59 protein-coding genes (2 of these 59 running past the window's edge) are annotated in these 54,509 nt (G+C 64.8%); 30 read left to right on the top strand and 29 right to left on the bottom strand.

What is annotated here, in order from left to right; translation table 11 throughout:
- Positions 1–8, top strand: partial view of a Tsi2 family anti-toxin gene (locus tag ACY65G_RS09210; protein WP_464997045.1) — the end only. The gene continues 217 nt to the left of window position 1, outside the view; the window shows 8 of its 225 coding nt (coding positions 218–225); its start codon lies off the left edge, out of view; its stop codon occupies positions 6–8.
- 123 nt (positions 9–131) lie between these two features.
- On the opposite strand, the gene ACY65G_RS09205 is transcribed toward ACY65G_RS09210, so the two are convergent.
- Entirely contained in the window at positions 132–2,198 is a 2,067-nt protein-coding gene (locus ACY65G_RS09205) for a LamG-like jellyroll fold domain-containing protein (protein WP_464997044.1), read from the bottom strand.
- Positions 2,199–2,424: 226 nt separating this feature from the next.
- Here ACY65G_RS09205 and ACY65G_RS09200 point away from each other — a divergent pair, with 226 nt between their 5' ends.
- From ACY65G_RS09200 to ACY65G_RS09190, 3 genes are read left to right on the top strand one after another with little or no spacing between them, the layout of a single operon-like run.
- A complete protein-coding gene (locus tag ACY65G_RS09200) occupies positions 2,425–3,117 on the top strand; it encodes a DUF4386 domain-containing protein (RefSeq protein ID WP_464997043.1) in 693 nt (230 codons plus the stop codon).
- Positions 3,118–3,144: 27 nt separating this feature from the next.
- Entirely contained in the window at positions 3,145–4,191 is a 1,047-nt protein-coding gene (locus ACY65G_RS09195; protein WP_464997042.1) for a sensor histidine kinase, read from the top strand.
- Entirely contained in the window at positions 4,188–4,961 is a 774-nt protein-coding gene (locus tag ACY65G_RS09190) for a LytR/AlgR family response regulator transcription factor (protein WP_464997041.1), read from the top strand. The genes ACY65G_RS09195 and ACY65G_RS09190 overlap by 4 nt, the downstream gene beginning before the upstream one ends.
- 36 nt (positions 4,962–4,997) lie before the next feature.
- Here the strand turns inward: ACY65G_RS09190 and ACY65G_RS09185 are convergent, their stop codons facing one another.
- Positions 4,998–5,819, bottom strand: coding sequence for a hypothetical protein (locus tag ACY65G_RS09185; protein ID WP_464997040.1), 822 nt, complete (start codon positions 5,817–5,819; stop codon positions 4,998–5,000).
- A gap of 103 nt (positions 5,820–5,922) precedes the next feature.
- Positions 5,923–6,366, bottom strand: coding sequence for an Rrf2 family transcriptional regulator (locus ACY65G_RS09180; protein ID WP_464997039.1), 444 nt, complete (start codon positions 6,364–6,366; stop codon positions 5,923–5,925).
- A 96-nt stretch (positions 6,367–6,462) separates the two neighbouring features.
- Between ACY65G_RS09180 and ACY65G_RS09175 the strand changes: the two genes are divergently transcribed.
- Positions 6,463–7,374: an NAD(P)/FAD-dependent oxidoreductase gene (locus ACY65G_RS09175; protein ID WP_464997073.1), complete on the top strand. Its 912-nt coding sequence runs from the start codon at positions 6,463–6,465 to the stop codon at positions 7,372–7,374.
- Between the two features lie 7 nt (positions 7,375–7,381).
- Here ACY65G_RS09175 and ACY65G_RS09170 read toward each other — a convergent pair whose 3' ends face one another.
- The 4 genes from ACY65G_RS09170 to ACY65G_RS09155 form a co-directional block, all read right to left on the bottom strand.
- Positions 7,382–7,921, bottom strand: coding sequence for a c-type cytochrome (locus tag ACY65G_RS09170; protein ID WP_464997038.1), 540 nt, complete (start codon positions 7,919–7,921; stop codon positions 7,382–7,384).
- Positions 7,908–9,212, bottom strand: a complete 1,305-nt coding sequence (gene soxC / locus ACY65G_RS09165) for a sulfite dehydrogenase (RefSeq protein ID WP_464997037.1) — start codon at positions 9,210–9,212, stop codon at positions 7,908–7,910. Before soxC ends, ACY65G_RS09170 begins: the two co-directional genes overlap by 14 nt.
- A gap of 142 nt (positions 9,213–9,354) precedes the next feature.
- Positions 9,355–9,753 (bottom strand): limonene-1,2-epoxide hydrolase family protein, encoded by a 399-nt coding sequence (locus tag ACY65G_RS09160; protein ID WP_464997036.1) that lies wholly within the window; start codon positions 9,751–9,753, stop codon positions 9,355–9,357.
- 25 nt (positions 9,754–9,778) lie between these two features.
- On the bottom strand, positions 9,779–10,528 hold the full coding sequence (locus ACY65G_RS09155; protein WP_464997035.1) for a 3-oxoacyl-ACP reductase family protein: 750 nt from the start codon (positions 10,526–10,528) through the stop codon (positions 9,779–9,781).
- A gap of 190 nt (positions 10,529–10,718) precedes the next feature.
- Between ACY65G_RS09155 and ACY65G_RS09150 the strand changes: the two genes are divergently transcribed.
- From ACY65G_RS09150 to ACY65G_RS09140, 3 genes are all read left to right on the top strand, one after another.
- Entirely contained in the window at positions 10,719–11,642 is a 924-nt protein-coding gene (locus ACY65G_RS09150) for a LysR family transcriptional regulator (RefSeq protein WP_464997034.1), read from the top strand.
- A 131-nt stretch (positions 11,643–11,773) separates the two neighbouring features.
- Positions 11,774–14,833, top strand: a complete 3,060-nt coding sequence (locus tag ACY65G_RS09145) for a DUF6298 domain-containing protein (RefSeq protein WP_464997033.1) — start codon at positions 11,774–11,776, stop codon at positions 14,831–14,833.
- A gap of 256 nt (positions 14,834–15,089) precedes the next feature.
- Entirely contained in the window at positions 15,090–16,460 is a 1,371-nt protein-coding gene (locus ACY65G_RS09140; protein WP_464997072.1) for an NCS2 family permease, read from the top strand.
- A 72-nt stretch (positions 16,461–16,532) separates the two neighbouring features.
- On the opposite strand, the gene ACY65G_RS09135 is transcribed toward ACY65G_RS09140, so the two are convergent.
- Entirely contained in the window at positions 16,533–18,977 is a 2,445-nt protein-coding gene (locus ACY65G_RS09135; protein ID WP_464997032.1) for a 3'-5' exonuclease, read from the bottom strand.
- A 90-nt stretch (positions 18,978–19,067) separates the two neighbouring features.
- The gene (locus ACY65G_RS09130) at positions 19,068–19,703 is read right to left on the bottom strand and encodes an SAM-dependent methyltransferase (RefSeq protein ID WP_464997031.1); all 636 of its coding nucleotides are present in this window, start codon (positions 19,701–19,703) and stop codon (positions 19,068–19,070) included.
- Positions 19,704–19,910: 207 nt separating this feature from the next.
- Between ACY65G_RS09130 and ACY65G_RS09125 the strand changes: the two genes are divergently transcribed.
- A complete protein-coding gene (locus ACY65G_RS09125; RefSeq protein WP_464997030.1) occupies positions 19,911–20,546 on the top strand; it encodes an exopolysaccharide biosynthesis protein in 636 nt (211 codons plus the stop codon).
- A 101-nt stretch (positions 20,547–20,647) separates the two neighbouring features.
- Here the strand turns inward: ACY65G_RS09125 and ACY65G_RS09120 are convergent, their stop codons facing one another.
- From ACY65G_RS09120 to ACY65G_RS09100, 5 genes are all read right to left on the bottom strand, one after another.
- On the bottom strand, positions 20,648–21,346 hold the full coding sequence (locus ACY65G_RS09120) for a hypothetical protein (protein WP_464997029.1): 699 nt from the start codon (positions 21,344–21,346) through the stop codon (positions 20,648–20,650).
- A 207-nt stretch (positions 21,347–21,553) separates the two neighbouring features.
- Positions 21,554–22,525, bottom strand: coding sequence for an IS1595 family transposase (locus ACY65G_RS09115; RefSeq protein WP_464997028.1), 972 nt, complete (start codon positions 22,523–22,525; stop codon positions 21,554–21,556).
- Between the two features lie 85 nt (positions 22,526–22,610).
- A complete protein-coding gene (locus ACY65G_RS09110) occupies positions 22,611–22,856 on the bottom strand; it encodes a hypothetical protein (protein ID WP_464997027.1) in 246 nt (81 codons plus the stop codon).
- Positions 22,857–22,895: 39 nt separating this feature from the next.
- Positions 22,896–23,468 carry a PEP-CTERM sorting domain-containing protein gene (locus ACY65G_RS09105; RefSeq protein ID WP_464997026.1) on the bottom strand — a complete coding sequence of 191 codons (573 nt, stop codon included), beginning with the start codon at positions 23,466–23,468 and terminating at the stop codon, positions 22,896–22,898.
- Positions 23,469–23,571: 103 nt separating this feature from the next.
- On the bottom strand, positions 23,572–24,963 hold the full coding sequence (locus ACY65G_RS09100; RefSeq protein ID WP_464997025.1) for an MgtC/SapB family protein: 1,392 nt from the start codon (positions 24,961–24,963) through the stop codon (positions 23,572–23,574).
- A gap of 117 nt (positions 24,964–25,080) precedes the next feature.
- Between ACY65G_RS09100 and ACY65G_RS09095 the strand changes: the two genes are divergently transcribed.
- Together ACY65G_RS09095 and ACY65G_RS09090 are read left to right on the top strand one after the other, a co-directional pair.
- Positions 25,081–25,671, top strand: a complete 591-nt coding sequence (locus ACY65G_RS09095; RefSeq protein WP_464997024.1) for a hypothetical protein — start codon at positions 25,081–25,083, stop codon at positions 25,669–25,671.
- Between the two features lie 237 nt (positions 25,672–25,908).
- Entirely contained in the window at positions 25,909–26,583 is a 675-nt protein-coding gene (locus tag ACY65G_RS09090) for a hypothetical protein (protein ID WP_464997023.1), read from the top strand.
- 444 nt (positions 26,584–27,027) lie between these two features.
- Here the strand turns inward: ACY65G_RS09090 and ACY65G_RS09085 are convergent, their stop codons facing one another.
- Positions 27,028–27,273, bottom strand: a complete 246-nt coding sequence (locus tag ACY65G_RS09085) for a hypothetical protein (RefSeq protein WP_464997022.1) — start codon at positions 27,271–27,273, stop codon at positions 27,028–27,030.
- Positions 27,274–27,500: 227 nt separating this feature from the next.
- Here ACY65G_RS09085 and ACY65G_RS09080 point away from each other — a divergent pair, with 227 nt between their 5' ends.
- Genes ACY65G_RS09080 through ACY65G_RS09070 form a run of 3 tightly spaced genes read left to right on the top strand, consistent with a single transcriptional unit; the run spans position 27,501 to position 29,991 of the window.
- Positions 27,501–28,217 carry a phosphatase PAP2 family protein gene (locus tag ACY65G_RS09080; RefSeq protein WP_464997021.1) on the top strand — a complete coding sequence of 239 codons (717 nt, stop codon included), beginning with the start codon at positions 27,501–27,503 and terminating at the stop codon, positions 28,215–28,217.
- Complete coding sequence (locus ACY65G_RS09075; protein ID WP_464997020.1) at positions 28,217–29,104, top strand: diacylglycerol/lipid kinase family protein; 888 nt, start codon at positions 28,217–28,219, stop codon at positions 29,102–29,104. Before ACY65G_RS09080 ends, ACY65G_RS09075 begins: the two co-directional genes overlap by 1 nt.
- 8 nt (positions 29,105–29,112) lie before the next feature.
- A complete protein-coding gene (locus ACY65G_RS09070; RefSeq protein WP_464997019.1) occupies positions 29,113–29,991 on the top strand; it encodes a metallophosphoesterase family protein in 879 nt (292 codons plus the stop codon).
- A gap of 309 nt (positions 29,992–30,300) precedes the next feature.
- Here ACY65G_RS09070 and cls read toward each other — a convergent pair whose 3' ends face one another.
- Together cls and ACY65G_RS09060 are read right to left on the bottom strand one after the other, a co-directional pair.
- Positions 30,301–31,704, bottom strand: coding sequence for a cardiolipin synthase (gene cls / locus ACY65G_RS09065; RefSeq protein ID WP_464997018.1), 1,404 nt, complete (start codon positions 31,702–31,704; stop codon positions 30,301–30,303).
- On the bottom strand, positions 31,701–33,740 hold the full coding sequence (locus tag ACY65G_RS09060; protein ID WP_464997017.1) for a site-specific recombinase: 2,040 nt from the start codon (positions 33,738–33,740) through the stop codon (positions 31,701–31,703). Before ACY65G_RS09060 ends, cls begins: the two co-directional genes overlap by 4 nt.
- Positions 33,741–34,049: 309 nt before the next feature.
- Here ACY65G_RS09060 and ACY65G_RS09055 point away from each other — a divergent pair, with 309 nt between their 5' ends.
- Positions 34,050–35,132 carry a porin gene (locus ACY65G_RS09055; RefSeq protein WP_464997016.1) on the top strand — a complete coding sequence of 361 codons (1,083 nt, stop codon included), beginning with the start codon at positions 34,050–34,052 and terminating at the stop codon, positions 35,130–35,132.
- A gap of 278 nt (positions 35,133–35,410) precedes the next feature.
- Here the strand turns inward: ACY65G_RS09055 and ACY65G_RS09050 are convergent, their stop codons facing one another.
- From ACY65G_RS09050 to ACY65G_RS09035, 4 genes are all read right to left on the bottom strand, one after another.
- Positions 35,411–35,953, bottom strand: coding sequence for a DUF3617 family protein (locus ACY65G_RS09050; protein ID WP_464997015.1), 543 nt, complete (start codon positions 35,951–35,953; stop codon positions 35,411–35,413).
- 15 nt (positions 35,954–35,968) lie between these two features.
- Positions 35,969–36,598 carry a YiaD family glycine zipper/OmpA-like lipoprotein gene (locus ACY65G_RS09045; protein ID WP_464997071.1) on the bottom strand — a complete coding sequence of 210 codons (630 nt, stop codon included), beginning with the start codon at positions 36,596–36,598 and terminating at the stop codon, positions 35,969–35,971.
- A gap of 192 nt (positions 36,599–36,790) precedes the next feature.
- Complete coding sequence (locus ACY65G_RS09040; RefSeq protein WP_121670992.1) at positions 36,791–36,937, bottom strand: lmo0937 family membrane protein; 147 nt, start codon at positions 36,935–36,937, stop codon at positions 36,791–36,793.
- 283 nt (positions 36,938–37,220) lie between these two features.
- Complete coding sequence (locus tag ACY65G_RS09035; RefSeq protein ID WP_464997014.1) at positions 37,221–37,814, bottom strand: hypothetical protein; 594 nt, start codon at positions 37,812–37,814, stop codon at positions 37,221–37,223.
- Between the two features lie 155 nt (positions 37,815–37,969).
- Here ACY65G_RS09035 and ACY65G_RS09030 point away from each other — a divergent pair, with 155 nt between their 5' ends.
- Positions 37,970–38,716: a Crp/Fnr family transcriptional regulator gene (locus tag ACY65G_RS09030; protein ID WP_464997013.1), complete on the top strand. Its 747-nt coding sequence runs from the start codon at positions 37,970–37,972 to the stop codon at positions 38,714–38,716.
- A gap of 115 nt (positions 38,717–38,831) precedes the next feature.
- On the opposite strand, the gene ACY65G_RS09025 is transcribed toward ACY65G_RS09030, so the two are convergent.
- Positions 38,832–39,053, bottom strand: a complete 222-nt coding sequence (locus tag ACY65G_RS09025; protein ID WP_130185464.1) for a glycine zipper 2TM domain-containing protein — start codon at positions 39,051–39,053, stop codon at positions 38,832–38,834.
- Between the two features lie 83 nt (positions 39,054–39,136).
- Positions 39,137–39,448 (bottom strand): BON domain-containing protein, encoded by a 312-nt coding sequence (locus ACY65G_RS09020; protein WP_464997012.1) that lies wholly within the window; start codon positions 39,446–39,448, stop codon positions 39,137–39,139.
- A 306-nt stretch (positions 39,449–39,754) separates the two neighbouring features.
- Between ACY65G_RS09020 and ACY65G_RS09015 the strand changes: the two genes are divergently transcribed.
- From ACY65G_RS09015 to ACY65G_RS08985, 7 genes are all read left to right on the top strand, one after another.
- A complete protein-coding gene (locus tag ACY65G_RS09015) occupies positions 39,755–40,132 on the top strand; it encodes a DUF4398 domain-containing protein (protein WP_464997011.1) in 378 nt (125 codons plus the stop codon).
- A gap of 12 nt (positions 40,133–40,144) precedes the next feature.
- Positions 40,145–41,062, top strand: coding sequence for an OmpA family protein (locus ACY65G_RS09010; RefSeq protein ID WP_464997010.1), 918 nt, complete (start codon positions 40,145–40,147; stop codon positions 41,060–41,062).
- A gap of 19 nt (positions 41,063–41,081) precedes the next feature.
- Positions 41,082–41,618, top strand: coding sequence for a ferritin-like domain-containing protein (locus tag ACY65G_RS09005; RefSeq protein ID WP_464997009.1), 537 nt, complete (start codon positions 41,082–41,084; stop codon positions 41,616–41,618).
- Positions 41,619–41,668: 50 nt separating this feature from the next.
- Positions 41,669–41,971, top strand: coding sequence for an ElaB/YgaM/YqjD family protein (locus ACY65G_RS09000; protein ID WP_464997008.1), 303 nt, complete (start codon positions 41,669–41,671; stop codon positions 41,969–41,971).
- Positions 41,972–41,989: 18 nt separating this feature from the next.
- The gene (locus ACY65G_RS08995) at positions 41,990–42,379 is read left to right on the top strand and encodes a phage holin family protein (protein ID WP_464997007.1); all 390 of its coding nucleotides are present in this window, start codon (positions 41,990–41,992) and stop codon (positions 42,377–42,379) included.
- A 10-nt stretch (positions 42,380–42,389) separates the two neighbouring features.
- Complete coding sequence (locus ACY65G_RS08990) at positions 42,390–42,773, top strand: hypothetical protein (RefSeq protein WP_464997006.1); 384 nt, start codon at positions 42,390–42,392, stop codon at positions 42,771–42,773.
- Between the two features lie 135 nt (positions 42,774–42,908).
- Entirely contained in the window at positions 42,909–44,069 is a 1,161-nt protein-coding gene (locus ACY65G_RS08985) for a patatin-like phospholipase family protein (RefSeq protein ID WP_464997070.1), read from the top strand.
- Between the two features lie 55 nt (positions 44,070–44,124).
- On the opposite strand, the gene ACY65G_RS08980 is transcribed toward ACY65G_RS08985, so the two are convergent.
- The 3 genes from ACY65G_RS08980 to ACY65G_RS08970 form a co-directional block, all read right to left on the bottom strand.
- On the bottom strand, positions 44,125–44,493 hold the full coding sequence (locus ACY65G_RS08980) for a hypothetical protein (RefSeq protein WP_464997005.1): 369 nt from the start codon (positions 44,491–44,493) through the stop codon (positions 44,125–44,127).
- A gap of 40 nt (positions 44,494–44,533) precedes the next feature.
- The gene (locus ACY65G_RS08975) at positions 44,534–44,686 is read right to left on the bottom strand and encodes a DUF3309 domain-containing protein (RefSeq protein WP_464997004.1); all 153 of its coding nucleotides are present in this window, start codon (positions 44,684–44,686) and stop codon (positions 44,534–44,536) included.
- Between the two features lie 130 nt (positions 44,687–44,816).
- Positions 44,817–45,260, bottom strand: a complete 444-nt coding sequence (locus ACY65G_RS08970) for an outer membrane lipoprotein (RefSeq protein ID WP_464997003.1) — start codon at positions 45,258–45,260, stop codon at positions 44,817–44,819.
- Between the two features lie 324 nt (positions 45,261–45,584).
- On the opposite strand from ACY65G_RS08970, the gene ACY65G_RS08965 reads away from it, so the two are divergent.
- The 3 genes from ACY65G_RS08965 (at position 45,585) to ACY65G_RS08955 (ending at position 47,875) form a co-directional block, all read left to right on the top strand.
- Positions 45,585–46,088, top strand: a complete 504-nt coding sequence (locus tag ACY65G_RS08965) for a hypothetical protein (RefSeq protein ID WP_464997002.1) — start codon at positions 45,585–45,587, stop codon at positions 46,086–46,088.
- A 66-nt stretch (positions 46,089–46,154) separates the two neighbouring features.
- A complete protein-coding gene (locus ACY65G_RS08960) occupies positions 46,155–46,469 on the top strand; it encodes a BON domain-containing protein (protein WP_464997001.1) in 315 nt (104 codons plus the stop codon).
- A 215-nt stretch (positions 46,470–46,684) separates the two neighbouring features.
- Positions 46,685–47,875, top strand: coding sequence for an AI-2E family transporter (locus ACY65G_RS08955; protein WP_464997000.1), 1,191 nt, complete (start codon positions 46,685–46,687; stop codon positions 47,873–47,875).
- Between the two features lie 72 nt (positions 47,876–47,947).
- On the opposite strand, the gene ACY65G_RS08950 is transcribed toward ACY65G_RS08955, so the two are convergent.
- The 3 genes from ACY65G_RS08950 to ACY65G_RS08940 form a co-directional block, all read right to left on the bottom strand.
- Positions 47,948–48,853: a YihY/virulence factor BrkB family protein gene (locus ACY65G_RS08950; RefSeq protein WP_464996999.1), complete on the bottom strand. Its 906-nt coding sequence runs from the start codon at positions 48,851–48,853 to the stop codon at positions 47,948–47,950.
- A 77-nt stretch (positions 48,854–48,930) separates the two neighbouring features.
- Positions 48,931–49,965 (bottom strand): OmpA family protein, encoded by a 1,035-nt coding sequence (locus ACY65G_RS08945; protein WP_464996998.1) that lies wholly within the window; start codon positions 49,963–49,965, stop codon positions 48,931–48,933.
- A gap of 297 nt (positions 49,966–50,262) precedes the next feature.
- The gene (locus tag ACY65G_RS08940) at positions 50,263–50,538 is read right to left on the bottom strand and encodes a hypothetical protein (RefSeq protein WP_464996997.1); all 276 of its coding nucleotides are present in this window, start codon (positions 50,536–50,538) and stop codon (positions 50,263–50,265) included.
- A 331-nt stretch (positions 50,539–50,869) separates the two neighbouring features.
- Between ACY65G_RS08940 and ACY65G_RS08935 the strand changes: the two genes are divergently transcribed.
- The 4 genes from ACY65G_RS08935 to ACY65G_RS08920 form a co-directional block, all read left to right on the top strand.
- Positions 50,870–51,442 carry a winged helix-turn-helix domain-containing protein gene (locus ACY65G_RS08935; RefSeq protein ID WP_165391023.1) on the top strand — a complete coding sequence of 191 codons (573 nt, stop codon included), beginning with the start codon at positions 50,870–50,872 and terminating at the stop codon, positions 51,440–51,442.
- A gap of 95 nt (positions 51,443–51,537) precedes the next feature.
- Positions 51,538–52,446 carry a M90 family metallopeptidase gene (locus tag ACY65G_RS08930; protein WP_464996996.1) on the top strand — a complete coding sequence of 303 codons (909 nt, stop codon included), beginning with the start codon at positions 51,538–51,540 and terminating at the stop codon, positions 52,444–52,446.
- On the top strand, positions 52,446–53,837 hold the full coding sequence (locus ACY65G_RS08925) for an ATP-binding protein (RefSeq protein ID WP_464996995.1): 1,392 nt from the start codon (positions 52,446–52,448) through the stop codon (positions 53,835–53,837). The genes ACY65G_RS08930 and ACY65G_RS08925 overlap by 1 nt, the downstream gene beginning before the upstream one ends.
- A gap of 161 nt (positions 53,838–53,998) precedes the next feature.
- Positions 53,999–54,509, top strand: the 5' portion of a protein-coding gene (locus ACY65G_RS08920; protein WP_464996994.1) for a glycine zipper domain-containing protein. Its footprint extends 41 nt past the window's final position; only the first 511 of its 552 coding nucleotides appear in the window; it begins with the start codon at positions 53,999–54,001; its stop codon lies beyond the right edge, outside the window.

The raw sequence follows: 54,509 nt of genomic DNA, 5'->3' as shown, positions 1-54,509 counted from the left end.
ACGAATAAGAGATCGCTCATGCAATGCAGGCCCCCTGAATCAGCCGTTCGGAGCGGCGAAACGCTCCGAACGGCATCCGGCCGACGTTGCGCGCATCGTGCGGTGGGACAGTGCGGCGGAGCAATGAGTCTTCAACTCGCCCTGGCCGTCAGCCACTGAGCCGTCACCAACGGCTTCGCCACAACCCGAATCTCCCCAATCGCCCCCAAGAAACCATCCACGGCCCCCTCATCATCCCAATACCCCGCCCCCACATTCCACGGCATCCCCAGCGACGCCAGCCCAACGTTATCGATCGTATTGCGCAACACCGGCGCCCCCTCGACATACATCGTCGTCTCCTTCGTCACCGGATCATTGACGACAGCGATGTGCAGCCATGTATCGAGCAAAATCTCCCCGGACCAGTTCGTGCGGGGCGATAGCGAAGCGGCCTGTTGCGGCATTACCTCCCACTGCACCTCGCGCAGATTGGAAATGGCAAACACCATCGGCGGCGCTTCCGGATCGCCGCCACCGGCACCGGGCACATCGCCCCGGCGGCCCTTGCGCGACATGATATTCATCCACGAATTCTTTGCGGCAGTCCACGTTGCGTCCAGCTTGACGAAGGCTTCGATCGTGTAGCCCGTGGTGAACGTGGCATCGTTGATGGCAGCCGCGGCATCGGTCAGGAAGTAGCTCAGGCGCTTGCCACCGGCATTGCGGAACTGAATGCTACCCGGTGCGGACGACAGCCTGTGCTTGTCGGCACTCCACAGCAGGTCGTCCAGCTGCGCCAGGTTATCCGCGGGCGCATTCAGTGAGGCGCGTACCAGTGCATTGTTATTGCCGGATTTGTCGGCAATGATGGCTCCCGCGGCAACCGCACTGCCGGCGGCGCCTCCCGTGAAGCGCCAATGCGCGGCGGTTTCGGCCACGTGCGGGTAGTCGTCGGCATTGGCTGGCAGACGGGCGGCTGCGGGTGGGGTACCCGTAAAGCCATCCATGATCTGCGCCCTGACCGCGGCGGCGAGCACGGTGTTGCCGGCCGCGGCGGCCTTGAATCCCGGAGCAAAGCGCGCGAAGCGCCTTGCGAAATCCATCTTGATGGTGAATTCGTTGTTTGCATCAGTCAGCATCACCTGGTCGAACTCGTTCAATGTCGCCACCGGCTTGCGCTTTACCCACGGCGAAAACGACAGCGCCCTGATTTCATTGTTGGTCAGGTCGAATTCGTAGAACCGCAGCAGGCCATTGCCGCCCTGGTAAGCCATCTGGTAATCGACCACCATTTCTTCGACCGCGTTGCCGAAATCGTTGGTCTTGGTGATGCGCGCCGAGCCGTGGTGGTGGCCGTTCACCGTCATGAAGATCTGGTCGTTATCCCTGATCAGCCTGTCCCACAACATCAGGCCATAATCGACTTCGAGCGCATCCACACCGTTGTTGGCAATGGCAATCAACTGGTGATTGACCAGGATAGCCGGCAGGGCAGGGTGGTCCTTCAATACCTGGCGCGCCCAGGCAATGCCCGCGTCGGATACACGCCACGACAGCGACAGCACCAGGAACCGCTGTCCCTCCGCCGTAAAGATATGGTATTCGTGAAAACCGCTCCCATCCCGCGCACCGAAGGTTTTCTGCTTCGCTGCGCGGTCCTTGCCGAACCATTTCAGGTAGGGCTCGTTAGCGAGGTTGCGGGTCGCATCGGTACCGCCGACGGGATCGTGCTCATAGCCCACATCGGACAACACGTCGTGATTGCCCGCCAATACGGAGTAGGGCACGCCTTTCGTTTCCAGTATCTGCATCGCGGCATCGGCAATCTCCCACTGCTGGGTCTTGCCAACCTGGTCGACGATATCGCCCACATGGATGACGAACGGGATCTTGAAAGCCGCCGCATGATCCGCGAGCCATTGCGTCTGCGCGGCGTACGGCGTGCTGCCATAGCGCTTGTCGAACTGGTTGCCGGTTTCCGCCGTCGCATAGCGCGAGTAGAACTGCGTGTCGGGCAGCACCGCCAGGCCGAAACTGGAAATCATGGCAGGGGTCACCGGAGATACAGGAGGGGTACTGCCGGCATCCGGTGCAGTGACAGGATCATTCCCGCCACCGTCGCCGCCGCACGCGGTGAGCAGGCCAAAAGGCGCAATCGATACGCCCGCGAGTATGAGCTGACGACGACGTGGTTTGAAATCCGTGGGCTTCGACATGTGAACTCCGCTTCAACGAAAACGTCGAAGCTTAGCCAGCGAATGTTACAGGGGCATGATGACATATTGCATCATTTCGACGGTAGCCATCGACCCGGACCAACCGGTACCACGGGCCGTCGCGCCCCACCGCGCTTCATCCCGCCCCACCGTGCCTCGTCGCATCCCGGCTGCACGCACCCACCGCGCCCGCCATACTTGCCCCACCATCCAGCAAGGAGCGCCAATGATCACCGAAACCAACCTGGGCCGCCTGATCGGCCTGATGATGCTGCTATCCATGGCCGCCGCAACGACCGGCTTTTTCGCCATATTGCCCCCAGCGTTCGAGGCCCCGGGCTACCTGGTCAGCGCAGCAGAACATGCCAGCAACGTACGGGCGGGCGCCATGCTGGTTCTGCTGCCAGCAGCCCTGATGCTGTGCATCGTGCTGGCAGGATGGCGAGTGTGGCACCGGCAAGGCGAACGCGTGCCGCTCGCCCTGCTCGCATTGGCGGCAACGGGGCTGGCGGTCACCGTCGTCGAGCAGGCCATGCTGCTGGCAATGTTATCCTTGAGCCAGGCCCATGCCGGTGCCGCCGCGCCACAGCAGGCCATGTTCCATGCCGCCCAGGTGTTCGCGGGCAGCGCGCGCTATTGGGTTCACTATCTCGCACTATTTTTGAGCGGAGCCGCCAGCTTGACCCTGTATGCCCTGTTGTTCCGTTCCCGCCTGCTGCCGCGCGCCTTGCCTGCCTTCGGTATGGCGGCGGTTGCGCTGCACCTGGTGGCGATCCTGCTGCACGTGGCGGGCCAGCCGTTCAACTTCACGCTGGTGGCGCCCGCCGGCCTGAGCCAGCTTGCCACCGGCTGCTGCCTGCTGGCGCTGGGCTTTCGCCCGCGGCAGGCAGCGCGTGAGCGCAGCATGGCCGCGGCCTGACCCTTGGCGACGACCATCGCACCGGTAATGCCTTTCGACGCCAGCACGCTGCTGCGGCGCGTCGTCGTCGGGACCCTGGTCGCCACGCTGGCATGCGGACCGCTTGGCCTGTCGTTCGATGCGCTACCCCGGCTATGGATGCGTGCCGTCACGCTCGGGCTGATGGGGGTGCTCGTGTTTTCCTTGCTGGAGCGCTGGCCGCGCCGGTTGCCGAAGCGGGTGGCGCGTTGGGCACTGCAGGTGGGCGGCGTGGCGCTGGTCATGCCGTTCACAACGCTCGCATGCTATCTCGCCTCGACCGAACCCGGTGCTCTACCATTCTGGGCGGACCCGGAGCGGCTTTCCGGCTTCATGCTCCTTACCCTGGCGGGCTTGCTGCTGGGGCCATGGACGGCGGTGGCGGCGCTGGTGCGCCAGAAGGATGCGCTGGTGCGGCACCAGGCGCTGGCCTTCGACCTGGAACGCAGCGAACTGGCGCGCCAGGCCCTCGATGCGCGCCTGAAGCTGATGCAGGCACAGGTCGCGCCGCACTTTCTGTTCAACACGCTGGCCAATGTGCAGGCGCTGGTCGATGTCGGCTCGCCGCAGGCGCCGGTGGTGCTGCGCAGCCTGACCGCCTATCTGCGTGCGGCCGTGCCGCAACTGCGCGATGGCGGCGATACCCTGGAGCAGGAGGTCCGCCTAGTGGAGGCTTACCTGGCGCTGATGCACATGCGCATGCCGGACCGCCTGCGCTATTCGCTGCATGTCGACGCATCGCTCGGCACCGTGCGCTGTCCGGCGATGACCCTGCTCACCCTCGTCGAGAACGCCGTGCGCCATGGCATCGATCCGGGCGAGGAGGGCGGCACCATCGATATCGCCATCGAGCGGCATGGCACGCGCTGCCTGGCCCGCGTTACCGATACCGGCGTCGGCTTCAGCGGATCGGGCCTGGCCGGTACCGGGCTGGCCACCCTGCGCGAACGCCTCGCACTGACGTTTGCCGGCGATGCCCAACTGCGCCTGGCGGCGCGCCAGCCCCACGGCGTGTGCGCCGAAGTGGAATTCCCCGCAATCGGGAGCCAGTCATGAACCACCCGACCGCATTGATTGCCGACGATGAACCGCTGCTGCGCGATGCGCTGGCGCGGCAGCTGGCCCAGGCGTGGCCCGAGCTGCGCGTGGTGGCGCAGGCCCGCAACGGCCGCGAGGCCATCGAGCAGTTCGAAGCGCTGGCGCCGGACATCTGCTTCCTCGATGTGCACATGCCGGGGATCTCGGGCGTGGAGGCGGCCAGCCGGATCGGCCGGCGCGCCCATCTCGTCTTCGTGACGGCGTATGACCAGTACGCGGTGCAGGCATTCGCGCATGGCGCACTGGATTACCTGGTGAAGCCGGTGGAGATGGCGCGCCTGGCCGACACGGTGGCGCGCCTGCGGGAACGCCGGGCGGCCGCGCAACCCGCCGCGCAAACCGAAGCGATACTGCAGCAACTCGCTGCGCAACTACGGCGCGATGCGCCGCCACGGCCATTGAACTGGATCTACGCCCAGGCGGGCCAGACCCTGCGCCTGATCCCGGCCGACCAGATCGACTACCTGCGCTCGGACACCAAGTACACGGCGGTGGCGTGGCGCGACGAAGGCAAGCCCGCCGAGGCGCTCGTGCGCACGCCGCTGAAGGACTTGCTGGCCCAGCTCGACGCCGATCTTTTCGTGCAGGTGCACCGCGCCGTGGCCGTCAACCTGCGCGCCGTCAGCCACATCACGCGCGGCAGCGAGACCGCCACGATCCACCTGAAGCATCGGGCCGAGTCGCTGCCGGTGAGCCGGAGTTTCGTTCATCTGTTCCGGCAGATGTAAGGGAAGAGGGCAATTCCATCCCACGGGAAAAGGGCCTTATCGAGGCACGAGCTTGAAACTCAATTCAACCTTCTCTGTCCACTGCGTCTCGCTTCCCGGCTTGCTGTACACCTTGGTTCCCGCATAAGTCCAGGCATTTCGCCCGGGACTGGTCGCCACACCCAGGTGGAACATCGCAGGGAACTTCTGGATCCCGTCATAAAACTGCTTGTCGAACGCTTCCGCCGGTTCCTGCCCCAGCTTCGGGAACAGGTCGTAATCCCGCTTGAACATGGGCTTCCGGTCCGACGGATTCGGCTCCAGCAAACTGAGCCCCATCAGGTTCCCTTCCGTGCCCATCTCGGTCACGGCGCCCGTGGTATGGGTGGATTTCACGACCATGTTGCCTTCCATCGGCGTATTGAAGCGCAAGTGAATCTCATCGCCAACGCCCAGCTTGGACTTGGCAATCCGGATCTCGTACTCGCCAAGCTTCCCGGTCCATGAGCTGTCGCCACGCGTCTTGACGATGGCATTACTGTCCGGATCGTCCAGCGCCAGCTGGCCCGTTTCCGAGATCGTTCCGCTCATCTGCATGGGCGAACCACCTTCGGTCGTGAAGTCGAGGTCATCGCCGCTTTCATCCACCTGGACGGGTTGGTCGATCTTCCCCAGCAAGACCATCTTGCGGGTCAGGAAGGGTGTGCCCGACTTTCCGTTGATCGCATAATCCTCGGTGATCGACAGCGTGCCGACCAGCCGCTGCAAGGCGGGCGCCGGCGTGGAAGCAGGGGCTTCCCCGGCAGTTTCTTCGTCGGCTTTGGGGCTGCAGCCGAGCAGCGTACAAGCGGCAACGGCGATAGCGAATACGGATTTCATACATCCCTTCCAAGATGATCTCGACAGCCGCTATTGTATTATCAATAAGGCATCGAAAATCAGCAGGGGAGCTTGGCGGCGCAATGTATTTTCTGAAGCCGTACTAGCGTCCTGCGCGTCCCACCTTCCGGGCCTGCGCCTTCACTGTCTTCGCCAGATCCGCCAGGGTCACCCGGCCGAACCGCTCCAGCAGCATCCGCTCCGCCTCCCGCATGGCATCGCCAAGCTCCGCGTTGACAGCCCGCTCGACGAGGCAATCGGCATGTTCATCCGTGGTCCCCAGCGCAAACACGGGCGGATCGCCCAGCGCATGGTGGATATCGAGCAGTGTGATCTCGCCCAGCGGCCGCGCCAGCGCCCAGCCGCCGCCGTGCCCCTTGCCCGACTGGACGTAACCCTGTTCGCGCAGGCCGGCCATCGTGCGGCGCACCACGACGGGATTCGTGTTCAGCATCGCGGCGATGGTTTCCGACGTGGCGGGGGCGTCCAGGCTGTCCATGTGGATCAGCACGTGGAGCATGCGGGAAAGGCGGCTGTCGTGTCTCATGCCCGGATCATAGCAAATGCCGGCATACGTAACTAATGCAGTTGCATGATATCGATTTTGCGTTATCATGTAACTCCATAAAGTACATAAGGAGCGATCATGTTCGATGCGATCATCGTTGGCGGCGGCTTTGCCGGCCTGTCCGCCGCACTGCAACTGGCGCGGGCGCGCCGCAGCGTGCTGCTGGTGGATGCGAACCAGCCGCGCAACCGCTTTGCCGCCACCGCGCACGGCTTCCTGGGCCATGACGGCAAGCCGCCGCGGCAGATCCGCGCGGAGGCGCGGGAGCAGTTGAAACGCTATCCCACTGTGACGTTCGCGGACGGCGCGGCCACGGCGGCGATCCAGTCCAACGGCGGCTTCCTCATCGAAATCGGGGGCGACGGCGAAGCCGGCACGCGCCAGGAAAGCGCGAGGCGCCTCGTGCTGGCGACCGGCGTGCGCGACGAGTTGCCGTCATTGCCGGGGTTGAAGGAACGCTGGGGCCACACCGTCATCCACTGCCCGTACTGCCACGGCTACGAAGTGGCCGGACAAACGCTGGGCATCCTGGGGGGCGATGCGATGGCCTCGCACAAGGCGGCGATGATTCCGGACTGGGGGCCGGCGATCCTGTTCACGCAGGGCGGCCCGGAGCCGGAAGGGGATGAGGCCGCACTGCTGGCGGCACGAGGCGTGGCGATCGAGCGCACGCCGGTCGTTGCGCTGCTGGGCAACGCGCCCGCCCTGGACGGTGTGTGCCTGGCCGACGGCCGGGTGATCGCACTGGGCGCGCTGTTTGTCTCGCCACAAACAAAGCCAGTCAGCCCGCTTGCTGCCCAACTGGGCTGCGCATTCGACGACGGCCCGTTCGGACCATACCTGCGCGTCGACGAACGCAAGCAGACCACGGTGAGCGGCGTATTCGCGGCCGGCGACGCGGCAACGCCGATGCACAGCGCCACGCTGGCATCGGCGGCCGGTGTGCTGGCCGGCGTGCACGCGCACCAGTCGCTGATATTCGGCTAGGCCGCGCTTATTTCACGACGGCCCGGAACCCGTTCCGGTTCGGCATGTTGATGGCGGCCAGCGACGCGGCATCGAGCACCGCATCGGCGCCCACGATCCCGTTCAGGTGCAGCGTGTAGGCGGTGACTGCGTACACCTCGTCGGCGGTCAGCGATTGCGGGCTGTCCTGCGGCATGGCGCGCCGGATGTAGTCGAACAGCGTGGGCGCATACGGCCAGTAGCTGCCCACGGTCAGCACCGGCGCTTTCGTCGCCAGCGTGCCCTGTCCGCCGGCCAGCCGCGGCGCCAATCCCTTTTCGCCGTTCGCGCCGTGGCACGCCAGGCAGCGCGCCTCGTAGATCGCCCGGCCCCGGGCCACGGTTCCCGAGCCGGCCGGCAGGCCGGTGCCGTCGGCGCGCACGTCGATGTCCCAGCCGCGCACCTGTTCCGCGGTGGGCGTCGTTCCAAGCCCCAGGCGTTGCGCCGGCGCTGTCGGCGTACATGCGGCCAGCGCAGCGGCACCCAGGCCCAGCAAGGCCAGCGATTTCAACACCTCAAACGTGCACATTGGTGACCTCGCCATTGGATGCCACCTGCCAGCTCTGGATGGCGTTGTAGTGATAGGCCGAGTTCTGGCCGTCCGCGGCGATCAGTGCGGCGCGGGTGGGCTGCACGTTCCCCGCGTCGTCCACCGCGCGGCTTTGCAGGATCGCTTCCTGGCCCGACCACGCCCACGGGAAGCGAAAGCGCGTCAACGCCTTGGGCTGCACGGGCCCTTCGAGCACGGCGGCCTGCCAATGGCGTCCGCCATCGACCGATACTTCCACGCGGGCGATGCGCCCATGGCCGCTCCAGGCCAGGCCCGTGATTTCGCGGAAGCCGTGGCCGTCGAGTACCTGGCGCGCCGATGGCGCGGTGATCACCGATTTCACGCCCATCGCAAAGGTGAACTGGCGCGCCGTACCGTCCGGCATCAGGTCGGTGTACTTGGCGGTTTCCTCGCGCGTGTGGAAGGGCGCATCGCCCACCTTCAGGCGGCGCAGCCACTTGATGCTCATGTTGCCTTCGAAGCCCGGCAGCAGCAGGCGCAACGGGTAGCCCTGCTCGGGGCGCAGCATCTCGCCGTTCTGGCCGTAGACCAGCAGCGCATCGTCGAGCGCCTTGGCCAGCGGCACGCTGCGCGTCATCGCCGCGGCGTCGGCACCTTCCGCCAGTATCCAGCTGGCGGAAGGCAGCAGGCCCGCTTCGGCCAGCACGTCGGCCAGGCGCACGCCGGTCCATTCCGCTGCGCTGAGCAGGCCGTGGATGTCCTGCACGGTGCCTTTGCCGGGCGCCTTCGCTTCGGCCATGCTGTTGCCCGAGCACTCGATGAAATGGGTGCGCGACACGGCGGGAAAGCGCATCAGCGTCTTCATGTCCAGCAGCAGCGGGCGCTCGACGAGGCCGTGCACCATCAGCCTGTGCTGCGCGGGGGCGATCGCGGGCACGCCGGCATGGTGACGTTCGAAGAACAGGCCATTCGGCGTGGTGGTGCCGAACAGGTTTTGCAACGGCGTGCGGGTGGCGGTGGGGAAGGGCGGCGGCGTATCGGGCAGCTTGCGCAGCACGTGCTTTTCAAAGGGCGACGGCAGCCCGTACGCGGGGTTCAGGAAGCCGGCGCCAGGCTCGCGCATCCATTGCGGCACATTCGGTGGCAGATTCGGTGGCACGTTCGCCGTTGCAGCAGCCTTTACTGCGCCAGGCAATGCGGCCACGCTGCCGGCGGCGGCCAGCGAAGCCGCGGCGCCGCGCGCGATGAAGCCGCGCCTGCGCGGTGATGCCAGCGCCGGCGCTACGGCTTCCGGTCGATCGTCGTCCATCGGAACCTTTCCTCAGCGATTGTGGAGCTGGCAATTTTGCGCTGGCAGCAAAGGCCCGGTCAACGGATCGGCTAGACCAAGTTCAGATAAGCTCATGCGGTGCGCGCATGGCATCACTGCTGCATCGTCGAACAGCGCGCCATCAGGCCGGCCGTATCTTGCCCAGCTGCCTGTCGAAATCGGCCGGGTCGAAATAGTCGCGCCACACCGTGATCTTGCCGCCTTCCACGGTGAGCGTGCCCATCACCGGCAGCGTGATCGTGCCGCCATGCCGATGGTGGAAGATATCGATCCGTTCGTTGAGCACCACGTTGCCGCTGGCCGCGATGTGGACGATCCGCCAGTCCAGCAGGAACTCGGTGCCCACGCCGAAGCCGCGGTGGAAATCGCCGACCGCATCGCGACCGACGATGTCCGGGAACGGCACATTGTCGTACAACACATCGTCCGACAGCATCCGCAGCGCTTCGTCGATGCGATTTGCGTTCCAGTGTGCGAAGAACTGCTCGGCGATCTGCAGCGGGGAGTCTGTGAGGTTCATGATGTTCTCCAGTGGTGGTGTGGAATCAGGCCGTGAAGCCGCCGTCGACGATCAGTTCCGCGCCGGTGACGAACGCCGCGTCGTCGGAGGCCAGGAAGGCCACCGCGCCGGCGATATCGCTGCCCGCGCCATAGCGGCCCATTGCGATGCCGGGCTTGACGAAATCCGCCACCGCGCCATCGGCCGGATTCATGTCGCTGTCCGTCGGACCGGGGTGGATCGTGTTCACCGTGATGCCTTTCGGGCCGAGATCGCGCACCAGCCCGCGCGTAAAGCCGGTGACCGCGCCTTTCGTGAGCGTGTAGGCGGAGGCGGTCGGGAATGCGGCGTACTGCACCATCGAGCTGCCGATGTGGATCACGCGGCCGCCGGTACCCATGTGGCGCAATGCTTCCTGCGTGGCGACAAATACGCCCGTCACGTTCACCGCGAGAATGCGCTCGAAGTCCTCGAAGGCGATATCGGTCGGCGCGCCCAGCACGCTGATGCCGGCGTTGTTCACGAGGATGTCGATCCGGCCGAACCGTTCCGCCACGCTGGCGACAGCCGCACGCACCGCCGCGGGATTGCCGGCGTCGGCCTGCAAGGCGATGGCGCGGCCGCCGGCGTCTTCGATCTCCTTGACGACGGCATCGGCCTTGTCCGGCGAGGCGTTGTACGTGATGGCGACCGTTGCGCCGTCGGCGGCGAGGCGTTTGGCGATCGCGGCGCCGATGGAGCGGCTGCCGCCGGTCACGATGGCGACTTTGCCCTGCAGGTTGGTACGAGTGTTCATGATGGCTGCCTTTCGATGTGGTTGGTTGATGAACAAAGTATGGGTCGTGCCGCTCTCAATGAGAACTAGGGCTCAAGTAGAATCAGTTTCAAGCAAACGTTGAAAGTAAAGCCAGCCTATTGAGGAAAGGCTTCGCAATGGCTGCTTGGGGCACCCTATAATCGGCTTCAAACAACTGTTGAAAGCTGTGATGGAGACCCTGTCGAATCTCGAGTCCTTCGTGCGCAGCGCCGAGGCGGCCAGTTTTTCCGCCGCCGCAAAGCGCCTGGCGCTGACACCGGCCGCCGTCAGTCGCAATGTCGCCCAGCTGGAGCGTAATCTCGGCGTCAAGCTGTTCCATCGCAGCACGCGTGGGTTACGGCTGACCGAATCCGGCGAAAGGTTCCTGGCATCGGTCTCGGATGGCCTCGACAGCATCCAGGGCGCCATTGCGGAGATCACAGCGAAGGCGGGACAGCCGGCGGGCACACTGAAACTGAGCGCCTCGCATGGTTTCGGTTGCCAATACCTGCTGCCGCTCATGCCGGCCTTCATCGCACGCTATCCCGCCGTCATGCCGGACTGGCATTTCGATAACCGCCAAGTGGACCTGGTGCGCGACGGGTTCGATGCAGCGGTTGGTGGCGGCTTCGACCTGCCGCCCGGCATCGTGGCCCGCGAGCTGTCACGCCTGCATATCGTCGCCGTCGCCACGCCGCAGTTCATGCGCGGCCGCGCCGTGCCGTCGGTGCCGGCCGACCTGGCCGACGTCGAGGGCGTGGTCATGCGGTCCGTCTTCAGCGGCCGCACCGTGCAGCGTTCGCTGCGCAACCGTGCCGGAGACACGCAGCTGTGCGAGCAGCGGCCCTGCATGACGGTCAACGATCCCGATGCCGTGCTGCGCGGCGTGCTGATGCACATGGGCGTGGGCCTGCTGCCCATGCCGCACATTCTGCGGCAGCTGGAAGACGGCAGTCTGATCAGGGTGCTGCCGGACTGGCACGAGCATGCCGGCACCATCTCGCTGTATTTCAGCGGGCAGAAATTATTGCCGGCCAAGACGCGTGCCTTCGTCGATTTCGTCCTCGAGCAGTTCCGCGAGCAGGACCTGGCGCGGCGCTTCCTCGCTGCCTGAACAGCACTTCGCCATGCCGCGATCGGCATGGCGGCTTTCAATCGCAGGGCGAACGCTCACCAAGTTGCGCGATCTTCCGGCTGTGCGGATGCTACCTTGGCTTACTCGTCGTTAGCCTCCAGCCAGAACGCATGACCGCCTTCCGACCCCTCCGTTTCACAGCCGTCGCCGTTGCCGCCGTCCTATATGTTTCCGCGTCGATCGCGACCATCCCGCCGGCACGAGGCGCCACCAGTTCCGCCACATACCCGGCCACGGCAACGGCACCGCACGTGGCCATCGACTTTTCCCATGCCGGCTATGGCGCGGGCGGCACCGTGCCGCGGGTGGAGGCGCCCACTCTGGTGGTGCAGCCGGGTGGCGGCGACGACACCGCACTGTTGCAGGCGGCGCTCGATGCGGCGGCGCGGCTGCCGCTGCGGGAGGATGGTTTCCGCGCCGTCGTCGAACTGGCCCCGGCACGCTTCCAGGTTGCCGGCCAGCTGCGCATGAACGCGGGCGGGGTCGTATTGCGCGGCGCCGGCATCGACCGCACGGTGCTGGTGGCAACAGGCCGCACGCGCCGTGCGCTGATCGTCGCGGGTGGCGGCGGGAATCCGTCGACCAGCGTCGTGGCAAGCGTGATCGACGACCACGTACCGGCCGGTGCGCTGGCGATGACGCTGTCGGGCACCGCCGGCCTGCGGCCCGGCGACCGCGTGGTGCTCACGCGGCCCAGCACGAAGGCGTGGATCAGGGATCTCGGCATGGATGCGTTGCCGGGCACCTTCGCCGCGATGCGTTACCACTGGCCCGCGAGGTCGCGCGACCTGGTGTGGGATCGCACCATCGTCGCCGTCGATGGCGGCAGCGGCAGCGTCACGCTCGACGCGCCGGTCACCACCGCGCTGGAACGGCGCTACGGCGGCGCGGTGCTGGCGAAGGTGACGGCCGATGCGCCGCCGCGGCAAATCGGTATCGAGGAACTGTTGATCGACAGCGAATATGACCGCGCCAATCCGCGCGACGAGGAGCACGCGTGGGACGGCATCGTGCTCGATCGCGTGGAGGATGCGTGGGTGCGCAAGGTGCGTGGGCGGCACCTGGTGGCATCGCTGGTGCGTGCCGGGCCGCGCGCCCGCCGCATCACGGTGGAGCATGCGGGCAATGTCGCACCGGTGGGCGAACCGGGCGGCTATCGCCGCATGGCCTTCCTGGTCGAGGGCCAGCAGGTGCTGGTGCAGCACTGCGTCGCGGAGGACGGCATGAACGACTTCGCCATCGGTTTCCTTGCCGCCGGCCCGAACGTGTTCCGCTCTTGCCGGGCCACCCGTGCGCTGGGCGCCAGCGGTGCCTATGAAAGCTGGGCCTCGGGCGTGCTGTATGAGGACATGCGGATCGAAGGGGCCGGCCTGCGCCTGGCCTTCGACCCGCACCGCGCCCAGGCCGGGGGCTGGACCGCCGCGAATGCCGTGGCGTGGAACGTGCGCGCGGACGAAGTCGCGGCCGGCGGACCGCCCGGCGCGCCGAATCTCATCGTGCGTTCCGATCAGCCGCTGTTCGGGGCGCAACTGACGCGGCGGCGTGGGGAAACGGTAGCCGCGCGCGTGCTGGCGGGCGCCACTGGCAATGGTGCTGCCGCGGGCAAGGCGCCGCGTATGCCGTTCACCGTGCCGAAGGAGGCCACGGGGGTGGCATCCACACGACTGCCCGCCGTCGCGCGGCCGGTCTCGATCCGCAACGGCCGATTCGTCGTGCGGGACGGTGCGAACGAGCGTGCGCTGTGGGGCGGCTCCGTCAACGATGCGTGGTGGCTGGGCCAGACGTCGCCCGCCAATGCGCTCGATGCGGGCATGAGCCTCACGCGGTTCGTTCCCGGCCGCGCCGGCCCGGGCCTTACCGAGGATCTCGAGGCACTGGCTGACCGCGTTGCCGCCCAGGGCACGCCGTTCTACCGCAGCGGCCCGGCGATCTGGTACGACCGCCGCCGCGACGACCACACGATCGCCACCCGGCTGGACGCCAATGTGTGGGCGGCCTTCTACGAACTGCCGTGGGCACGCAGCGGCAAGGGCACGGCGCAGGATGGGCTCAGCAAGTATGACCTCACGCGCTACAACCCCTGGTACTTCGACCGCATGAAGACGTTCGCGCGCCTGTGCGACGAGCGCGGCATCGTGCTGTACCACCACCTCTACAACAACCACAACCTGCTCGAAACGGCATCCCACTGGGCGGACTACCCGTGGCGCCCGGCCAACAACATCAACGACACCGGCCTGCCGGAACCGATGCCGCTCGAGCCGAAGGAGCGCGTGCACGTGGCGGACCAGTTCTACGACACGGCGAATCCGCGCCTGCGGGCGTTGCACCGGGCCTACATCCTGCATGTGCTGGACGAACTGGGCGCGCACGACAACATCGTCTTCGGGCTGTCGTTCCAGTATTCGGGCCCGCTGGCATTCCAGCGCTTCTTCCAGCAGACCGTCCTGGAATGGGAGCGCCGGCATGGGCGCCGCGTGAAACTGGTGCTCGACACCAGCAAGAACGTGACGGACGGGATCCTGGCCGATGTGGAACTGGCGCGCCAGGTTGCCGTGATCGACATGCGCTACTGGCACTACCTGCCCGACGGCAGCCTGTGGGCGCCGCAGGGCGGCCAGAACCGCGCCTTCCGCGAACTGCACCCGGCCGAATTCGGCGATCCCGGCACACCGGCGCTGGTGTATCGCCAGGTGCGCGAGTACGCCGCCGCGTATCCCGGCAAGGCGATCGTGGCATGGCACAGCGGTGTGGGCCAGATACCGGCGCTGATGGCGGGCGGTGCCCAGGTCATCACGCGCAACCCCACCGCGGGGCACGGGCAGGGCAGGGCGGTCGACCGCACGCCCCTCGACGGGTTCGTGCAGGAGCACCTGGCCACGACGCTGGCCGACATGCTGCCGCGCGACGGCTGGGCGCGGGATGCCGACCGCACGTGGGTGCTGGCCGACGATTCCGGCCGCAACGTGCTGGTATATTCGCTGGCCGGACCGGCGATCGGCCTGACCCGGGCCCTGGCGCCCGGGCGCACTACGAGGTATTCGGGATGGTGGTTCGATCCGCGCACCGGGCAAACCAGCGAAGCAAGCCTGCCAGCACACGCTCGCGAACCGGCCGAGGTGGCGAAGCCGGATGGGCGTGAGTGGTTGCTGCTGCTGCGGGCACGCTGACGCCGGTGGGGGCGTGGCAAGCCATTTGATAGTGATTCGCAAGTGGTAACAGCCTTTTATTTTTAGCAACAACGCATCTTGCCGGCAAAAGCAATACGGTTTTCGATATAACCGATATGCACGATCGACATATGTGGTTGACGGCCTGCGGCTCTAAGCTCTCGTGGTACCTCATAACGACGAGACACCCCGACGACGCCCCGCGGCAGAGTCGGCGGGTAAAAATACAGGAGCAGCCGCCATGTCCCAGCCTCAAATGCGCGTCGAGCGCGACAGCACTCTCACGCCCCCGCCGGCCGCCACCGGCAAACTAGACCAGTATTTCCAGATATCGGCACGCGGCAGCACGCCGCGGCGCGAAGCGGTGGCCGGCCTGACCACTTTCATGGCCATGGTGTATTCCGTGTTCGTGGTGCCCGGCATGCTTGGCAAGGCTGGCTTCGACGTCAATGCGGTGTTCATCGCCGTCTGCCTGACCGCGGCGTTCGGCTCGCTGCTGATGGGCTTGTGGGCGAAGCTGCCGATCGCGGTGGGCTGCGCGATTTCCCTGACGGCCTTCACGGCGTTCGACCTGGTGCTGGGCAAGGGCTTGTCGCCGGCCATCGCCCTGGGTGCCGTATTCCTGATGGGCGTGATCTTCACGGCGATTTCCGTGACCGGCGTGCGCTCGTGGATCCTGCAGAACCTGCCGGCCGGCGTGGCGCATGGCACCGGCGTGGGCATCGGCCTGTTCCTGCTGATGATCGCTTCCAACGACGTGGGCCTGGTGGTCAAGAACGCGCATGCGGGCCTGCCGGTCGCCCTGGGCAATATCACGTCCTTCCCGGTGGTCATGAGCATCCTCGGCCTGGCCGCCATCTTCGGCATGGAACAGCGCCGCGTCCCCGGCGGCATCCTGCTGGTGGTGATCGCCATTTCCGGCATCGGCCTGGCCTTCGATCCGAACGTGCGCTTCACCGGCGTGTTCTCGTGGCCGCAACTGAGCGCGCCGGGGCAGGCTTCCCTGATCGGCGCGATGGATCTCCAGGGCGCGCTCAGCATGGCCGTGCTGCCAAGTATCCTGGCGCTCGTCATGACCGCCGTGTTCGACGCCACCGGTACCATTCGTGCCGTGGCCGGCCAGGCTGGCCAGGTCGATTCGAAAGGGTATATCCATAACGGCGGCAAAGCACTTACGGCCGATTCGGTCAGCTCGATCTTCTCCGGCCTGGTCGGCGGCGCACCTGCCGCGGCTTACATCGAATCCGGTGTCGGCACCGCCGCCGGCGCCAAGACCGGCCTGACCGCCGTCGTCGTCGGCCTGCTGTTCCTGGCCCTGATCTTCTTCGCGCCGCTAGCCGGCCTGGTGCCTTCGTATGCCACGGCGCCGGCGCTGATGTACGTCGGCCTGCTCATGCTGAGCGGTGTGGCCCACATGAGCATGGACGACAAGATGGATACGCTGGCCGGCCTGGTGTGCGCCGTGTTCATCCTGCTGAGCTGCAATATCGCCACCGGCATCATGCTGGGCTTCTGCACCCTGGTGATCGGCCGCGTGATTGCCGGCGAATGGCGCAAGCTGAACGTCGGCACCGTCAGCATCGCCGTGGCGCTGGCCGCGTTCTATGCAGGTGGCTGGGCGATCTGAGTTCCGGCCTGGTGTTGTAAAAAGGCAGCGGGTGGCGCTGCCTTTTTGCTTTGATGCCGGCCGTCCCTGCTTTTACGTCGACCTTCCGAGCCACTCCCCGAACGGCTCTGCCGACTGCCCCGGCACCAGGTAAAACACCTTCCTCGTGCCATCCCAGTGCGCTCCCAGCTTCCTGGCCCTGGCCCAGTCGTCGCCATTCGCCCTGAATTCGATGCGCGCCGGTGCCTCCTGGCGCTGGCCGTTGCGCGTGAGCGCCAGCTCGGCGCGCGGGCGGTTGCGGTCGATCTGCATGCGGTCCACGAACGGGCTGCGCAGGGCGGCGTCGAGCGGGGACACGAGCGTGAGCGCCGAGATGGCGCGCGTGATCGCCACGTAGAACAGGTTCTCTTCCTCGGCGCGGTCGGCGCGCGCGAACGGGAACTCGCCCGTTTCGAGGAAGGGCAGGATCACGTGGCCGAACTCCTTGCCCTTGGCGTTGCGAACGCAGTCGAGCTGCACGCAGTGTTTCTGGCGCGAGCGCGTTCCATACCGGTCCGCGGTGCCGAGCCATTCCGAAAACCCGCGCAGGTCCAGCGACAGGTCTTCGGCAGCCTTGATGAAGCCGGCGATCGACCTGCGCACCACGCGCGCCTCGTGCGCGTGCACGTACAGGCGCTTGGCCAGCGCTTCGATGTCCATCAGTGCGCAGATGTGGCGCAGCACCTCGTGGGCGGGCGCTTCGGGGCCCGCGTTGCGCATGTGGTCGATCACCCGGGCCATCCGTTGTTTCACGTCGCCCGCCACTACCTGGTCGAGCTTGGACAGCAAGGTCAGAAGATGATTGCGCAGCATGTTCAGCAATGTCTGCGCGTCGACGACCATGACGCTGCGTTCCAGGTAGCCGATGAGCGTGTTCACGTCCTCGTCGACCAGCGCCACCGCGCGCATGAGGGCCGTGTCGCCATGGCTTTCTCCTTCCGCGTCGACGAAGGCAAGCAGGCTGCCGAGTTGCTGGCGCATGGCGCCCAGCACCAGGTCGGGCGCCTGGCTTCGCGACGCATCGGCAAGCGCATCGACGATGCGCGCAACGCGATCCCGCACGTCCTTCGACCCCCGCTGGTCGACACGGCCGGTGAACAGCCACGTCAAGGCCACGGGTTCGTCGATCACGGCCTGCCGCAACTGCGCCACGTCGTCGTCGCGCGTGAAACTCACTTCGGCGAAGGTGGCCACGGCATCGAAGATGGCGCCCCGCTTCCCCTTGTCCGTGGCAGCGAAGTTGTCGAGCGCAATGGCGATCATGCCGCGCAAGAACAGGATCTCCTCGCGATCGAGATAGCGCGGCATCTCCAGCGTGCGATAGGCGAGGCCGGCCTGCATCAGCGCGTTTTCGATGTCGATTGCCTGGTGCGGTTCGCGAACGAGGATCGTGCATTCCTCGGCGGCCTTGCCGGCTTTCGTCCAGTGCTTCACTGCCTCCACGACCTGCGCGGCGCAGCCCGGCGCGCCGGGGCCATAGTGAAGCTCGCGGATATCGGTGCGCAGGTCGAGCACCGAGTCGGCCGGCTTGTTCTTGAATGCGCCCGCCGCATAGGCCAGGTGCGGGCCGTGGCGGAAGCTGTACGTCAGCGGGTATGTCGCGGTGGCCGGGAACGCCGCCATGAAACGGCTGCGCATGAATTCGTCGCTGGCGCCGAGCCGTGAGTGGATCACCTGGTCGATGTCGCCGGCACCGATGAAATACGTGTAGTCGGGCACGATCATGTGCAGCAGCAGGTGGAACGATGCCTCGTTGAGGTCGTGCAGCTCGTCGCACAGGATGATGCGCGGACGCGGCAGGTCCTGGCGCAGGTCGGCGTCTCCGTCCAGCATGCAGGCCAGGTCATACGTTGCGTCGAACGGGCCGCGAAATTGCGCGTGGTCCCGGGTGCGCAGGCGCAGGTGTTCATACTCCGTGATCGTCAGCGCGGTGGAAATGCCGACGCCCAGCGCGTCGCTGATCTCGTCCTCGCCAAGGCCGTCGAGATCGGCCTGCAGGCGCAAGGTTGCCTTCAGTTCCAGCTGCGTGTGGAAGAACTGGCTCAGCCCCGATGTCGACGTGTCGGACACCAGGTAGTCGATCTTGCCGGCATACTTGTCGCTGGCGCTCTGCAGCGCTTCATCCACATAGGGCTTCAGCTCCTTGATGTGGCCGATCTGCGGCACCGTGCGCTGTTCGAGCGTTTCCAGCGATTCGATCGCGAACTGCTCGAACGTGGCCACGCGCAGCCGCGCCGCCGTGGCGGCGGGAATGCCGATGTCCACCAGCCGGCGTTTCAGCACATCGCGGGCTTCCGGCGTGAAGGTGAGCGTGAGGATCAGCTCCGGCGGCAGGCCGCGGGCAAGCGCTTCACCGATGCGCAGCGCGAGGGTCGTGGTCTTCGCGGCGCCGGCATTTGCGTGGATGACGACGGTCTTGTCCCGCGACAGCTGGATCGCGACCTGTTCGTCGGTAGGGCGGATGGTGCCGGGGGAGAAACGTGGTGCTTCTTGTGTCATTGCTTGCCTGCGATGAAGGATTGGTGTCGCCGGCACCTGGTTCACTGCAGCCGGGGAGTGATTCTATCGTTTCCCGGATGCGGCGAACTTTCAGCGCGGGTAAATAAAGCCGGTCCGGATATCCATCGGCATGACACGGTTCCCGTCTTTCACCATCAAGCGCTGCGGCGGTTCGTTCCCGGCCAGCGCACGCGGGAAAACAGGGAGTCCTTCGCCTTTGCGCAGCAACGCGTCGCTTCGTTCATACACGTTGGGGCAGTCCGTTGCCTTCAGCAGCGCCTGCACCACGGCCACCTTCCACAGGTCGACAGCCCCGGCATTGAACTGGCACACCAGGTAGCCGGCGGTGCCGCCATAGCTGTGCACCAGCAAGCCGGGGAGGCCGTCCTTTTCGCCGTCGACCAGCTGGACGAGGGCCTGCGGATCGGCGCCGCGCAGCGCCTGGGCGCGGCGTTCCACGGCGGCCTGCACGCGCCGCTTCATCATGGCGTGGTCGACCGGCTCGTCTTCGCGCAATGTCCACACGCGGGCCGCGATCTGCGACTTCGCGTTGTAGGCTGCGCGGGCCAGGAACTGGCGCGCCGACGACTGCACGATCGCCGTGGCGCCGGGTTTGTTGCGCTCCTGCGGCTTGCCGTCGACCTTTTCGATGGCGGAGGGGTAGATCCACGGGTCGCCGGCCAGCAGGCTTTTTTCCTTACCCTGTTTGATGGTGATGATGAGCATGTGAGGCTTTCTTGAACAGGGTGGGGATGATACAGCAAGCCGATACCGTGGCGGCGGGCCGGTGCCGGCATCAAAAGAGTCCGTTATTCTGCCGATAACGGGTGTCCACTGAGGAGCTCGGTCGCTATACTGTCGCAGCGCCGCGCCAGCGATGCGCGAGACCGATCGGCATCCGCCGGAATCCACCAACCAAACGAAGAAAACGCAATGCACACTGACTCCCACAGTGATTCCATCTCACAGCGGATCCGCGCGCTGGTCCGCTCCCTGCCCACCACGGGCATCACGCTGAGCGAACTGATACATCGTGTCGGCAACGACGGCCTGCTGCTCCTGACCGCGCTGCTCACGCTCGTGTTCCTGCTCCCCGTGTCGATTCCCGGTGTCAGTACCGTGTTCGGCGCGGCGATCCTGCTCATCGCCGTAAGCCGGCTGTTCGGGCGCGAACTGTGGATTCCGGCCCGGTTGAAGAACAAGACGATCGGCACGAGGAAGCTGCGGCCCGTGCTGCGCAAGGCCTTGCCCTGGCTGCAGAAGATCGAACGTGTCAGTCGTCCGAACCGTATCAAGTGGCTGGTGGCGAAGGGGCCTGTCGAGCGCATGAACGATGCGTCGATGATCCTGGGCGCCGTGCTGTTGATGATGCCGTTCGGCATGATTCCTTTCAGCAATACCATTCCTGCCGTGGCGGTGCTGTTCCTGGCCATCGGCCTGCTGCAGCGCGATGGCGTGTGCGTGTTGCTGGGGTATATCAGCAATGTCGCCACCATCGTTTATTTTGGCGTGCTCATCACGGGCGGCGGACTGGCCATGCGCGAAGCGTTCGTGCGCATGACGGCCTGAGATTGCCGGGCGCCGTGCCGGCCGGGACATGCCCGCCTGCCGGCACCATTACTCGATCGCGAGTAAAGCCGGTGTCCCGGCCCGCGGCCGGGACACCGGGCTCAAGCCTGCGGACGCGCTCCTGGCCTGCGCGAGTGTCTCCGGCGCTTTACCATCGCAGCCGCCGCCAGCAGTGCGAGCCCGGAGCCCGTCATGGCCCGCCCTGTCGGCTCGGGTACCGCCGAGATGGAAATCGTTGTCGTGCTGGCGTTCATCCAGAACGGGCCCAGCACGAGATCGCCGTCTTCCCAAAGCATCACGCCGGCCGACTGGTCGAAAGGAGCGCTGAAGGCAAGCTGCTGCGGCTGGCCCAGCAGGTGCGTCAGCGAATAGCCTGGCACATCCAGCATGATGCCGTTCTGCACCTGTCCATTGCCGTAACCCTGGGAGTCGAAGAATGAAATCGACAGGTTCAGGAAAGGCTTGCCGGTGAAATCGTCGCGGGCGAACATGGCCCGCAGGCTGTTGTTGGATGTGCTCTCGTGCATCTCGAACGACCGGCCTCCCACGGTAAAGCTGAAGCTCGCCGGCGCCCAGACAGTTTCCCATGACGCGCCGTCGCCATAGTGTTCGACCGACAGCGCATCCGTGTCGAATTGCATGCGCATCACGAGTTCATAAGGTGTGCCCGCGGCGATATCCGGGTGGCTGTAAGGGGCGTTCACGGTTACACCGACGCTCGTGCTGGTGAATGAAACGGGAACAGCGCCGGCCACGAGGGGCGCCAGCACCAGGGCGGCGGTTACGATTGCTCTTTGCATGGATTCTCCATATGAGGGAGAGCAAAGATTATCGGAATTGCAAGCATCTGTCAGGCATCTGTGACTGTCGCGCTACAGCGGGCATCGTCGCGGTGCGAATGGCGCCGCGAGCGGCAATGCGCCGGCACCGCCCAGCGGTGTGAATCGCCTATTTTTCGGCGCTGTCAGCGCTAAATATGCGACGTGCGTTGATCGGGAACTTTTTCGTTACCCCGCCCCGAAAATATTGCTCTTGGTGACACTCACGCGCAGCCAGTCGGCCGGCAGCGTCCGTGTTGCGGCATCCAGTACTCGTTGCCAACCGGTGTAATTGGCCAGGTAACGACTGGCCACGCCATTGAAGCGGCGCAACCAGGTCTTGAAACGGCTATGCCAGCCATTGACGTTGTTCAGATGGATTGCGCCGCGTTTCCTGATGCCGGCGCGAACGTTGATCGCTTCATGCGTGATGTGGGCAGCGTGCGCAAATGCCTGGTAGGCCTTCGCCGCATCGCTGATCAGCAGCACATCGGGACTTAGTACCGGCGGCAGGTGCTGTGCTAGCTGGCTTGCGCTGACTGGTCCGCGGCCGACGACGAATTCATGGGTTGTCTTGTTCCTGTCGCGGACGACAAGGATGCAATCGTGTTCCCGGCTGATACCGCGCCGCCTTGCCTTGCCGCCCCGGCGGCGCGCCGGCCGGTCCAGGTGCCGCGAGCCCTTCTGCGATTCCAGCAGGTAGGTCTCGTCGGCTTCGACTATGCCCGACAGCATTGCCGGGCGCTCGCGCCGCACCCCGGCAATGAACCGGTGGCGCCAGCGAAAACTCGTCGAGCGGGCGACGTCGACGTGTTCAGCCGCGCCGCGCACGGTGCACGAATCGAGCAGGCACTGAAAATAGGCCAGCCATTTTTCACGATGGCGCAAGCGGGCCAGTGGCGTGCCGGTCAGCGCGTTGTAACTGCGGCCGCACTGGAGGCACCGATAGCGTTGCAGCCCGTTCGCGCTGCCGCAGCGGTGCTGGCGGGGACAGCCACAACGTGGACAGGGTCCGCGGCCAGCCGCTTGCTCGATCAGTACGAAACAGGCCGCACACGACGACAACGTGTCGAGCCACGCCCGCAAGCTGCCTGCCTGCTGATCGCTCAATGATTCACGGCGCAGTATGTCGAACAGCCCGGCAAAGCTCGCGGTGTCCATCGCCCCCTCCTCGGCATGAGTTACCTCAACGAAGAGTAAGACAGTGTCCGGTTCGATTAGTTCGCAGATCTAACGCTGACAGCGCCTATTTTTCAGGCTTGTCGCCGGTGGGTTCACCTGTGCAATCGCAGGAATCGTGCGTTTCATGCCGGTCCGTTGCGCGGCGTTGTTCCGGCTCATCCAGCACCCGGCGGATGACCTGCTTCGGCACGCCATCGCGCGCCATCACCAGCGCGGCCTGGTAGCGGCTGATATGCGGCATCAGTTCCACGGTCGCGTCGACGGCCTCGGCCACAGGTTCGTTCGGCTGGGTGCGACGTTCATTCTGCATGGATCACCTCCGGTTGCCAGCTTACACGCAGGCGACCGCTCAGGACAACGGGAACATTGTCATGCGGCGCCGCGCACGCCGGCTCGCGCGGGCCGCACCTGCCACGAGCGGCACACCGGCCAGGAGCAGTGCCCAGGTGGCCGGTTCCGGCACGACCGAAATCATGAACGTCGTTTCGGGCGTCCACGAATACGCCCATTCCTCGAAACTGCCGGGGCGGAAGCTGTAGCCGAATTCGCGGTCGCCGGAAAGATAGTAATGGCCGCCGCCCACCCATCCCTCGGGGTCGCTGCCGCCCTGGCCGGCGGAAAAGGACAGCAGGCCGTCCCGCCAGGAAAAGGTGTCCATGCCACAGCGATAGTAGTCATTGCTCTGGCTTGCGCAGGCCACGAAATCATGGCCTTCCAGTGTGAAGGACGTGATCTCGGACCGGGCGATGGTGCCGTCGCCATCGCCATCCTGGCCGGCAAAGCTGCCGGTCAGCCTGCGGTCGGACATGAACCGTTGTGTCACCGAATCATGAAAACCCTGGTAGGCAAAGGTCCAGGTCGCGGCATGGCCGGGGATGGCGCATGCCGCCAGCATGGTCACACAGAGAAACGGTCTCAGCATGAAAGCCTCCGCAGATGTGGGACTAGACTTCCAGTTTAGGACGGCGTTGCGGCGATCGCGAGTGGCGTTTTATCGAACTTGTCGGCAGTCGACACGTGCCGGCTCACGGCTGGCCGAGGCCGGCCGTGCGGCTGGCGGCAAATGGTGCAGGCTGGAGAGTGGTCAGTTCGGGCACGTGTTCCGTCACGAAGCGGGCCAGCGGCTCGCCCAGCAGCAGGCCGGCCAGGCCAACGGCGGCGATCACGCTCATGGCCAGGGCGATCGACAGCACGAAACGCCGGTTCGGCACGCGCAGCACGAACGGCAGGTTGATGGCCACGCTGGCGAGCGACGCGAGGATCGCGCCGGTGGCCGCCACGTCGAGGGCGAGCTTGCCCTCGGCCGCCAGGCTGGCCGCCGCCGCGACCGCGCTGGCGCTCGACACGGTACCGCCGATCACGCTCACCACATAAAAGCCCACGTTGCCGAAGTATTTTTGCGTCAGCACGCCAACGATGTGCAGCAGCAGGAAGATCAGGCCGTACTTCAGCGCGCTCCACAGCGAGAATGGGAGCACGATCTGGTTTTCTTCCGTGTCGGCCTCCTCTGTTGCCGGTTCGGCCGGGTGGCGCCGCACGAACACGAAAAACGCCGTGGCCGCCAGCATCGCGGCGAATGCGCCGATCCCGGCCACCGCCACGGCGGGAGCCAGCAGCGCCAGGATCACGGCGTTGCGCATCACCATGGCGACAGTTGCCAGCAGGATGCCGCGATAGGCCGCGGCGGCGACCGCGCCCACCGCGCTGGCGCTGACACGCGAGGCCAGTTCGTTGACCGTCACGCTGCTGTTCACGAGGCCGCCGAGGAAGCCGGCGATCGTCACGCCGCGCGCGCCGAATGCCTTCCACAACACGTAGTTCACGAAGCCGATGCCGGCGATCAGGATCACGGTGGCCCAGGCCGCGCGCGGCTGGATCAGGCCCATCGGCCCGATGCTCCCTGTCGGCAGGGCGGGGTAGATGACGATCGCCAGGATCGCCAGCAGCAGGGCGGAGCGCAACTCGCGCTCGGTGAGACCGATCGAGAAGCCTTGCAGGATGTCCTTCCACGCCAGCAGCGCGGTCGACGACACCATGATCGCGGCCGGCGTCAGCGTATGGCCCTTGCCGCACATGATGCCGGCCACGCAGGTGACCAGCATGGCGGCCGACGTGGTCAGCTCCGTGCCCTCATGGGTGCGCATGTCCTGCAGGTTCAGGAAAATGGTCAGCAGCCCCGTCAGGCACAGCACGATATAGGCATAGGTGTCGCCCAGCGACGCGCCGACGGCACCCAGCACGGCAATGAAGCCGAACGTGCGCAGGCCCGCCTCCTTCTTGCGCCGTTCCCGTTCCAGTCCGATCAGCAGGCCGAGCGCCAGCGCCAGCGCGAAGCGGGTCAGCATTTCGAGGTAGGGCCAGTCCGTGACAGGGTGGATTACCGCTGGCGCGGCCGGTAAAACGGAAATCAAACTCATGCGCCGACTGTAACGCCGATCGCCTCGCACCGCCCACACATTGTGGAGCGCGGCAATCCTGTGCGGCGAAAAAATTCGTTGGGCTAAGATGATCTTTCGGATAACACAGGAGGCATCATGCAGAACGACAAGGACAACACCGAACGGCTCACGCAGCCACCGATCCACACGCACCTGCCGGACACCGTGCCGCCCGAGGATGCAAAGAAAATCGTGGGCGACCCGGTGCCGCACGGCGCCGACTACAACTCGCCGCCGCCGCAAGGTGCCGGCAAATCGCTGGGCGGCAGCATCGACGATTCGGTGGGCGGCCCCGGCCTGGGCGCTGCGCCCGTGCCGCAAGGTGTTGGCGCCACCCAGCGCGACCACGACAGCCGCGCCGTGGACGAGCACATGGGCAACAGGCAGCAGGGAAATGGCGGCAATGCCCAGTCGGGGGGCAACGCCGGTGCAGCGCCGGCCGGCGGCGACCAGTCGGCCACGCCGGGCAACGCGCAGCGCGATGACAGTGCGCGTTCCGAAGGACTGCTGCCCGGCCAGGGCGAGGAAGACGGCCGCTACGAGGTGGCGGAAGAAGTCAGCCTCGACCAGCAATCCGACAGCGCGCGCCGCGTCGGCAGCATGGAGGAAGCGGCCAAGGGCCCGCATGGCGACAAACTGGCGGAAGCGGTGTCGCGCACCTTGGGCAGGGAGGGCGGCAAGTCCTGATCCTCTTCGTGGTGGGGCTGGCGCAACGCCGGCCCGCCCACGGGCGCACACGGCTTCTTTTGCATTGCCGATAATACTTTTGCGGCTTCTGCCTCGCGCAGAAGCAAACACGCAGACTTATTTCGGTGGCTTTTAAGATGCGTCAAATGTCCTGCTGAGCATTACCCTGCCTGCTCTGCCTATACTGCGGAGTATTGCGCAATGCATCGTGTGTTGCCGTACGTCAGGGAGAATTTCATGCGCCAGGATCCGCTTTTAGCCAGCATTGGCGCCATGCTGCGCCGGTTCAGGTGCGCCGAAGCATGGCTGCGCAAGGTAGGCTTGCCGGTATTCCTGGCGCGCGTGCCCGTGTGGCTGCTGTGCCTGCAATACTGCATCATGATGCGCGGTAAAACGGTGCGCATCACCCGCATTGCCGAACGCATCGTGCGTTGGCTTCAAACGATCACCCAGCTTGCCCAGGATGAACGGGCCCGTACCGAGCTGATCGACATCGACAGCGGCATGCGCAACGACATCGAATCGACCAAGCGCACGCTCCTGCTGTTGCGCGAGCTGTGCGTGGATGTCGGCGGCATGTTCCACAGTATCGGCTTCAAATCCGCCATGCTCGAGACCACGCAGGAAAACTTCCTGACCGTCGTCGATGAATCCTGCCTCACCGCTACCACATTGCAGCGCGCGCTGGAGATGCACGATACGCGTGCGCTGGCCCTTCTGCGCGAGATGGCGGAGGCCGAGCGGGCCAATATCGAGCAAGCGGATGCCGGGCGCGCGCATAGGGAGCGGGCCAATGGGGCGCAGCACGATGCGGAAAATACCGAAGAGGTGAACGCGCCGCAGGATACGGCGCCGTATCGCGCTATCGGCAAGGTGGCGACCGCCGCGGTCGGCACCGCGGCCAAGGCCTGAAGGAGTAACGGCTTGGAAAAAATAAGGCTGAACGAGTAAAGACCTGAACGCGTAAAGGCGTCAACGCGTAAAGGCCTGAACGCGTAAAGACCTGAACGCATAAAGGCATGAAGGCCTGAGGCCTGAATCACGCCGGGACGTGACCACCGGCACGGCTGCCGGTCGCACGCTGCGGCTATCGAAAAAATGCGATGGGTGAAGAGGGAGCCATCGCGCCTGCCGCGGCATGCCGGTCACGTCCGCCGTGACCTTTCACACATTCAGCACAGTTGGCACATTCAGCACATTTGGCACATTCAGCACATTTGGCACATTCAGCACACTGGCGCACTTCGCGCCACGCACACCTTGGTGCAAGTGCGCACCTCTTGCCGCGCGCTTCTCGCGACCTGTCCCGAGCCGTACTCGAGAGTCATGGCCATTGTGCGACACTGCACAGATGGATTACTGTGCTTTGGACAAGATCAACAGCCAGCGGCCGAACAGCAGGATCTCGATATGGCCGGGCTGTACGCCGGTATCGCATTCGATGATCGGGTTGACCGGATAGAAGCGCTTGCGGAAGTCGCGGCAAACCAGCATCTCGCGTCGGCCGAAACGCACCAGGAAAGACGTTGGAGCGTACTCGAGTCCGAAACGCGATTCGAAACGCGATGGGAGACGGCGAGGGTCGATGTCCATGATTGCCATGAGGTTTCCTTAAACGAAAAAAGGATCGAATAAACGATGGGCTTGCAACCGGATTACCTGGCGCCATGTGTGGCCAATGTGCCAATGTGTGACCAATGCGTGGCCATCTGGCTGGTCTCGTCCGGTGCTGCCTACTGGATACAAGCTTAACATAACTACTGTACAAAAACACAGGGCTGTATGAAAAAACAGGTTTTTCCGTCAACCGTTGCAAGTACGCGAATCCGATGAACGAAACGCTTTTTTCGAAGCTGCTGCGCTTCATCGGCGCCCGCCTGACGCCAGGCGGGGAGTTTGGGCTGCACCTCACCGCCGGGCTGGCGCTGCTGGTGGCGACGGTGTCGGTGTTCCGCGAAATCGCCGAGGCGGTGGGCGAGCAGGACGATATCGCCGTGTTCGACGTGCACGTAGCGCAGTGGTTCCACGCGCATGGATTCGAGCCGTTGACGACCATCATGCTGGGCTTTACCCACATGCATGGCATCGTCGGCATGTCGGTGGCCTCCACGCTGCTGGCGGCGTGGTTCTGGCGCAAGCAGGCGCCTTACTGGCTGCTGTCGGTGGTGATCGCGGCACCTGGCGGCATGCTCATCAACGTGCTGTTGAAGAACACGTATGCGCGGCCCCGGCCGATGTTCGACGAACCACTGCTCACGTTGGCAACCTACAGTTTCCCCAGCGGCCATACGGCCGCCTCCACGCTGTTCTATGGGCTGATCGCCAGCTATATCATTGCCACGTCGTCCAGCTGGCGCCGCCGTGTCGCCGCGGCGTTGTTCGCCGTCGTGATGGTGCTGCTGGTGGCGTTCAGCCGCGTCTACCTGGGCGCGCATTACGTGTCCGACGTGGTCGCGGCCATGGCCTACAGCACCGGCTGGCTGGCCGTCTGCATCGCCGCGGTGTCCACGCTGCGGCGGCGCCGCGCCGGGCGCCGGGACCAGTAATGACGCCGGTCACGGTGATCGTCAACGCGGGCGCAGGGCAGGGCTATCGCGGCGACTGGGCGGCCGCGCTGTACCGCAAGTTCGCGGCAGTGGGCCTGGCGGCGGATGTGACGCTGGCCGGCAGTGGCGAGGAAATGATCGGCGTGGCGCGCGAGGCCGTCGACGACGGCGCGAAGATCGTGGTGGCCGGCGGTGGGGACGGTACGATGAATGCCGTGGCATCGGCGGTCGCGGGCAGCCCGGCCGCGTTCGGTGTCCTGCCGCTGGGTACGCTGAACCATTTCGCCAAGGACCTGGGCATCCCGCTGGCGCTGGACGACGCCATCGCCGTCATCGCGCATGGCCGGCCCATGGCCGTGGACGTGGGCGACGTCAATGGCCGCATCTTCCTGAACAATTCGAGCCTGGGCCTGTACCCGGACATCGTGCGCGACCGCGTGAAGCAGCAGCGCCGGCTGGGCCGCGGCAAGTGGCTGGCCTTCTGCTGGGCCAGCCTGGCGGCACTGCACCGCTTTCCATTCCTCAGCCTGCGGCTGCGCGTGCACGGTACCGAACATGCGCGGCGCACCCCATTCGTCTTCATCGGCAATAATGCCTACACGATGGAGGGATTCAACATCGGCGAACGCGCGCGGCTCGACTGCGGCCAGCTGAGCCTCTATGTAGCGCAACGGCCGACCCGCTTCGGCCTCGTGCGGCTGGCCTGCCACGCGCTGGCCGGGCGGCTGGCGCAGGCCCGCGACTTCGATGTATTGCTGGCCGAAGACCTGACGATCCATACCCGGCGCAAGCTGGTGCGCGTCGCCACCGATGGCGAGGTGTCACTGATGGCGCCGCCGCTCAACTACCGTTCGCGCCCCGGCGCGCTGACGGTCATCGTACCCTAGGAGAAAGCATGCGAACCATCGTGCACCTGTCCGACATCCACTTCGGCCGCGTCGACGAGCGGCTGCTCGCGCCGCTGCGCGCCACGGTCGAGGCGGTGCAGCCGCACGTCGTCGTCGTGTCCGGCGACCTCACGCAGCGTGCCCGCAGCGACCAGTTCAAGGCCGCCCGGGCATGGCTCGACACGCTGCCCGGCCCGCAGATCGTGGTGCCGGGCAACCATGACATCCCGCTGTACAACGTGGCGGCCCGTTTCCTTGCGCCCTTGACGAAATACCGGCGCTACATCACGGAAAACCTGGCGCCCGAATATGTGGACGACGAGATCGCCGTGATGGGCCTGAACACCGCGCGCTCGCTGACGATCAAGGATGGCCGCGTCAACCGCGAGCAGATCGATCGGCTGCGCGACCGGATGGAAAAAGTGGACCAGAAACTCACGCGCGTCGTCGTCACGCACCACCCGTTCGACCTGCCCGAGGCGTTCAACGAGGACGACCTGGTCGACCGTGCGCCGATGGCGATGGAAGCATTTTCAAAGTGCGGCGTCGACCTGCTGCTGGCCGGCCACCTGCATGCCAGCCATTCCGGCAGCAGCGCCACGCGCTACAAGATCGCCGGCTATTCCGCATTGATCGTCCAGGCCGGCACGGCAACATCCACGCGCGGCAGGGGCGAAACCAATTCGTTCAACGTGCTGCGCATCGATGGCGACGAAATCCAGGTCGAGCGTTATGGCTGGAAAGATGCGTCCGGCGCTTTCGAAGTGGCCACGATCGAAGTATTTCGCCGCGACGGCAACCTGTGGCAACCGCTGGGCACGGCGCCCGACATGCCGGAAGCCATCACCAGCGACGAGACCGTGGCGCCGCAGACAATCAGCGGTTGAGTGCCTGGTGTCGGACATTTTTCCGGGCGTTCTATCCGGAAAATGTGTCGGGAAGGAGAGAGGGCCTGCAGGCCCTCTCTGTTGCGCAGGCGAGGAGCAGTGCTCCTCGAAATCCCTGCTCCACCACCGGTGTTTCGGCGTATACCAATGCCTCATGGGAAGACCGGTGGCTTGACAGGGGTTTCGCGGAGCATGCTCCGCGCCTGTCAAGCGGTTAAGGCATGCATGCCTTAACTCCTCCCTGACACCATTTTCTGGAAAATTCACCCAGAAAATAGTGTCAGACACCATGGAAGCGAACGCCGCAGGCTACAGCCAGTAATCCCACACCTTCGAAGCAGCTTCCTTCATCCGGTCGAGCAGCGGCCGGCCGCGCCATGCGGTGAGCGTGACGGCCTTGGAATTCTTCACGTCGTCGCGGAACGCGGCTTCCATTTCCTTGCCGAAGGCGTCGCCGAGCACGATCACGTTGACTTCGGCGTTGTGCTGGAAACTGCGGCGGTCGATGTTGGCCGAGCCCACGGTGGACCATACGCCGTCGATGACCATCGTCTTGGCGTGCAGCACGGCCAGCTTCAGCTCGTAGATCTGCACGCCGGCTTCCAGCAGCCGGTCATAGAACGCGCGGCCGGCGTGGAACACCATGCCGCTGTCGGAAACGCTGGGCAGCACGAGGCGCACGTTCACGCCCCGCTTCGCGGCATCGACCAGGGCCTGCACCGTCTGTTCGTCCGGCACGAAATAGGCGCATGTGATGTGGACCGATTTTTTCGATTCCTGGATCGCCAGCAGCATCGCCTTGTAGATCTCGTACTGCCCGCCCGGTTCGCTGCCCAGCACGCGCATCAGCTTGTCGCCGGCGATCACCGGGGTGGGGAAGTAATCCGCTTCGCGCAGGTCGTCCGCGTCCTGCCCCGTCCAGTGCTGGATGAACAGCCACTGCATGGCCTGCACGGCCGGGCCCTCGATGCGCACATGCGTGTCGCGCCAGCCCACGTCCTTGGCGTTGCGTGGCCGGCTCTTGGAGCGGAAGGGCGAACTCTTCGAATATGTGTCGCTGATATTGATGCCGCCAGTGAAGCCGATCTTGCCGTCGACGATCAGCATCTTGCGGTGGTCGCGGTTGTTCACCTTCCAGCCGTTGCCGCGCACCTTGGCCGGATTCACGGGGTTGTAGGCAACCAGGTGGATGCCGGCCGCGCGCATGCGGTCGAAGAAGGCCTGCGGCACCATCAGCGTGCCCACGCTGTCGTAGATGATGTTGACGGTCACGCCGGCCTTCTGCTTGGCGATCAGCAGCTCGGCGAACTTGTCGCCCAGTTCATCCTCGTCGAAGATGTAGGTCTCGAAGTTGATGTTGTTCTTTGCACCCTCGATGGCCTTCATCATCTCGGCCATCGTCACGGGGCCGTCGAACAGCAGCTTTACCTGGTTGCCGGCGATCAGCGGCACACCCGTGGCGGCTTCCTCGAGGGCCGCCTGGGCCTTCAGGTCGAGGGTGTTCTTCGACCAGCGCTTGGCCAGCAGCGCCCTGGCGCGGCTGGCCGGCAGCGCGCCATTGACCGATTGCACGACCGGTGTCGCGGCGGCGGCTTCCTTTGTCTTGTCCGGATCGACTGCCGGCAGCGACGCGCACGCCACCAGGCACCATCCGGCCAGGATCACTGCCACGGGCTTGTGGCCCGTCCAGCGTCGTGGATTCCAGCATTTCATGATTTGCTCTCCTTGGACCCGATGAAAAAGTCCACCGGCGATTTACGCAAGCGGTTGCCCAGTGCACGCAGCAGCAGGAACCCGTGCTCGAACGGAATGCGGCGCGCGCGCAGCGCCACCCATAGCGCAAGGCCGAAACTGACCAGCAGATTCACAGCCCCGATTGCCAGGAAACCGATAACAGATGTTACGACCAGTTGCCAGCTGACTTTATAGTCCAACGCGACCATGGCTGTCGCAAAGTTTGCAGACGAGAACGTTACGTGGCGAATATCGATGGGCAGCCCCAGCAGTACTCCCAGTGCGCTGGCCATGCCGAGCATGATGCCGAAGATGAAATTACCCATCAGGCTGCCCAGGTTGTGCTCGAGGTAGCGGCCGAGGCGCTGCGTGCGCTCGGGCCCCAGCATGGCTTGCAATCCGCGCAGCTGCTCCACGCGCCGGCCCCAGCGCGAGTAAAGGGCCTGGTTGTCGTAATAGCCCGAGACCAGGCCGGCCAGGAACAGGCACACGCCGGCGATCGCGGCATAGAACAGGGCGGGCGTGTGGAGCGGGTCGATGTCGCTCAGCAGGTGCATTGCCTTGCCTTCGGACACCAGATGGTGGCCGGTCAGCTGCAGCCATCCCCAGGCGATGGCCCAGGCCGTCGGAAGGACGGTGGCGATATTGCCCAGGACGGCCGTGACCTGCGTGCGGAATACCTTGTTGATGAGCTCGGCCAGGCTGTCCAGGTCCACGTGGCGGCCGTCGCGGCTTTGCAGGCTGGCCGCGATGTGCGATGCCGTCATGGCCGGCTGTTTCGTCGCCACCGTGAAGTGCAGCAGGTGGATCAGCACGAAGCCCAGCGAGTAGTTCATCGAGAACAGGAACGCTTCCACCAGCGGGGCGGCCCGCAGCGTGCCGAGCAGGATCTTGAACAGCGCCATGAAGCCCACGATGAAGCCGGCGCCGGCGGCGGATAGGAACATGCCCACCAGCTGGCGCCGGTTCTCGGAGATGTAGTGTTCGCCGGTGCGGCTGGCGTTTTCCGTCACGTTACGGGCCAGCAAGTGGATATTGTCGGCGAGCAGGTCCCTGACGGTGTACTTGTTGTTATGGGCCTCGATCAGTTCGAGCGTCAGCGCCAGCGTGGCGGCGCGGCGCTGTGCCTGCCGGGTGGCGGGTACGCGTTGCGGCTGCATGCCGACCGTGCCGTTGACGAGGTTGACCGACGGCGCGGCGCGCAGTTCGCCCGAGATATCGACGAGGAACAGCAGCTTGCGCATGCGGTCGATGCTCTGCGTCAGCGTCACGAGCAGGTAAGTGAGCGCGATGGTCGTGCCCTGCACCAGCGCCTTGCGGCGGATGCGGGCGATCACGGCTTCGCACTGGTCGAGCATAACCAGCAGGTGCTTCGGGTCGTCCAGGGCCACGTCTTCGCCGGCCATCATGCGCTTGTAGCCGTCCAGGTAGTGCACCACCTCGCGGTTTTGCACGAGGAACGGCGATTCGAACTGTTCCATCTCCGGGTGGAAATTGGTCAGCTTCGGCTCCAGGCCGACGGCCGCCACGCGGTAGGAGAGGGTGCGGATCGCTTCGAGCATGCCTGGCAGCATCACGATGCGGTCGCGGCGATGGAACAGGATGTCGAACAGGTCGAGCCAGTCGAGCGCCGGCACCGCGCTGATCCATTGCCAGTCGCTCTGCTTGTAGAACACCTGGTCGAGCAGATCGGCCAGGTATTCGTCGCCCAGTGCGGGCGGCAGGATGCGGTAGGCGATGCGGCGCTTGAGTTCGGTAAAGAAGCCGTCGTTCGACAGCACGCCCACCTCCGTGTACAGGCTGGCATGGCGGCGTGCCTGCAGCAGGCGCAGTATGTAGGCGCGCAGCTGGGACGCATGGTTTGGATTGCCGCGAAGCAACTGGGTCAGCGTGCGCACGTTGGCCGCCGCGCGGATGGTGTTGCCACGGCGGCGCGGGCGCAACTGGCCGACGAGGTCGACCAGCGCGGCCACCCCCGTCGTGCGTTCGTCGATGCTGTCGAGGATGGCGAGCATGAAGTACTTCGTGAGGAAAGTCCGCAGTATACCGCTCAGCCGTACTTGGTCTGTTCGCCAGCGAACTATCGGTTTCGCCGCCTGTCGTACAGATGGGTTCATTCCTTGTATAAACGTTACATGCTCTGCAGTTTTTTGTTCACATCCGCCCCGATCAGGTATATGGTTAAACGACGGGTTCCGGTTTGTGAGCCTGCGCACAGAAGGGCGGCGCGAGCAGGCGTTATGCTTGCGTCAAGCTTTAGGGATAAGCACGCAAGGTGGCGGGACCGAGCCAATCGGTCGTTGGACTTGACCTAGAGACGAATCATGAACACCAAGATGATCGCATTGGCCTGCCTGTTCCCGATGGCAGCGCTGGCCCAGGACTCCTCCTCGATCCGCGTGTATGGCGTGGTCGATGCAGGTGCCGTATCCGAACACGATTGCCCGAACGGCGACTGCCCGAGCACGAAGATCTCCCCAGGTGTCTCCACCGGGTCGGTGCTCGGCTTCAGCGGCCAGGAAGACCTCGGCAACGATACCCGCGCCGTCTTCACGCTCGAAGCGGGCGTGCGCAACGATACCGGCCAGTCCGACCAGAACGGCCGCCTGTTCGGCAGCCAGGCCTACGTGGGCCTGGCCAACCGGTGGGGTGCGCTCACGGTGGGCCGGCAATACGACGTGGGTTATGAAACGCTCGTCGAGGTAGCCGACCCGTTCCGCACCGGCACCGCCGGCACGGCAACGAACCTGATCGGCAACGGCACGAAGCGGTCGGACAATTCCATCAAATACCGCTCCAGCAAGTTCCGCGGCTTCTCCGCCAGCGCGATCTACAGCTTCGGCGAATCGGCGTTCAGCACATCGCGCAATCGCGCTTACGGCGCCACGATCGGTTACGAAGGCGGCCTGTTCACGCTGCGCGCGGCGCACCAGCGCAAGAACAACTTCCTGCAGGGCGCGGGTGCCACCACGCCCGTCGACCTGTCGTCCCGCAACTCGATCATCGCGGCCAACATGCACGTATCCAAGGCGGCCACGCTGTACACGGCCTATGCCGTGAACAAGGGCGTCGGCAGTTCGCCGTGGGACCAGGACAACCCCTATGGCGCGCTGGTGCTGGCATCGCCTTCCACGCGCAGCAACGACGCGCTGGCCGGTGTCTCGTATTCGGCCGGCGCGGCCACCTTCATGGTGTCGTATATCCGCAAGGACGACCGCACGCTGGCCAACCAGGATGCCAACCAGGTGGCCGTGGGCATGACGTACGCGATGTCGAAGCGCACCGCGTTCTATGCCGCCTATGCGAAGATCCGCGACGAGAACAACGCGCCGTACACGGTGGGCAATTTCAGCGAGCAGGGAAAGGGGCGCAGCGCGTTCAACCTGGGATTGCGGCACGCGTTTTAAGCGTTCGCCGATAGCGGTGACGCCGCCGGAGTCCGCGCCTGGCAGCTTCCTGTAAAGCGGTGATGGCATGCATGGCATCACTCCCCACCATCATTTCCGGGTGCCCTATCCGGAAAGGCGCCGGACACCGGTTTTCCAAACAGGAAATCAGCGACATCATGCGAAAACCGGTGTCTGACACCATTTCCCGGATGAAGCGCCCGGAAAATGGTGTCAGACACCGGATGGGGAAAGGCTAACGGCGGTAAAGCGTTAGCGAACCGTCGATGCAGCGAAGGCTACTGCACCGGCAAGGTGCCGCCGCAATCCGCAGCCACCCAGCGCCCGGCGCTTTCCACCGTCATCTGCTGGGCTTGCCCCTGCACGGTGCTGTCGACATTCATGCGCATCGAATAACCGCTGTCGCCTTCGAAGATCACCTGGCCGCTGCCGGACGAGGGCGGTTTGTTGCACTTGAATGCGACGTTCAAGCCGCCGGGCACCGGTGTCTGCGTCGTATCGCACTGGCCGGGCTGGCCGGATGGCAGCCGTGGATTGGCCGCCTGTTCCTTCGTCAGGCAGAAATTGACCTTGACGCCGCCACCCTCGGCCAGCTGCATCGTCACGCCGTGCCGGGCCAGCATCTGGTCGATGGCGCGGCGCTGCTCGGGCGGCAGCGAGGCCATCTGCTGCTGGGCCATCGCCAGCGCCTGCATCGTTTCGGGCGTGGCGGAGGCGACCTTGCTGGTCATTTCCCACAAGCCGGGTTTCAGCGCGGCAGCGTGGGCCGCCTGCGCACAGGCGGCGGAGAAGACCACGGCAAGCAAACGTGACGGGTTCATCGCGGTCTCCGCGGATCAGGAACGGGGTGCCGGCTCGGCCACGTAGATTTCCACGCGGCGGTTGCGGGCACGGCCGCTGTTGTCGTCGTTCGAAGCGATCGGTTCGCGCGCGCCGCGGCCTTCCACCACCACACGCGTGGGCGACACGCCGCGCGAGGCCAGGTAGTCGCGCGTATGCGAAGCGCGTTCGACCGACAGCGGCTGGTTGACCGAATCGGAACCCGTGCTGTCGGTGTGGCCGATGATCGTCACGCTCGTGGCCGGGTTATCCTTCAGGGTGGTGGCGAAGCGGTCCAGGATCGGGCGGAAATTGTCCTTGATGTCGGCACGGTTGGTGTCGAACGAGATATCGCTCGGGATCTCCATGCGCAGCCGGTTGTCGGCGGTCTGCGAAACCTGCACGCCGGTACCCTGGGTCGCCTGTTCCATCGCCTGCTTCTGGCTTTCCATCCGCTTCGACCAGATGTTGCCGACGACGGCGCCGGCAGCCGCGCCCAGCACGGCACCGCCGGCGGCACGTCCGCCGCCGCCGCCGCCCGTGGCGGCGCCCAGGATGGCACCCAGGCCGGCGCCAACACCGGCGCCCGTGGCCGTGCCGCGGTCCGTCGAATCCATGTTGGCGCAACCGGTGGCGCCCAGGGTCATCGCCGCAGCGACGGCCACGGCCACGGCCTTGCGTGCCGCACTGGAAATGTTCAGGGAAATGTTCATGGTTTTATCCTCCTATTGGGTGCATTCTAGTGCCTGGTGGTGCTTTGAACCACTGCTTGCAAAAAGTGCTTATAAAACAAAACGGCGCTGCAAGGGTATGCAGCGCCGCCAGGGTGCCTGTCAACGCTACAGGCCTCGTCCACTGATCAGACGCAGCAGGATCATGATGACGGCAACGACCAGCAGGATGTGGATAAAGCCGCCGATGGTGTAGGAGGTCACCAGGCCAAGCAGCCAAAGGATAATAAGTACTACGGCAATGGTATAGAGCATGATCGTGTCCTCTCGTCTGAAGTTTATGTATTCGGGCTTGCGCCGTCATGGATACCAGTATGCGATTGACCGTCGCGGGCTTCTGTACGGTACCGTACGAAGTTTGTCATTTTTTCCATTCCCGGCCGGGTCGTGGCACCCGTTCTTCGATCTCGCCGTGCGCCCGGGTAGCGCCCGAATTCATCGTCGGGGCCGCTCATCAGGCTGCTGGTCGCGGGCAGGCACAGTCAAAGAAAAGCCCCGCGCGATGGCGGGGCTGTCATGGCACGACAACGGCTGCGGATCAGCGCGAGAGCAGCTTGTCGCCCTCGATCTTCACCTGGTCGCCGGGGCGCCAAATCGGCTGATTGGTCTGCACGGTACGCAGCTGGCCGTCGTGCAGGCGCACGACGATGTCGTAGCGCTTCGAGTCCTTGGTGTTGCTTTCGATCTTGTTGGCCACCGCGGCGCCTGGTGTCGTGCCGTCCGCGTTGTCGTTCTTGAACCTGGACTGGCCGTTGACGGTTTCCACGACGCCGCAGTTCGCGCAGACGGACTTGCCCGGTTGCTGGCCGGCGGGCGCTTCCGAGTCGTTGGAGCCGCCGGTGCTGCCGGCGGCGGAAGTGCCGGTCGTGGCCGGCTTGTTGCCCACGGTGCCGGCATTGGCCGTGTACTGGCTCGATTGCGTGGCGCCCGTTGGCGGGGCGTCCGTCGCGTTGACCAGTTGCTCGGTGGGCGGTGTGACGAGTTCGTCGGCCCGGCCGCCTTGCGACCAGGAGGGCAGCCAGCCCATCAAGGCAGCGATGCCGACGCCGGCAAACAGGATCAGCACGATGGCCGCGATGATGGCGAGGGCAGGCTTGTTCTGCTTGGTGGGAGGAGTGCTGGGGTGGTTCATGTCGAGTCCTTTTTATGTGGGGCGGCCATTGCTGGCACGGTGAAACGATTGTCCTGCCGCACCGGAGGGTATTCCGTGCGTCACCGTACATACACCTCTGTAAGGAATCGTTAACCTCTTTATCACATGTGCACATGCCAACCCATCAGACCAACATGAACCTGAATTTTGACACCGCGCACAGCAACGCCGCACCGCCGCCGCCGGTGAGCAATCGCCTGATGGCGAGCTTGCCGGAAGACGACTTCGCCCAGATCGAGGCCATGTGCGAAACGGTGGAAGCCGACGTGGGCGAGGTGCTGTATGAACCCGGCCAGCCGATCACGTATATCTACTTTCCCATCGACGCGCTGGTATCGCTGCTGGCCGTGGCCGAAGGCAGGATGACGCTGGAAGTGGGATCCGTCGGCCGCGAGGGCATGATCGGCGCCTCGGTCGCGCTGGGCCACCGGCGGGCGCAGGTGCGCGCCGTGGTGCAGCGCGCCGGCGCAGTGCTGCGCATGCGCGCCGAAGACTTCCGCACCGAATTTGCCCGCACGGAATCGTTGCAGCACCTGCTGCACCGTTATACCGATACGCTGCTGGCACAGGCCATCCAGATTGCCGTGTGCAGCCGTTTCCACGTGCTGGAGGCACGGCTGGCGCGCTCGCTGCTGATCACGCGCGACCGGCTCCAGTCCGAGAAATTCCACCTTACCCACGAATTCCTGGCGCACGCGCTCGGGGTGCGTCGCGTCGGCGTCACGAAGGCCGCCAGCGCGCTGCAGAACCAGAAGCTGATCACGTACAGCCGTGGCAATATCGAGATCCTCGATTCGACGGGACTGGAAGCCGTGTCCTGCCGGTGCTATGAACTGGTGAAGGAAAACGGCGCGATCGGCATGGGCACGGTGTTCATCTAGAGCGACACGCGGGCCGGGGCGGAGGGGGCGACGCGCTCCCGCGATTGCCGGCACGTTTGGCAGGCCATGAAAAAACGGAGCGCTCGGCTCCGTTTTTTCATGGGGTTCAACCAGTTCAGCGTGTCGGCTTGCTCACCTGGTTGCCGATCACGCCACCCACGGCGGCACCACCCACGGTGCCCAGCGCGGAGCCGCCGGACAGGGCGGATCCGGCCACCGCACCGACCCCGGCGCCGATGGCGGTATTGCGGTCCTGTGCGGACATGTTGGCACAGGCCGACAGGCCCAGTACCGAAGCCACGATGGTGGCGCGCATGGCGATTTGCTTGATGTTCATGGTGTACTCCTTCATAAGTTGCCCAGCGGGGGTGCCGGAGCGGCCGGGCCTTTTCGTGGCCGGGTCTTGCCTTGATACGGTCCTTACTTCACCTTCACGTCGTTCCTGACGACTTTCACACCCGTGATGCTGCGTGCCGCCGCCACCGCCTTTTCCGCCTCTTCGGCGCTGGCGGCAAAGCCGGACAGGCGCACTTCGCCGTCATACGCTTCGACCATGATGTCCGCCGGGTTCAGGCCGGGCTGGTTGGCCAGGCTGGACCGCACGTTCGTGGTCAGCGCGCTGTCGCTCATTTCCACGCTGGTGGGGGCGGACACATCGACGGATGCGCAGGCCACCAGCATCGCCAGCACCATGCCGGACAGGATCGTTGTCGGGGAAGTCAGGTTGTTCATGGCTCGCTCCTCGTTTGAAAGGTGCGGCATCGTATCCGCACCGATGGAGCCAGCTTATGAAAACGGTATAAACCGAACTGTTCGCGAACGCACGCAGTAACGATTTGTTACGTTCTTCCCGTTCGGTTTAACCTTGCTAGTCATTCAATCCTCTTCCTGTGTTAGCTGCCCCACGGTTCTTGTGCAGTTGCTCCGACGATATCCGCTTATGTGCGGCACCGTACCGAGGAGATGTTGTCCGTTCGGCTATAAAGTCAGTATGTTCCGTTCAACCAGTCGGATACTCTCAACCAGAGGAGAAAAAGAATGAGCCCTCGTTACACCGCCCCGATGCTACTCGCCGCCGCAGCACTGCTGTCGGCATGCGCCAGCCAGAAAGCCCCTGCCACCGCGGATGTGGCCGTCTCGCGCGCCGCCGTTGAAAATGCCGCCCAGGCAGGTGCTGCCGACCTGGCCCCGGCCGAGTTGCTTGCCGCCCGTGAAAAAATGCAGCAAGCCAGCCGCGCCCTGGCCGACAAGGACTACAAGCTGGCCAGCGACCTCGCGCAGCAGGCCGAAGCCGATGCGAAGCTGGCCCAGAGCAAGGCGACATCCGCCAAGGCCACCAGCGCGGCCAATGCGGTACAGGACAACGTGCGCGTGCTGCGCGAAGAACTCGACCGCGCCAACCGCGCCAACCAGTAAAGGAGGAGCACCATGAGCCATCGCCCAAGCCATAGCCCATTGAAAAGCAAGCTGACGCCCATCGTGCTGTCGCTGGCCATCGCGCTGTCCGCATGCAGTTCGACCCCGCTGACCACGAGCACGCTGGACCAGGCCCGCAGCGATTTCACGGCGGCCCAGAACAACAGCGCCGTGTCGCAGTATGCCGTGCGCGAATTCAACGAGGCGACTGCGGCGCTGAACGCGGCCAACAATGCCGCCGCCGAGCGCGAGAAAGTCGAGAAGGTCGACCAGCTGGCCTACGTGGCCAAGCAGAAGATCGCCACCGCCCAGGAAGTGGCGCGTGCCCGCAAGGCCGAGGTGGACCTGAAGCAGGCGGCGCAGCAGCGCGACCAGGTACGCCTGCAGGCCCGCACCGTCGAGGCCGAGGCTGCCAAGCGTTCCGCCGAACAGGCGCAGGCCGAGGCCGAAGCAGCGCGTGCCCGCGCCGAGCAGGCTAATGCTGCGACACAGAACGCGCAGCAGCAGACCCAGGCACTGGCGGCGCAACTGGCCGAACTGCAGGCCAAGCAGACCGAGCGCGGCACCATCATCACGCTGGGCGACGTGCTGTTCAACGTCGACCAGGCCGTGCTCACGTCGGGCGGGCAGGCCACCGTGCAGAAGCTGGCCACGGTTCTGCGCGAGAACACCGACCGCACCGTGCTGATCGAAGGTTTTACGGACAGCACCGGCTCCACGGCCCACAACCTGGAACTGTCGCAGCGCCGCGCCGAAGCGGTGCGCAGCGCGCTGGCGCAGGCAGGCATCGACCGCTCGCGCGTCGAAGTGCGGGGCTACGGCGAGGCCTATCCGGTCGCCGGCAACGAATCGGCTGGCGACCGCCAGTTGAACCGCCGTGTCGAGATCGTGCTGTCCGAGCCGGGCAAGCCGATCCAGGCACGCCGCTGATAACACAGGAAGGAACACCATGTCCGAAACGACCCCCACCCAGGCCAGCGGTATCGATACCGCGGCCATCCGCGCCGCCGCACAGAACCTGTCGGACGGCCCGGTCACGGCAGGCTACAAGGGCGACCGCGAAGCTGTGCTGAAGATGCTGAACGACGCGCTCGCAACCGAGCTCGTCTGCATCAACCGCTACAAGCGGCATTACTACACCGTCAGCGGCAAGAACAACGCCGCCGTCAAGGCGGAGTTCCTCGAGCACGCCGGCGAAGAGGAAAAGCATGCGGACTGGCTGGCCGAGCGCATCGTCCAGCTGAACGGTGCGCCGGACTACAACCCGGCCACGCTGCACGAGCGCAGCCATGCGGAATACGACGATTCGCTGGAAGTGCAATCGATGGTGCGCGCCAACCTGATCGCCGAGCGCGTGGCGATCGAAGCCTACCGGCAGATGATCGAACAGATCGGCGATACCGATCCCGTCACGAAGCAGTTGCTCGTCAAGATCATGGCCGAGGAAGAAGAGCACGCGGACGATATGCGCGATTTGCTCGAATGAGCATGCCGTTGTAAAGTTGATACTCAACACTGTGAAAAGGAGCTTTAATCATGCTGGAAAATAACATCAGTACCGTCAACAACGACGTGAAAACCCTGGTCAAAGACGCACAAGCCCTGTTCACTGCCGCCACCGCGCTGACGGGTGAAAAGGCGGACGAACTGCGCGGCCGTGGCATGCGTGCGCTGGATTCGGCACTGGCCAAGGCGCAGGATGCACAAGTCAAGGCAGTGGAAACCGGCAAGCAGGTCGCCGCAACCACGGACGTGTACGTAAAAGAAAATCCGTGGCGCTCGATCGCCGTCGCGGCCGGCATCGGCCTGCTGGCCGGCGTGATCCTGGGCCGCAAATAAGCGCCCGGCGGAGACGTCATGGAGCACTCCGAGCATACCGAGCCACGTGCGCCCGGCCTGATAGGCTCGGTTTCCGGGCTCGTCAAGACGACCTTGCGCCTCGTGCTGACCCGCGTCGAACTGGCGCTGGCGGAACTGTCGGACGTTCGTGATCATCTCGTCAGGGTGGCAGTGCTGTTCGCACTGTCGATCCTGGCGGCGTTGTTCGCGATCGGCTTCGGCACCGCGACGCTGGTGGTCCTGCTGTGGGACGCGCTGGGCTGGTGGATCCTGCTGATCCTGGCGGTTGTCTTCGCCGTGGTCGCCTACCTTCTGGTGCAGGCGGCCATGGGCAAGATACGCAACGGTTCGCTGGGCCTGCCGGCCACGATGGCGGAACTGAAGGCCGACCGCGACATGCTGTTGTGAAAGGAAAGCGATGAGCGACAAGGAACAACGCAAGGCCGCGCTCGACGCCACGAAGGCGCGGCTGATCAAGGAAGGCGAGATGTACCGCATCGGCGTGCTGGCCAGTAAGCACAACATGGCGCAGGCGCTGCATCCGGAAGTACTGCTGCACAGTGCGGTCGACCTGGCCGTGGGCACGGTGCAAACGCGCCTGGCCGGTGTCATCGGCGGTACCGCCGCCGCCGCCGGTGCCGGCGGGCTGCTGGCCAACTACAAGACGATCATGCCGATCGCCATGTCGGTGGGCTCCTTCATCTCGCGCAAGCGCCTCGTGAAGCCGGCCATCGGCGTGGGTGCCGTGCTGGCCGCGGTAGGTGCGTGGATCTACAAGCGCAAGCAGAGCGGCGCGCTGTAAGGCACGCACGCTCCACAAAACGCCGCGAACTTTTCGCGGCGTTTTTTTATGCGCGCTACAATGCCTGTCGATGCGATCAACTTCAAGAGGTGCGGCTTGAGCGATGCGGATTCCCATCCACTGAACCCGAACGGCATGCGCGTGGTGCTCGTGCTGCAGGGGGGCGGGGCACTCGGTGCCTACCAGGCTGGCGTTTACCAGGCACTGCACGAGCACGGCCTGGCGCCGGACTGGGTGGTCGGCACGTCGATCGGCGCGATCAATGCGGCGCTCCTGGCGGGGAACCATCACGAACACCGGCTGCAGCGGATCAGGGAGTTCTGGGACCGCATGTCGCAGCGCGATCCCATCGACCCGGCGTGGATGACCGAGGCGCAGCGCCGCCAGAACATCCGGCTGTCGACGCTGCATGCGATGGTCTCGGGCGTGCGCGGGTTCTTCCGCCCGCGGCCCTTCAGCACGTTCGGCCTGGGGCTGCAGGTGCCGGCCGAGCAGGCCAGCTTCTACGACACCGCGGAACTGGCCGCCACGCTCGAGGAACTCGTTGATTTCGACGTGCTGAACAGCCCCGAAGGCATGCGCCTGACCGTGAGTGCGCTCAATGTGTCGACGGGCGGCCTGGTCGGCTTCGACAGCCTGGACGCCGGCCGCATCACGGCCGACCATATCCGCGCCAGCGGTGCCTTGCCACCCGGTTTCGCGGCCGTGCGCATCGATGGCGAGTTGTACTGGGATGGCGGGCTGTATTCGAACACGCCGCTGCAAACCGTGCTGGACGATACACACCGCCCGGTCGACACGCTGTGCTTCATGGTCGACCTGTGGAGCGCGCAAGGCCCAGAGCCCGATACGCTGGAGGAAGTGCAGACGCGCCAGAAGGATGTGACGTTTGCTTCCCGTTCGCAGCGCCACCTCGAGGATTACGTGAAAATGCGCCGCCTGCAGCAAAAACTGCGCGAGCTGTATGCGGCGATGCCGCCGCAACAGCGCAGTGCGCAGCACGCACGCGACCTTGCCGAGCTGGGCTGCGATACGACATTGCACGTGGTGCGGATTCCCTATGCGGGCCACGACTGGCACATGCCGCTGAAGGACATCAATTTTTCACGGGGTTCCGTGGAGTGGCGCTGGAACCAGGGGTATGCCGATGCGCAGCGCGCGATCGGCGCGGCCGGCTGGCTCGCGTTCGTTTCCGAGGACACGCCGCTCGTCGTTCACGAGCTGCCGCCGCTGCCGGACTCGCCGGCCGCCGGCACCCGCCAGCTTCCCCTTGGCGCCAAGGAACCGGCACGCTGAGAACGAAGGGCAGGGCGCCTGCCACCGCGCCCGTTTCGTTGCCTGTTCCTGTTACTTATTCCGAGGGCCCGGCCGTGTCGTACACGCCGCCCATCGTGTTCGATTGCACCACGAGTTCCTTCACATTGGCCATGTCGCGCTTGTAGGTTTCACGCGCCTCGCGCACGCAGGCCTGGCGCTCGCCGCCGCCGGCCTTCTTGCAATCGTTGAGCGCCTCGTTCAGCGCCGCGCCGATCTCCTTGCGCTTGGTAGCGACCTGCGCCTGCATGGTGGCGTCGCTCTTCATCCAGCGCGCCGGTTCTCCCCGCGCGATTTCCTTTTGCTGGTGCTGCGCCACGGCAGCCGGCGTGCTTTGCGCCCACACTGCGCCGCACAGCCCGGCAAGGCTCGTGGCCAGCGCGGCACTTGCGATGACTCGTTTCATGACGACCTCCGTAAATGAATCGGGGCAGCCCGTGTGTCCGTTACAGCCTGCCTGTCAACAGCATGATCAGCAGGACCACGACGATCAGGCCGGCGATGCTACTCGGGGCATAGCCCCAGTTCCGGCTGTGCGGCCAGGTTGGCAGCGCGCCGATCAGGACGAGTACCAGAATAATCAAGAGAATGGTGCCCATGCTTGCTCCTTTATGACTTCAAGTCTTTATGTGGTTATGTGTCGGGTGAATCCTGGACTCGGTTGCGCCGTGCCGGAATCGTGCCTTCGCTCATGTGATGCGTCCATGCGCGCGATTCCGCCATCGGCGATCAGTAACGGTAAACCCGGCCGTCGACCATGCGCACGCGGCTGCCAACGCGCAGGTCGTAGGCGCTGTCCTGGTTGACGGTGCGGTAGTTGCCGTTATCCAGGCGGATGCTGATCTGGTACATGTCGTGCGGGGCATTGCGGTTCGATTCAACCTGGTTGCCGACAAGCGCGCCGCCGATCGCACCGGCCGCCGTGGCAGCGGTGCGGCCGCCGCCCGATCCGATCTGGCTGCCGACCAGCGCGCCGACCAGGCCACCCGCAACCGCACCTGCACCACTGGTGGCGGGATCCACGCGCACGACCTGGATATTCTCGATCGTGCCGTAAGTGGAAGCATCGGCCTGGGTCGAGTAATTGGTGCTGGTCGGATAATTGCTGGCGCAGCCTGCGGCCAGCAGAGAGACCGCGACCATCGCCGCGCTCAAGGCGTGAGTTGGTTTCATGTTCAGTCCTCCTTGATGATGTGACATCAGATTAGTCCCCTGGCACCTTGGAGGTCTGTGCGATGCCGCACCCTGTCCTGCCGAGCAGGCAATGGATGGCTTTTATCGCGAATTGTTGTAAAACTTGCACCGAATGTACGCCAGCGTACAGAAGGGCGGGCGCGAGCAGGCGAAACTATCATTCATGGAAACAAGCATGGAGCCCTTAGCATGGATTGGGCGGTAGATAGAACTGTCGTGCGGACTGTGCAGCAGACTGTAAAGCGCGCTGTAACGCAGGCGGTAGCGCCAAAGAATATCGCAGGCATCGCCGCCGCGATGCTCATGTACGCAGGGGCTGCCGGCGCGGCCACGCCCGAGGCGAAGGCGCTTTATGAGCAGGCCAGGGGCGCCGCGGCCACCGAATACAAGGCGGCCCGCGACCGGTGCAACGGCATCGCGGGCAACCCGAAGGATGTTTGTATCGCCGAAGCAAAGGCCGCGCGAGTGCGTGCCGAAGCCGATGCCACGGCGCATTACCGCAACACGCTGCGGGCCTACACGAAGGCACGGATCGATATCGCCAATGCCGATTTCGCGCTGGACCGCACGCGCTGCGCCGCCCTGGCGGGCAACGAGCGCGACGTGTGCGTGGAAAGGGCCAAGGCCAGCCGCACCGCGGCACTGGCCGATGCGCGGGCGGACAAGAAAGTGATCGAGGCGCGCAGCGATGCGCGCGAGGACAAAAGAATCGCCGAGTACAAGGTCGCCGCGGAAAAATGCGACGCCCTGGCCGGCACGGCCAAAGACCAGTGTGTCGCGGCTGCGAAATCCCAGTTCGGCTATTGAAGTCGGCCGGTACTGGATACAAGCTCGTTCCCGGGCATTTTTACAACACCAAGAAGGAGTCATACTATGAAAATCGCTCAGAAAATCGCAACCGCCGTCTTCACCGCCGCCACCGTGTTCACCGTTGTCGGCTGCGCCGCCACGGACACGAAGGAAGGCACCGGCGAATACGTTGACGACGCCGTCCTGACCACCAAGGTCAAGGCATCGATCTTCAACGAGCCAACCCTGAAAACCACCGAAATCAACGTGGAAACCTTCAAGGGCACCGTGCAGCTGTCCGGCTTCGTGGCCCAGCCTGGCGACATCACCAAGGCCGGCGAAATCGCCCGCGGCGTCAAGGGCGTGAAGTCGGTGAAGAACGATATCCGCGTCAAGTAATCGGGACGCGGCCGGACCGTCCAGTACTGATGGGTCACCTGGCAATGGCGTGTTGGTGAAGCGATGGATTTTCGTGTCGGGCCAGGCGTAAGTTCCCGGGATAGCTGGCTATCCCGGCGAATTTTCAACGAAGCACGGCGCGAAAAACCACACTTTCAATCCACGATCCGTTTCCAGAGGTGACCCGCCAGGGCGGCTCCGGCCGCGAGGCATGGATGGACCATCCGCACATCGTTCCCCGCGAGCCGCCTCCGGAAGAGGGCGAGCACGCTTCCAAGCTGCAGCTGCCGCTGCATGTGCATGCCAAGGGCCTCGCGCTGGGCGTCATCGCCACCGTCGCGTTCCTGTATGCGCTGCAATGGGGTAAGAACTTCCTCGTTCCCCTGCTATTGGGGATCTTCATCGCCTACACGCTTAATCCCCTCGTCAACTGGCTCGAACGGCTGCGCATCAAGCGCATCATCGGTGCCACGCTCGTAACGGGCGCGATCTTCGGCGGCTCCGTCGTCGTCATCGACAAGGTGCATGGCGAATTCCAGAACATCGTCGAGGAACTGCCGACGATCACCCACAAGCTTTCCAGACTGCTCGCCTCCACCACGGGTTCGAGTACGAGCACCATTTCACGCATCCAGGCTGTCGCCAACGAGATCGAGCAGGTCACCGCCGGCAGCAGTGCGCGCCGCGCAGCCAAGCGCCAGCAGGAGGCAACGAACCCGCCGCCTGCCAGCGCTACCGCCAGCGCCGCCACCGGCGGCATCCGCGTGATGGACTGGGTGTGGGTCAGCGCGCGCGGCCTCATGGGTTTCCTGTCGCAGGCGACGATGGTGATCTTCCTCGTGTTCTTCCTGCTGCTGTCGGGCGACACGTTCAAGCGCAAGCTCGTCAAGCTGACCGGCCCGTCGCTGTCGAAAAAGAAGATCACCGTGCACATCCTGGAAGACATCAACACGTCGATCCAGGCCTATATGTTCATGCTGCTGGTGACCAATGTGCTGCTGGCGCTGCTGATGTGGATCGCGCTGCGCGCCATCGGGCTGGAGAACGCCGGGGCGTGGGCCATCGTGGCCGGCCTGCTGCACATCATGCCGTATTTCGGCCCGCTGCTGATCACCAGCGCGACCGGGCTCGTCGCCTTCCTCCAGTTCGAATCGCTGCAGATGGTGCTGCTCGTCACCGGCGCCTCGCTCGGCATCGCCACGCTGGTCGGCACCTTCGTCACCACGTGGATGACGGGCCGCATCGCCCGCATGAACGCCGCCGCCGTGTTCGTCAGCCTGCTGTTCTGGGGCTGGCTGTGGGGCGTGTGGGGCCTGCTGCTCGGCGTGCCGGTGATCGTGATCGTCAAGGTCGTGGCCGAACGGGTGGAGGGGATGGAGATCGTTGCCGAGCTGCTGGGGGAGTAGGGCGCCTGGCAAGCAGCCGCTGAAGTAAAACCGGTGGCGAAGCTCCTGCTTCGCCACCGGTTTTTTTGCCTCTTACTTCACCTTCAGCTTGCCTTGCTCATCGCGCGGATGATGCTTCAGGCTGCCGATCCGCAGCGCGTATTGCCGGGCGAATTCGGCGCCCAGGAAGAAGATCTGCGCCGAGTAGTACACCCACAGCAGCAGCGCGATCGTGGAGCCGGCGGCGCCGAAGCTGCTGGCCACGCCGCTGTTGCCGATATAGGCGCCAATGCCGAACTTGCCGATCATGAACAGGACGGCGGTGCCGATCGCGCCGATGATCACATCGGGCCATGCCAGCTGGACGCGTGGCAGCAGCTTGTAGATCACGCCGAACATGACGGCGATCACGAGGAAACTGATCGTGTGGTTCAGCAGCGTGATGAACACCGTCGCATCCGGCCAGTAGCTGTTCCAGAAACGCTGGAAGATTTCCAGCGCGGCGCTGACCACGAGCGATGTCATCAGCAGGAAGCCCAACGCCAGCACGAGCCCGAACGACAGCAGGCGGGTGCGGATCGTGTCCCACACGGTGTTCTCGGTGACCGGCGGCAGCTGCCAGATTTCATCCAGGCTCGCCTTCAGCTCGGCGAACACGCTGGTGGCACCGAACAGCAGCAGGGCGCCGGCGATCAGCGTGGCGATTTTGCCCTCTTCCTCATTGCGTGCGCCGGCGAGGATCAGCTGGATCGCTTCCGCGCCCTGGGCCCCGACCATGCCGCGCAACTGCTCGAACAGCTCGCCCTGCGCCGCCTCCTTGCCATAGAAAATGCCGGCGATCGCGATGACGAGCACCAGGATCGGAGCGAGCGAGAACAGTGTGTAGAAGGCCAGCGCCGCGCCCTTGCTGCTGCCCCGGTGATCGAACCATTCCATCACGGCGCAGTACAGCAGGTTGGGGACTTTCTTGGCGATATGAGGAAACTTTCTCCAGTTCATTTTTCAGCTCCGTATAAACAAAAAGGGGCCGAAGCCCCTTTCTGCGTAATGCACCTGAAGGCCATGCCTTCCGGCGATTAGTTCACTTTACGTTCGATCGTGATCTGTTCGACTTCGACGCGACGGTTCGGCTCCAGGCACTTGATCAGGTCCGAACGCTTCTTGTCGTTGCACTGCACCAGCGGCTGGGACTCGCCCTTGCCTTCGGTGGTCAGGCGGTCGGCGGCGATGCCCTTGCCCACCAGGTATTCCTTGGCGGCGGCAGCGCGTTTTTCGGACAGCGTCTGGTTGTACTTGTCGGAACCGATACGGTCGGTGTGGCCCGTGATCGTGATGCCCGTCAGGCTCGGGTTTTCGTTCAGCAGGCGTGCCACGTCATCCAGCTTGGCCTGGTCGCCACGCAGCTTGGCGCTGTTGAACTCGAACAGTTCGGTGGCCGACATCGTCACCTTCTCGAAGCGTGCCGGCGGCGGCGGCGGCGGCGGCGGCGCTACCGGCGCTGGCGGCTCGACGACAGGTTCTGGAGGCGCCGGCGGTGCCGGCGGCTGCGGTGTCGGGCCCAGGGCGTAGTTGAAGCCCACGGTGGCGTAGACGTTGTTGGAGCGGTCGTGACGGAAGTCGTCGCTGCCGATGAACCCATAGACGCTGCGCACATCAGCCTGGAACGACCAGCGGTCGTTGATGACGGACTGGAAGCCCAGGCCGGCCGAGATGTAAGGCGAGGTGCGGTGCGGTTCGGCCAGGCTGCGGAATGGGTTTTCCTTGTCACGCTCGGCGCCCAGGCCCACCAGCACGAACGGGCGGAAGGTCTTGCGCGAGAACAGGTACAGGAAGTCGACACCCAGCGTTTCTTGCTGGTAGCGCGCGCCGTTCTCGCTCGAGCGGGCATACGTGTAACCCAACTGGATATCCCAGTTTTCCGAGATCGGCTTACCGAACTTCAAGCCGCCGCCATAACCGGTCTTGTCGGTGGCCCAGTCGGAGTCAGGCTTCATCGCGTTTACGCTTGGCTGGATGTACCAGTTCGGATTGATGACGGCATCCTGCGCCGAAGCGGCGACGGAAGCGCACAGCAGGGCTGCGGCAATTGCGATCTTGTTGGATTTATTCACAGGTAACTCCTGATGCGTTGAAGAAATGTTTTTAACTACAGCAATATTGAGAGGCGGAGCGCTCACGGGAATCCCGGCTCTTCTTTCAATTTTGCAGCTTTTGCATTGCTGTTGCGTCAAGTTTATGGTGCAAGCAATACAAACATCGGTGCGTTAGCGCACAATGAGCTTGCGTTATATCAAATGTGTGGCGATCCTACAACAGGAACTGGCAACCCGTCTTTCCGCCCAACGGGAGGGATGAATGAAAAAACGCGCCGTAAGCGGCGCGTTCGGTACATCCATGAAGCCAAGACGTTATTGCGTCGTCGTGCCGCCAGCAGGCGGGGTGGTGCCGGCCGGCGTCGTGCCCGTGCCTGCAGGTGCCGTGGTGTCGGCTGGCGGCGTCGTCGTGTCGGCCGGCGGCGGCGTCATGGTGTCGGCAGGGGCTGCGGCAGGCGCTGCCGGTTCGGTGGTTGCCGGTGCGGTAGCCGGTGCCGTCGTGGTATCGGTTGCCGGCGCAGTGTTTTCGGTTTTGTTGCAAGCGGAAAGACTCAGCGCGGTAATAGCTGCCAGCAGGATGGAGTATTTCATGGTGTGTCCTCTCTAAGGGTTGGTCCTGCATGCACTTTAAACAACACACTATCGGTGTTCTGTTCGCGAGCGCACATTCAAGGGCCGAAGTGGTGAATGCAGCACAGCGATGGGGGTATGGAAGGGTTGTCTGGTATCAACAACGTAACTTTAACCTTTGAACCATTTTATGTTCGTTGCCGCACAGACTTGTACAACGCATAACGGCAATCTGGAGCCCAATGAATGAACGAATGAATGCGCAGTGACCCCGCACCGCGCAAACCGGCTTATAAGGAGTGTTCAAATGCACGCAATCAGAGATTCTCACGACCTGTCGAGCAGCGATGTGATGGCCTCCCAGCCCGCCGCGAAGCCGCGCCTGGCGCTGGTGGAGCGCCCGGGTCCGGGGACCGAGCGCAAGGCATTGTCGCTGGCGCCGATCGAGCGCGTACGGTCCACCTCCGCAACGCTGCGCCGCATCGAGAACATGCAAAAGCTGATCGGCGAGCTGCAGCAGCATGAAATGCTGGCCGACGAAATCGCCTGGTTCCTGAAATTCTCGCCGTCCGGCGCCCGTAAATATATTCGCGACCTGCGTGAAGCGGGCGTGATCGAACTGGCCCGCTATATCGAAGGCACCGCTACCTACCTGGGTAAGGCTGTCTATCGCCTGACCCCGGATGCCGAACGCGTGCAAGCGTTCCTGGCGGCGATCGCCCAGCCGAAGCGCGAAGGCACGCCGCCGCGCAAGGAGCGTCCGAGCCTGCGCGAGCAGAGCATGGCCGGCAGCGGCCGTCACTTCCACATCCTGGCCGACGACACGCATTACGCGATCCGTGTCAACCGTGGGCCGGTGACCCGCGATCCGCTGGTGGCCGCGTTGTTCGGTGCCCCGCAATCGCTGCAGAAGGCACAGCAGTAAAAACACGGGCGGGGCGCCGTTGCCGGCGCCCGCTTCATTGAATTGTCGGCAACGCTCCCCATCTGTGGCGACATATATCGTTATGGACGGCCAATATGGACGCATTGCTTGGTTTGACGCTCCTGGCGCTGGCAGTGGCCGCGCCATTCCTGTATCCCCGCCTGACCTTGCGCCGGGCTTTGTCCCGGCCGCTGGCGCCGGCCGCGCTCGACGCGCTGCGCCACTACGTTCCCATCCATGACCGTCTCGATGCCGCATTGCAGGGGCAGTTGCAGCAACGCGTCAAGCAATTCCTCCACGAAAAGAAATTCGTCGGCTGTGCCGGCCTCGATGTCACGGACGACATGCGGGTGGCGATCGCCGGCCAGGCTTGCCTGCTGCTGTTGAACCGCGCCACCGGCGTCTATCCATCGCTGCGCACGATCCTCGTCTATCCGGGCGCCTTCGCTGCCGCGCGGCAAGACGTGGGGCCCGGCGGTGTCATTACCCAATCCCGCCAGACGATGCTGGGCGAATCGTGGCAGGACGGGCGCGTGGTGCTGTCCTGGGACGATACCGAGCGCGGTGCGCTGGCCTGGGACGGGCACAACGTGGTGCTGCACGAATTCGCCCACCAGCTCGACAGCGAGTCGGGCCAGACGAACGGCGCGCCTTACCTGGGCAGCAGGGAGAGCTACCGCAACTGGTCGGAAGTGCTGTCGCGCGATTACGCGCACTTGCAGCGCGCGGCCTGGCTCGGTAACGGCGACAGCGTGCTCGACCACTATGGCGCCACCAGCCCCGCGGAATTCTTCGCCGTGGCGACCGAGGCCTTCTTCGGCAAACCGTGGCAACTGGCGCAGCGCCATCCCGCACTGTATGACGAGCTGTCGAAGTATTACCGGGTCGACCCGCGCGGGTGGCTGGACGAACCGCCGGCCTTCTCACCTGAACCTGTGCCGGAACCCGTGATGGCCATGCCGGTACTGCCGTCGAACCGGTCGTTCGCCTGGGCAAGCTGGTAATGCACTTCGAGGATTTCAATGCCGCGCCCGGCCGCGCGGCTCAGCCTGATCCTGCGCCCGGCCGCGCGGCCCAGCCCGATCCTGCGCCCGGCCGCGCGGCCCAGCCCGATCCTGCGCCCGGCCGCGCGGCCCAGTCCAATCCTGTGCTTCCCACCCGCCCGCAGTACCTGATCGACAACACGCCGGCGCTGATCTACTGCACGGTCCCCAGCGGCGACTTCAAGATGACGTTCGTCAGCAACAACGCGTTCAACATGCTGGGCTACCGGCCCGACGAAATGCTGGCCGACCCGAATTTCTGGTTCGATCATATCCACCCCGACGACAAGCCGCGCATCGTCGCCAGCCTGGCGGAAGTCTTCACCGAAGGCCAGCGCGTGTACGAATACCGGTTCCGTGCCGCCGATGGCCGCTACCTGTGGATGCACGACACGCTGCGGCTGATCCACGACGAATCCGGCAGGCCGCTCGAAGTGATCGGCGCGCTGACTGACATCACGGACCGGAAGGCCATGGAGGAGGTGCTGACGGCCAAGGGCGTCGAGCAGCAGCAACTGATCGGCAAGTTGCGCGAGGCCCATGAGCAACTGCTGCAATCGGAAAAAATGGCGTCGATCGGGCAACTGGCGGCCGGTATCGCCCACGAGATCAACAATCCGATCGGTTTCGTCAATTCCAACATGGGCGCGCTGCAAGGCTATGTCGGCACGCTGCTCGGCCTGATCGATGCATACGACGGTGTGATCGCCGGCCACCCCGATCTCGTTGCACGGATGGCGGCAGTGCGCGAGGGCGCCGACCTGGATTTCCTGCGCGGCGATGTCACGTCGCTGGTCCACGAATCGGTCGACGGCCTGCGGCGCGTGAAGGAAATCGTGCAATCGCTGCGCGAGTTCTCGCACGTGGGCGAAACGGAATGGCAACTGGCGGACCTCCACCGCGGGCTGGACAGTACTCTGATCATCATTGCCAACGAACTGAGACACAAGGTAACGGTCGTGAAGGAGTATGGCAACCTGCCGCCTGTCGAATGCCTTGCATCGCAACTGAACCAGGTGTTCATGAACCTGCTCGTCAATGCCGCGCAGGCCATCGTCGACAAGGGCGTGATCCGTATCCGCACCGGCGCCCAGGACGACTGGGTGTGGATCGAAATCGCCGATACCGGCGCGGGCATTCCACCCGGGCACCTGACGCGCATCTTCGAGCCGTTCTTTACCACCAAGCCGGTCGGCGGCGGTACCGGTCTCGGGCTCTCGCTGTCCTATGGCATCGTCGCCCGCCATGGCGGACGCATCGACGTGCGCTCCGAGCCGGGCGAGGGCACGGTGTTTACCGTCTGGCTGCCCCAGCGTCCGTCACATCGTGCAGGCGGCGCCACCGCTGCCTGATACCGGCATCCTTTTCTCCCGCCTGGCCCCGCCCCGGCCGTGATTCCGCTACCAGGCCCGCTACCGGTTCACTTGCGCCAGGCTATGTGCGTCAACGTACGGAAACACAGCGGGGCGCACGGCAAGCTGGGTGCGTCCAATTCATGCAGGAGATAAAAATCATGACAACCATCATCGCCGGTCATTTCCAGTTGCAGGAACAAGTCGACGGCGCACGCCAGGCGCTGCAGGAGGCGGGGTATCCCGACGACCGCATCAGCACCTTCTACGTCAACCAGCCCGGCCAGCATGACATGCATGCGCTCGGCGGCGACCGCACCCTGTCTCCCGGCGCAAAGGATTCGCCGGAAGGCCTGGCGAAAGGCGCCGCCACCGGCGGCGCGATCGGCGCGGCCATCGGTGCCGCGACGGTGCCGCTGACCGGCCCGGCCGGCCCGGTGGTGGGCGGCCTCGTCGGTGCGCACGTGGGCTCGCTGTACAGCTTCTCGCACATGAAGGACAAGGGTGAGGCGGAGAAGGGTGGCGAGAATACGGTCGCGCCGCGCAAGGCCGGCATGCTGATCGCCGTTGCGCTGCCGGACGGCGACGAGGACCGCGCCGTGCAACTGCTGCGCAAGCTGGGCGCCAACGATATCGAGCGTGCCGAGGGCACGCTCACGGGTGGCGACTGGA

It is taken from the genome of Pseudoduganella sp. jia 12, assembly GCF_055502675.1.
Note: the sequence above shows the minus strand (reverse complement) of the source record. Positions and strands in the feature narration are given on the sequence as shown.

Coding starts and splice junctions, on each gene's coding strand:
- ACY65G_RS08965 (WP_464997002.1), top strand. CDS start 45,585: ATGTACGCAGGGGCTGCCGGCGCGGCCACGCCCGAGGCGAAGGCGCTT.
- ACY65G_RS09145 (WP_464997033.1), top strand. CDS start 11,774: ATGACCGCCTTCCGACCCCTCCGTTTCACAGCCGTCGCCGTTGCCGCC.
- soxC (WP_464997037.1), bottom strand. CDS start 9,212: ATGGACGACGATCGACCGGAAGCCGTAGCGCCGGCGCTGGCATCACCG.
- ACY65G_RS09015 (WP_464997011.1), top strand. CDS start 39,755: ATGAGCCCTCGTTACACCGCCCCGATGCTACTCGCCGCCGCAGCACTG.
- ACY65G_RS09090 (WP_464997023.1), top strand. CDS start 25,909: ATGCGCCAGGATCCGCTTTTAGCCAGCATTGGCGCCATGCTGCGCCGG.
- ACY65G_RS09135 (WP_464997032.1), bottom strand. CDS start 18,977: ATGACACAAGAAGCACCACGTTTCTCCCCCGGCACCATCCGCCCTACC.
- ACY65G_RS09095 (WP_464997024.1), top strand. CDS start 25,081: ATGCAGAACGACAAGGACAACACCGAACGGCTCACGCAGCCACCGATC.
- ACY65G_RS08950 (WP_464996999.1), bottom strand. CDS start 48,853: ATGAACTGGAGAAAGTTTCCTCATATCGCCAAGAAAGTCCCCAACCTG.
- ACY65G_RS09070 (WP_464997019.1), top strand. CDS start 29,113: ATGCGAACCATCGTGCACCTGTCCGACATCCACTTCGGCCGCGTCGAC.
- ACY65G_RS09140 (WP_464997072.1), top strand. CDS start 15,090: ATGCGCGTCGAGCGCGACAGCACTCTCACGCCCCCGCCGGCCGCCACC.
- ACY65G_RS09055 (WP_464997016.1), top strand. CDS start 34,050: ATGAACACCAAGATGATCGCATTGGCCTGCCTGTTCCCGATGGCAGCG.
- ACY65G_RS09010 (WP_464997010.1), top strand. CDS start 40,145: ATGAGCCATCGCCCAAGCCATAGCCCATTGAAAAGCAAGCTGACGCCC.
- ACY65G_RS09105 (WP_464997026.1), bottom strand. CDS start 23,468: ATGCTGAGACCGTTTCTCTGTGTGACCATGCTGGCGGCATGCGCCATC.
- ACY65G_RS09170 (WP_464997038.1), bottom strand. CDS start 7,921: ATGTGCACGTTTGAGGTGTTGAAATCGCTGGCCTTGCTGGGCCTGGGT.
- ACY65G_RS09025 (WP_130185464.1), bottom strand. CDS start 39,053: ATGAACATCAAGCAAATCGCCATGCGCGCCACCATCGTGGCTTCGGTA.
- cls (WP_464997018.1), bottom strand. CDS start 31,704: ATGAAATGCTGGAATCCACGACGCTGGACGGGCCACAAGCCCGTGGCA.
- ACY65G_RS09155 (WP_464997035.1), bottom strand. CDS start 10,528: ATGAACACTCGTACCAACCTGCAGGGCAAAGTCGCCATCGTGACCGGC.
- ACY65G_RS08925 (WP_464996995.1), top strand. CDS start 52,446: ATGCACTTCGAGGATTTCAATGCCGCGCCCGGCCGCGCGGCTCAGCCT.
- ACY65G_RS09120 (WP_464997029.1), bottom strand. CDS start 21,346: ATGCAAAGAGCAATCGTAACCGCCGCCCTGGTGCTGGCGCCCCTCGTG.
- ACY65G_RS09110 (WP_464997027.1), bottom strand. CDS start 22,856: ATGCAGAATGAACGTCGCACCCAGCCGAACGAACCTGTGGCCGAGGCC.
- ACY65G_RS09060 (WP_464997017.1), bottom strand. CDS start 33,740: ATGCTCGCCATCCTCGACAGCATCGACGAACGCACGACGGGGGTGGCC.
- ACY65G_RS08970 (WP_464997003.1), bottom strand. CDS start 45,260: ATGAAACCAACTCACGCCTTGAGCGCGGCGATGGTCGCGGTCTCTCTG.
- ACY65G_RS08930 (WP_464996996.1), top strand. CDS start 51,538: ATGGACGCATTGCTTGGTTTGACGCTCCTGGCGCTGGCAGTGGCCGCG.
- ACY65G_RS09185 (WP_464997040.1), bottom strand. CDS start 5,819: ATGAAATCCGTATTCGCTATCGCCGTTGCCGCTTGTACGCTGCTCGGC.
- ACY65G_RS09195 (WP_464997042.1), top strand. CDS start 3,145: ATGCCTTTCGACGCCAGCACGCTGCTGCGGCGCGTCGTCGTCGGGACC.
- ACY65G_RS09075 (WP_464997020.1), top strand. CDS start 28,217: ATGACGCCGGTCACGGTGATCGTCAACGCGGGCGCAGGGCAGGGCTAT.
- ACY65G_RS09180 (WP_464997039.1), bottom strand. CDS start 6,366: ATGAGACACGACAGCCGCCTTTCCCGCATGCTCCACGTGCTGATCCAC.
- ACY65G_RS09000 (WP_464997008.1), top strand. CDS start 41,669: ATGCTGGAAAATAACATCAGTACCGTCAACAACGACGTGAAAACCCTG.
- ACY65G_RS09050 (WP_464997015.1), bottom strand. CDS start 35,953: ATGAACCCGTCACGTTTGCTTGCCGTGGTCTTCTCCGCCGCCTGTGCG.
- ACY65G_RS09200 (WP_464997043.1), top strand. CDS start 2,425: ATGATCACCGAAACCAACCTGGGCCGCCTGATCGGCCTGATGATGCTG.
- ACY65G_RS08935 (WP_165391023.1), top strand. CDS start 50,870: ATGGCCTCCCAGCCCGCCGCGAAGCCGCGCCTGGCGCTGGTGGAGCGC.
- ACY65G_RS08975 (WP_464997004.1), bottom strand. CDS start 44,686: ATGGGCACCATTCTCTTGATTATTCTGGTACTCGTCCTGATCGGCGCG.
- ACY65G_RS08995 (WP_464997007.1), top strand. CDS start 41,990: ATGGAGCACTCCGAGCATACCGAGCCACGTGCGCCCGGCCTGATAGGC.
- ACY65G_RS09150 (WP_464997034.1), top strand. CDS start 10,719: ATGGAGACCCTGTCGAATCTCGAGTCCTTCGTGCGCAGCGCCGAGGCG.
- ACY65G_RS09205 (WP_464997044.1), bottom strand. CDS start 2,198: ATGTCGAAGCCCACGGATTTCAAACCACGTCGTCGTCAGCTCATACTC.
- ACY65G_RS09005 (WP_464997009.1), top strand. CDS start 41,082: ATGTCCGAAACGACCCCCACCCAGGCCAGCGGTATCGATACCGCGGCC.
- ACY65G_RS08980 (WP_464997005.1), bottom strand. CDS start 44,493: ATGAAACGAGTCATCGCAAGTGCCGCGCTGGCCACGAGCCTTGCCGGG.
- ACY65G_RS09085 (WP_464997022.1), bottom strand. CDS start 27,273: ATGGCAATCATGGACATCGACCCTCGCCGTCTCCCATCGCGTTTCGAA.
- ACY65G_RS09100 (WP_464997025.1), bottom strand. CDS start 24,963: ATGAGTTTGATTTCCGTTTTACCGGCCGCGCCAGCGGTAATCCACCCT.
- ACY65G_RS09160 (WP_464997036.1), bottom strand. CDS start 9,753: ATGAACCTCACAGACTCCCCGCTGCAGATCGCCGAGCAGTTCTTCGCA.
- ACY65G_RS09115 (WP_464997028.1), bottom strand. CDS start 22,525: ATGGACACCGCGAGCTTTGCCGGGCTGTTCGACATACTGCGCCGTGAA.
- ACY65G_RS09190 (WP_464997041.1), top strand. CDS start 4,188: ATGAACCACCCGACCGCATTGATTGCCGACGATGAACCGCTGCTGCGC.
- ACY65G_RS09020 (WP_464997012.1), bottom strand. CDS start 39,448: ATGAACAACCTGACTTCCCCGACAACGATCCTGTCCGGCATGGTGCTG.
- ACY65G_RS08985 (WP_464997070.1), top strand. CDS start 42,909: ATGCGCGTGGTGCTCGTGCTGCAGGGGGGCGGGGCACTCGGTGCCTAC.
- ACY65G_RS08955 (WP_464997000.1), top strand. CDS start 46,685: ATGGACCATCCGCACATCGTTCCCCGCGAGCCGCCTCCGGAAGAGGGC.
- ACY65G_RS09130 (WP_464997031.1), bottom strand. CDS start 19,703: ATGCTCATCATCACCATCAAACAGGGTAAGGAAAAAAGCCTGCTGGCC.
- ACY65G_RS09080 (WP_464997021.1), top strand. CDS start 27,501: ATGAACGAAACGCTTTTTTCGAAGCTGCTGCGCTTCATCGGCGCCCGC.
- ACY65G_RS08940 (WP_464996997.1), bottom strand. CDS start 50,538: ATGAAATACTCCATCCTGCTGGCAGCTATTACCGCGCTGAGTCTTTCC.
- ACY65G_RS09030 (WP_464997013.1), top strand. CDS start 37,970: ATGAACCTGAATTTTGACACCGCGCACAGCAACGCCGCACCGCCGCCG.
- ACY65G_RS08990 (WP_464997006.1), top strand. CDS start 42,390: ATGAGCGACAAGGAACAACGCAAGGCCGCGCTCGACGCCACGAAGGCG.
- ACY65G_RS09040 (WP_121670992.1), bottom strand. CDS start 36,937: ATGCTCTATACCATTGCCGTAGTACTTATTATCCTTTGGCTGCTTGGC.
- ACY65G_RS09125 (WP_464997030.1), top strand. CDS start 19,911: ATGCACACTGACTCCCACAGTGATTCCATCTCACAGCGGATCCGCGCG.
- ACY65G_RS08960 (WP_464997001.1), top strand. CDS start 46,155: ATGAAAATCGCTCAGAAAATCGCAACCGCCGTCTTCACCGCCGCCACC.
- ACY65G_RS09045 (WP_464997071.1), bottom strand. CDS start 36,598: ATGACCCTGGGCGCCACCGGTTGCGCCAACATGGATTCGACGGACCGC.
- ACY65G_RS09035 (WP_464997014.1), bottom strand. CDS start 37,814: ATGAACCACCCCAGCACTCCTCCCACCAAGCAGAACAAGCCTGCCCTC.